This window comes from Streptomyces olivochromogenes (assembly GCF_001514115.1).
Lineage (GTDB): Bacteria > Actinomycetota > Actinomycetes > Streptomycetales > Streptomycetaceae > Streptomyces > Streptomyces olivochromogenes.
Map to the genome: position 1 here is coordinate 225,455 of NZ_KQ948464.1, position 56,818 is coordinate 282,272.

The window sequence follows — 56,818 nt, forward strand, 5'->3', positions numbered from 1 at the left end:
TCCCGCGCGCCCCTTGGCCGCCGCGGGGGCGTGCACGACGTGCCACCCCTCCGGCGCCCGCACCTCCTCGGGCAGCTGCCCGGGCTCGGCCCGCACCTCCTGAAGGCACAGCACGTCCGCGGAGGTCTCCGCGAGCCACTCCACGAAGCCCTTCTTCGCGGCGGCCCGGAGCCCGTTCACATTCACCGAGGTAACAGTCAGCACCCAGGCACGATACTTAATCCATTCCACCCGGCGGGCGCATAGATGTACGATACAGCGCATGAGTATCCGTCCGGTCCCCTACGACCACCCCGACGCCGTCAAGCTCAACGACCAGGTGCAGGCCGAATACGCCGAGCGCTACGGCGATGAGGGCGATGTCACACCGCTCGACGCGTCGATGTTCAAGCCGCCGCTCGGCCTGTACCTCCTCGCCTACGACGAGCGGGACCGCCCGATCGCGTCCGGCGGCTGGCGCAGCCAGGACACGAACGACGAGGGATACGCGGACGGCGACGCCGAGCTCAAGCGCATGTACGTGACCCCGGAGGCCCGAGGTCTCGGCCTCGCCCGCCGCATCCTGGCCGCCCTGGAGGACGACGCCCGCGCGGCCGGCCGCACCCGCATGGTCCTGGAGACCGGCGCCAAGCAGCCCGAGGCGGTCGCCCTCTACCTCTCCAGCGGCTACGAGCCCTGTGCCAAGTTCGGCTACTACCGCTTCCACGAACTGAGCCTCTGCTACGCCAAGCCGCTGAGCATTCAGTGAACGAGAGGGTGTGCCCGAACAGGCAAGAACCCCGCCGGATGAATCCGACGGGGTTCTGAATTGCAGTGGACCTGAGGGGATTCGAACCCCTGGCCCCCTCGATGCGAACGAGGTGCGCTACCGGACTGCGCCACAGGCCCTTGCAACGAGTGAAACTCTAGCATCCCCGTCGGGGTGCTTTGAAATCCGTTCCCGGCAGGTCAGCCGGGGCTCCCGAGCGCCTGGTCATTCGTTGGCGGCGCGCGGCCGTTCGCCGTCCTCGTACTGGTCGAACAGCGGAGTGCGACCGCGCTCACGGGCCCGCCGGGCGGACGCGGCGCGCCGGGCGTCACTGCGACCGTCGTCGGCGGCCTCGGCCGTCTCGGCGGCTTCGTGGCCCTCCTCGGCGGCGGGCTCCGCCTCCGGCTCGCTCGGCTCGGCGGCGCTGGAGCGCGCCGAGCTCCACGCGTCCGGCGCCCCCAGATCGACACTCGACGTGGCCCGGGGCGCGACCGGCGCGGTCACGTACGTAGGCAGCGGAACCGGCACCGGATCCCAGCTGTCGCCCCGGCCGGGGCCCCGCTGACGCTCACGCTGCTGGTCGACCCACTCGGCGTGGTCGGTCTGCTCGACGAGGGCGCGGCGGTCGGCCGCGAGCGCGGACAGACCGGGGTCGGTCTCCGGCTCGGGACTGTCGTCGGGCTCGTCGGCGCCGGGGTCGAGGGTGGGCCGCCGGCGCGGCTGCCGCTCCCTGAGCCGCTGCGCCGCGGCCTCGGCCCGGCGCCGGTCCATGGTGTACGTGAAGCGCCGTCGCTCCTGGGCGCGCAGGTACACGATGTACGAGCTCAGCATCACGGCGGGCACGCCGGGCGCCCACAGGAACGCGAGCCCCCCGACGGCCGCCACGATCGCGCCGAGCGTGAAGGCGAGGAAGAGCATCACGGTCGTACGCCGTCGGCGCGCGAGCACCTTCGAGCGCCGGGCGCGCGCCGCGGCCTCCGCCGCGGAGGCCCGCCGCGCGGCCGGAACCCTGGAGGCCCCGGAGTTGGCCGAATCCGATCCTGAATCCGAGCCCGACGCCGATCCCGAGTTCGGCTCGGGTTGGGCCGACTGCTGCGGCACCGCCCGGCCGGCCGCCGAGGAGCCCTGTGGGGCACCCTGCCGGACGGCGGCCTGTGGCGCCCGCTGCGGTTCGGGCTGGGCGGGCGGCGGGAGTTGGGCCTTGGTCTGCTGCCGGACCGGAGGCATGGCGAAGGCCCGGACGTCCACCGAGTCGGTGACGGCGTCCGGATCGGCGCTGGGCTCCCCCTCTTCGGCGGAGCGCGCCCGCAGGTCCTTGGCGTACCGGCGCTCCATTCCCGCCCGTCCGGACAGCAGCCGGATGGCGGTGCTGAAGCGTTCCGTCGGACGGGCTTCGTTCAGCTCGTCCTGCCTACGGAGCCACATCGGCACCAAGTAGGCGGCCCAGGCCCCGACGATGACTGCGTAGATGAGGCCGCTGCTGCTCACGCCTCACACGGTAGAGGGGTTTGCATGAGGCCATCTGCCAATTCGGCCGGTGTGTCGCACGATCCGGCTGATATTTCGAGCTTTTTTTGTGACCGATGCGATCAGCAGGCCGCAGGGAGCGCGAATTTAATGCCCCGAGCCGATCACGCGGCGATCAATTTCGAACATACATTTCATTTACTGAGTGCCGGGCTTGCTCTGGTTCTCCGAACGGGCCTTCATCGATCGTGCCCGCCGCCAACGCCCCAGCAACCCCTCCGGCACCTCTTCCGCGGTGAGCGCGAAGACGAGATGGTCCCGCCAGGCCCCGTCGATGTGCAGATAGCGCGGCCTGAGCCCTTCCTCGCGGAATCCGAGTTTCTCCACCACTCGGCGGCTCGGCCCGTTCTCCGGGCGAATGCAGACTTCGATGCGGTGCAGTCCGACCGTGCGGAAGCAGTGGTCGGTCACCATCGCCACGGCCGTCGGCATCACTCCGCGCCCCGCCACCGACTGGTCCACCCAGTAGCCGATGTGCCCGGAGCACATCGATCCCCAGGTGATCCCGGCGACGGTCAACTGCCCGACCAGACGGCCCTGATACTCGATGACGAAGGGCAGCATCCGGCCCGCGTTGGCCTCGGCGCGCAGATGCCGGACCATTTGGCGGTAGGTCGGCCGGTGCGCTATCGGACCGCTGGGCGTGGGCGGCGGAATGGTCGCCTCCCAGGGCCGCAGCCAGTCCCGGTTGCGCCGGTTCACCTCGCGCCAGGCCCGCTGGTCGCGCACCTTTATCGGCCGAAGGACGACATCGCCGTCCACCAGCTCGACAGGCCAGGATGGGCTGTTCAGCTCGCACCCCCACTGCCGCTGGGTCTGGGGTGGTCGCCGCCACGGATCTGGTCGACGGCGTGGATCAGAAGGGGCTCCAGAACGGCCAGGCCGTCCTTCACCCCGCCGGTGGAACCCGGCAGGTTGACGATCAACGTCCGTCCCGCGACTCCGGCGAGCCCTCGGGACAGCGCCGCCGTGGGCACCTTCTCTCTCCCGAACGCCCTGATGGCCTCGGGAATGCCCGGCACCTCGTGATCGAGTACGCGACGGGTCGCCTCGGGCGTCCGGTCGGTGGGCGAGATCCCCGTACCGCCCGTCGTCACGATCACGTCGTACCCGGCGTCGACGCCCGCGCGCAGTGCCGCCTCCACGGGATCGCCGTCCGGCACCACCCGGGGGCCGTCGACCTCGAAGCCGTAGACCGTGAGCCCCTCGGCGATCAGGGGGCCGCCCTTGTCCTCGTAGACCCCCGCGGCGGCTCTGTTCGAGGCCGTGACCACGAGCGCGCGGTACGACGGTGCCGTCATGTCCGGCTCCAGTCGCCCGACTTGCCGCCCGTCTTCTCTTCCACCCGTACGTCCGTGATGACCGCCCCCTTGTCGACCGCCTTGACCATGTCGATCACGGTGAGGGCCGCCACGCTGACCGCGGTGAGGGCCTCCATCTCGACGCCCGTACGGTCGGTGGTCTTCACGGTGGCGAGGATCTCGACGGCGTCGTCCGCGACCGACAGATCAAGCTTGACACCCGAGACCGACAACGGGTGACAGAGCGGGATCAGATCCGGGGTGCGCTTGGCGCCCATGATGCCCGCGATGCGCGCGGTGGCCAGGGCGTCGCCCTTGGGGACGCCCTCACCGCGCAGCAGTTCGATCACACGGGGCGAGACCAGGACACGGCCGCTGGCGCGGGCGGTGCGCGCGGTCACGTCCTTCCCGGAGACGTCGACCATGCGGGCGGCGCCCGCCTCGTCGATGTGGGTCAGTCGGTCCTGCGTACTCATGTCTGCGCGGCGCTCCCGGTCGGGCCTCTTGTGCGCGACACGGTACCGCCACTCGGGGCACTCAGCCGAGCAGGACCACTTCGACCTCGGTGCCGGGCTCGACCGAGGTGACGTCCTCGGGGACGACGATCAGCGCGTCGGCGTGGGCGAGGGCCGCGACCAGGTGGGATCCGGCGCCGCCGACCGGGGTCACCTTGCCGTCGGCGTACCTCCCGCGCAGGAACTGTCGGCGGCCGTCCGGCGAGGTCAGCGCCTTGCCCGTCTCCAGGGTCGCCCTGGTGGTGGGGCGGTGGATGTCGTCCAGGCCCGACAGGGTGCGGATCGCGGGGCGGACGAACAGCTCGAAGGAGACGTACGACGAGACGGGGTTGCCGGGGAGCGCGAGCAGCGGGGTGTGCTCGGGGCCGATCGTGCCGAAGCCCTGGGGCTTGCCGGGCTGCATGGCGAGCTTGCGGAAGTCGATGCCGCTACCCTCCTCGTCCTCGTCGCCCACCGAGGACAGGGCCTCCTTGACGACGTCGTACGCGCCGACGCTCACGCCGCCCGTGGTGACCAGCAGGTCCGCGCGGATGAGCTGGTCCTCGATGGTGGCGCGGAGTGTCTCGGCGTCGTCGGCGACCGCGCCCACCCGGTAGGCGATGGCCCCGGCGTCGCGGGCGGCGGCGCACAGGGCGAAGCTGTTGGAGTCGTAGATCTGGCCGGTGCCGAGCGGCTCGTCGGGCTGGACGAGTTCGCTGCCGGTGGACAGGACGACCACGCGCGGGCGCGGGCGCACGCGTACGGTGCCGCGGCCGATCGCGGCGAGCAGGCCGATCTGCGGCGGGCCGAGGATCGTGCCGGCTTCGAGAGCGCGGTCCCCCGCCTTCACGTCGCTGCCCTTCGCGCGCACATGCGCGCGTGCCTCGGCCGGGCGGTGGACGCGCACCTGGCCGGAGGCACCGTCGGGGGCCGCGCTGTGGGCGCGCATCCCGGAGACGGGACCCTCCCCCAGGCCGCCGTCGGTCCACTCCACCGGGACGACGGCCTCCGCGCCGGGCGGCAGCGGGGCACCGGTCATGATGCGGACGGCCTCACCGGGGCCCACATGGAGCTGCTCGCCCTGGCCGGCCGCGACGTCGCCGACGACCGTGAGGACCGCCGGGTACTCCTCGCTCGCGCCCGCGACATCGGCGACCCGGACCGCGTACCCGTCCATCGAGCTGTTGTCGAACGGCGGCAGGGAGACCGGCACCGTGACGTCCTCGACCAGGACACAGCCCTGGGCGTCGAGGAGTTGCAGCTCGATGGGTTCGAGAGGGCGCACGGTCGCGAGGATGTCCTCCAGGTGCTCGGTCACCGACCAGAGGTGGTCCTGGCCGATGACACGGGTCGCGGCGCTGCTCAAATTCCTACATCTCCTCGGCTACGTAACTGCGAAGCCAGGTCCGGAAGTCCGGGCCCAGGTCATCACGTTCGCACGCGAGCCTGACAATGGCACGCAGATAGTCGCCGCGGTCGCCGGTGTCATAGCGGCGGCCCTTGAAGACGACGCCGTGCACGGGGCCGCCGACCTTCTCGTCCTGCGCGAGCTGCTGGAGGGCGTCGGTGAGCTGGATCTCGCCGCCGCGGCCCGGCTCGGTCTTGCGGAGTATGTCGAAGATGTGCGGGTCGAGGACGTAGCGCCCGATGATCGCGTAGTTGCTGGGCGCGTCCGCCGGGTCCGGCTTCTCGACCAGGCCGGTCACCTTGACGAGGTCGCCCTCCCCGGTGGCCTCGACGGCCGCGGAGCCGTAGAGGTGGATCTGCTCGGGCTCGACCTCCATGAGCGCGATGACGCTGCCGCCGTGCTGCTCCTGGACCTCGACCATGCGGGCGAGGAGGGGGTCGCGGGGGTCGATCAGGTCGTCGCCGAGGAGCACGGCGAAGGGCTCGTGGCCGACGTGCGGCGCCGCGCACAGGACGGCGTGGCCGAGGCCCTTGGGGTCGCCCTGGCGCACGTAGTGCATGGTGGCCAGGTCGCTGGACTCCTGGACCTTGGCGAGCCGGTCGGCGTCACCCTTCTTCTGAAGGGCGGACTCCAGCTCATAATTGCGGTCGAAGTGGTCCTCGAGGGGGCGCTTGTTGCGGCCGGTGATCATCAGGACGTCGTCGAGACCCGCCGACACGGCCTCTTCGACCACGTACTGGATCGCCGGCTTGTCCACGACCGGCAGCATCTCTTTGGGAGTGGCTTTGGTGGCCGGCAGGAACCGGGTGCCGAGGCCTGCTGCGGGGATGACAGCCTTGCTGATCCTGGGGTGCGACTCAGTCATGCGCGTAACCATATCCGGTGGCTATGAGCGCAATCTGTTGGTCCCGTTAAATAGCTCTCATATGAGCGCATAAGGAACGGTACGGAGTGAGCTGTGAGCCACGTGGGACGTGCGGCAGAGCCTGACAAGCGAATGTTGCGGCGAGGCTTCATCGCGGTGAGAAACAGGTTGACACCCTACGACCTGCGGGAATCCGCCGGGAACCTGGCCCTGCGGGCGCTGGAGCTGCCGGAGCTGGCGCACGCGCGCACGGTGGCGGCGTACGTCTCCGTGGGGAGCGAGCCGGGCACCCTCGCGCTCCTCGACGCGCTCCGCACGCGCGGGGTGCGCGTGCTGCTGCCGGTCCTGATGGCGGACAACGACCTGGACTGGGGCGCGTACGCCGGAGAGGGCTCCCTGGAGCACGTCCGACACGGCGGCAGGATGGCTCTCTTGGAGCCGGCGGGCGAGCGGCTCGGCCCCGAGGCCGTCCAGGAGGCGGACGCCGTGCTGCTGCCCGGACTGGCCGTGGACCGGCGCGGAATGCGTCTGGGGCGCGGCGGCGGCTCGTACGACCGCGTACTGGCCCGCCTGGAGCGCGCGGGGGCCGATCCCGCGCTGGTGGTGCTGCTGTACGACGCGGAGGTCGTCGAGCACGTCCCGGCGGAACCTCACGACCGTCCCGTGCACGCGGTGGTGACGCCTTCGGGCGTGCGTCGCTTCGGCTGACGGGCGCGGGCAGGCGAAAGGGCCCTCCACGCACGCGTGGAGGGCCCTTTCGCCTGTCGCCATCAGTAACTCACGGTCGCCGTCGGTGACTCGTGGTCGCCGTCAATGGCTCACGGCTTGAGCACCAGGGTGTCGCTCGTGCTCTTGTCGACCGCCTTGTCCGAGAAGGACCACGGCAGCAGTTCACCCTTGGCCCACTTGTCCGTCTGGTCGGTGTAGTGGGCGCTGTAGGCGTGCCCGGAGGCGCCGGAGAGGTTGATCCACTTCGACTTGTCGAAGTCGTCGAGGTTGACCACCATCCGCATGGACGGCACCCAGACCACTCCGTAGCCGCCCGCGGCGTTCCAGCCGGTCGCGTTGACCGTCGCCTCGCCGCCGCTGAGCTTCCAGGGGCCGCGGTTGAGCATGTACTGCAGGACGCCGGGACCTTCGGTGCCCAGGGTCTGGTTCTTCAGGAACAGGCGGTGCAGCCGGCCCCAGCTCCAGGTGTCCATGTCCTTGCCGAGCTTGGCGGTCAGCTCCCAGCGGGCGTCCTTCATGGCCCGCGCGAACAGCTCGTCCCGGTTGTCGGCCGCCTTGTCGAGGCGCGTCTTGGGCGCCTTCCACCAGTCGTTGTTCTGATCGTCGATGATCTTGCGGACCACCTCGAACCAGCGGTCGCCGCCGTCCGGCTGCGCCTGGTCCGCCTCACGCTGGCCGCACTCGCGCACGGTCTGGTTCTCGTCCGCGGGACCGGTGGAGTCGACCGGGGCGACGTTCAGGCACTGACCCTTGACCCGCAGCTCCTTGGGCAGCTTGTTGCCGAAGGCGAGCTTGAGGATGTTGCGCCAGGTCGCGTTGAAGTACGCGGCCGCCGCGGAGTCGGCGTCCTGGGTGTAGTCCCAGCCTTCCAGGAGCTTCTGCGCGTCGCGGACGTTCTTGTCGGGGACGTCGATCTTGAGCAGCTTGGGCACGATCAGCTTGGCGATCTCACTGCTGTCGTCGAGCTGCATCTGGCGCATGTCGTCGGTCGAGATCTTGCCGCCGCCCTTGATCTTCGCCTCGATGAGATCGGTGATCCGCTGGCTGCGCGTTCCGTAACCCCAGTCCGTGGTGAGCGTGTAGGGGTACTTGTCCTTGTCGACGACCGCCTGGTTGGCGGTCACGATGTAGCCGCGCTTCGGGTCGTACTCGTAGGGCAGCTCGGACTGCTTGATGTAGCCGGTCCACTGGTACTTGGAGTCCCAGCCGGGCGACGGGAGCGAGCCGTCGTCGCCCTTCGACCGGGTCGGGATCTTGCCGGGCAGCTGGTAGCCGATGTGGTCGTTGGTGTCGGCGTAGATCAGGTTCTGCGAGGGCACATCGAAGGACGCGGCCGCCGTGCGGAACTCGGACCAGTTCGACGCCTTGTCCAGCTGGAAGACGGCGTCCATGGAGTTGCCCGGGTCCAGGGCGGTCCAGCGCAGCGCGATGGCATAGCCGTCGCCGCGGTCGGGTGCCCCGCTGTCGACGGTGGCCTTCTTGCCGACCTTGACCAGTTCGTCGTCGCGGTCGGAGAGCAGCGGCATCCCGTCCTTGGTCTCCCGGACGACGATCGTCTTGTTCGAGCCGCCCGCGACCTTGATCGTTTCCTTGCGGGTCGCGAAGGGCAGCACCTTGCCGTCGTACTCGTAGCCCTCGCCGGTGATCTTCTCCAGGTAGAGGTCGGTGACGTCGACCCCGGAGTTGGTCATGCCCCAGGCGATGTTCTGGTTGTGGCCGATGACCACGCCGGGCATGCCCGCGAAGGTGTAGCCGGAGACGTCGTACTGGCACTTGCTGGAGACGCTCGTGCAGTGCAGGCCCATCTGGTACCAGACCGAGGGCAGCGAGGCCGACAGGTGCGGGTCGTTGGCCAGCAGCGGCTTACCGGTGATCGTGTACTTGCCCGCGACGACCCAGGAGTTCGAGCCGATGCCGTTGCCGTTCACGCCGACGGCGGTGGGCACGTTGTCGAGCACGTTGTAGAGCTTGGAGAGCTGGCTCTGCAGGCCGTCGGGCGCGGTGGTGTTCCCCGCGAGGCCGGTGCCCGACGTGGACTGCGTCCCGCTGCCCGCCGTCGTGCTGCTGCCCTGGACGTACGACCCCGTGACGCTGTCGTACTGGCCTTCCTGGGTGATCGTCTTGTTCCGGCTGTAGGGGTACTCCGGGTACAGGTCGGCGATCTGCTTCGGGCCCAGACGGCTGGTCATCAGGGAGCGGTCGATCTCTTCCTGCATGTTGCCGCGCAGGTCCCAGGCCATCGCCTTCAGCCACGCGACCGAGTCGACCGGGGTCCACTCCTGGGGCTTGTAGTCGTTGGTGAAACCAAGGGCCGCGTACTCCAGGGAGATGTCCTTGCCGTCCTTGCCCTTCAGGTAGGCATTGACTCCCTTGGCGTACGCCTGGAGGTACTTCTTCGTGGAGGCCGACAGTTTCTTGTCGTACTCCTCCTTGGCGACCCGGTCCCAGCCCATCGTGCGCAGGAACTCGTCGTTCTTGACCTGGCTCGAGCCGAACATCTCGGACAGCCGGCCCGAGGTCATGTGACGGCGTACGTCCATCTCGTAGAACCGGTCCTGCGCCTGGACGTAGCCCTGCGCCATGAACAGGTCCTCGTCGGACGAGGCGTAGATCTGCGGGATCCCGTTGCCGTCCCGCTTGACGTCCACGGGGCCCGACAGCCCGTCGAGTGTGAGTGAGCCCTTGGTCTGCGGGAAGGAGGCACGGACGGTACTGACCCCCCAGTAGCCGCCATAGGCAACGCCTCCGAAGAGGGCCAGAACCAGGACAATCAGGAACAGTCGGGCCTTGCGCCCCTTCTTCCTGCCGGACTTGCCCGGCTTCTGGCCGGAAGAGGCGGTGGTGTTCGGGGGCATCGCTGTCCTTGCTGTCCTAACGCGAGCGGCAGGCGGTCCTGGAGTGCTGGAGCAACCATAGGCGCAGGGCCCGACGCGCCTTGACGCGGAGTCGGGTACAGGACGGACGAGCGTTCGATCTCGGCCCCTGGAGTGTCAAGAAAGCGTCAAGAGTTAGGTAAGGTAACGAAGTACTTGGCCTCATGTACCGACTTCGGGTGTTCGGATCGACGTGCTGGGATCCACGCGATCACCTCGATTCCACGCGTTGATCCAGACGCGATCACATCGAATCGACGTGTTCACATCCGCACGTTCGAATCCAGTGCCCGGATTGGCGAGAAGGGAACAGCCGCTGACTGTCCACCACCTCAACCAGCTCCTGCTCGTCTGCTCGCTCGTTCTGCTCGTCGCGGTGGCAGCGGTTCGTATCTCTTCGCGCAGCGGGCTCCCCAGCCTGCTCGTCTACCTCGGCATAGGCATCGCCATGGGCCAGGACGGGGTCGGCAACGTCCACTTCAACAACGCCGAACTGACGCAGGTCATCGGGTACGCGGCCCTGGTCGTGATCCTGGCCGAGGGCGGCCTCGGCACGAAGTGGAAGGAAATCAAGCCGGCCCTGCCGGCGGCCACCTCGCTGGCACTGGTCGGCATCGCGGTGAGCGTCGGAGTGACGGCCACGGCCGCCCACTACCTGATCGGCCTGGAATGGCGGCAGGCTCTCATCATCGGCGCGGTGGTGTCCTCGACGGACGCGGCGGCCGTCTTCTCGGTGCTGCGGAAAGTACCCCTCCCCGCGCGCGTGACGGGCATCCTGGAGGCCGAGTCCGGCTTCAACGACGCCCCGGTGGTCATCCTCGTCGTCGCGTTCAGCACGGCGGGCCCCGTGGAGCACTGGTACGTGCTGCTGGGCGAGATAACCCTGGAGCTGGCCATCGGCGCGGCCATCGGCCTCGCGGTGGGCTGGCTCGGCTCCTGGGGGCTGCGGCACGTAGCGCTGCCCGCCTCCGGCCTCTACCCGATCGCCGTGATGGCGATCGCGGTCACCGCCTACGCCGCCGGCGCGCTCGCGCACGGCAGCGGCTTCCTCGCCGTCTACCTCGCGGCGATGATGCTCGGCAACGCCAAACTGCCGCACTGGCCCGCCACCCGGGGCTTCGCCGAAGGGCTCGGCTGGATCGCCCAGATCGGCATGTTCGTCCTGCTCGGCGTGCTGGTCACCCCGCACGAGATGGGCGACGACATCGTGCCGGCCCTCGTCATCGGCCTGGTGCTCACCATGGTGGCGCGCCCCCTGAGCGTCGTGGTCAGCCTGCTGCCCTTCCGGATCCCGTGGCAGGAGCAGACACTGCTGTCCTGGGCCGGCCTGCGCGGCGCCGTGCCCATCATCCTGGCGACCATCCCGATGGTGAGCGGCATCGCGGAGAGCCGCCGGATCTTCAACATCGTCTTCGTCCTCGTCGTCGCCTACACCCTCATCCAGGGCCCCACGCTGCCCTGGCTGGCCCGCAAGCTGCGGCTGGGCGAGTCCGAGGGCGCCGCCGACCTCGGGATCGAATCGGCACCCCTGGAGCGACTGCGCGGCCATCTGCTGTCCGTCGCGATCCCGGAGGGCTCCCGCATGCACGGCGTGGAGGTGGCCGAGCTGCGCATGCCCTCGGGGGCCGCCGTCACCCTCGTCGTGCGCGACGGAACCTCCTTCGTGCCGCTTCCCACGACCGTCCTGCGACGCGGCGACGAACTGCTCGTCGTGGCCACCGACCCGGTCCGGGACGCGGCCGAGCGACGGCTGCGCGCAGTGGGCCAGGGCGGCAAGCTGGCGGGCTGGCTGGGCCTCGCGGGCAACGGCGCCGGACCACACTCCCGACATTCCGGACAGTAAACAGGACATTAAGGGGCGATGTTCATTCGCAGGCGAACACCGCCATGGTGCTCACTTTCACAGGCACCGCAGCAACTCGCCCCTGTACGATGAAGGCATACCTTGATCGAACCAACTCTGATCGAACCAACTCTGCCTGAAGCAGAGCTGGCGCGACCCGTATGGCGGTCGTGACGCCCCCGCAGTGGGCGGCGCGGCATCTACCGCAGTTCCGCGCAAGAGGACAGCTCTCGGCGCCCCCCGCACGGGCGCGCTACCAGGCGGCAGAGAGGCACGGGCCGTGGCATCCACGGTCACCTCCCGCCCCGGATACGGACAGCTGCTGCGCACCCGCGGCGCCTGGACGTTCCTGCTTCCCGGCTTCGCCGCACGTCAGCCCTTCGCGATGCTGACGCTGTCCCTCGTACTCCTCGTCCAGCACACCACCGGCTCGTACGGGGCCGCCGGCGCCGTCGCCGCCGTCACCGGCGTCTCCATGGCGCTGTTCGCCCCCTTCACCGGCCGTCTCGCCGACCGCCACGGCCAGCGGGCCGTTCTGCTGCCCGGCGTCCTGGTGCACGCCCTGGCAGGCCTCTCCCTGACGGCGCTGGCACTGACGGACGCCCCCTTGTGGGCCCTTTTCCTCGCCGCCGTGCCGACCGGCGCCTCGGTGCCCCAGGTCGGGCCCATGGTGCGCGCCCGCTGGGGTGTGAAGCTCCAGGACTCGCCCCTGATGACCACCGCGGCGGCCTTCGAGTCCGTCACGGACGAGCTGACCTTCGTGTTCGGCCCGCTGCTCGCCACGGCGCTGTGCACCGCCGTGCACCCGGCCGCGGGCCTGTTGACCGAGGCCGGGCTGACCCTGATCGGCGGTCTCCTCTTCGCCGCGCAGAAGAGCACCCAGCCCGCTGTCGCCGCCGCCGGGCACACGCGCGTGGAGCACGGTTCCGCGCTGCGGATCCCCGGAGTGCGCGTGCTGATCGTGACCTTCCTGGGCATCGGCTCCGTCTTCGGCGGTATGCAGGTCTCGCTCGCCGCGTTCAGCGAGTCGATCGGCGAGCCCGGTCTGAACGGCGTCCTCTACGGCGTCTTCGCCGCGGGCAACATGCTTTCCGGCGTCGTCTGCGGCGCCATCGCCTGGAAGGTGGCCCCGCAGCGGCGGCTCGTCATCGGCTACGCCGCCCTGGCGCTCGCCGCGTGCGGGCTGTGGGCCGCGCACTCCGTGGTCGTACTCGCCGCGATCGGCCTCCTGGTCGGCATGTGCATCGCTCCGTCCCTGATCACCGGCTACACCCTGGTCGAGGGCCTGGTCCCGGCGGGCGCCCGCACCGAGGCCTTCACCTGGCTGACCGGCGCCGTCGCGCTCGGCCAGGCGGCGGCCGTCACGGTCGCCGGACAGCTGGAGGACCGCCTGTGGAACGGTGCCGGATTCCTGGTGCCGATGGCCGGTACGGCACTGGCGCTGGCGACCCTGGTGGCCCTGCGCTCACGGCTGGCCACGCCGCCCACCGGACGCACCGTCGCACGTGGCGTCGGTCACCGAGTGCCGGTGACAGTGGACTGATCTCGCGGAATACGTCAGTATGGATCGTCGTTAGCACTCATTGAGTGAGAGTGCCAGGAGGAAGACAAGTGCCGACCTACCAGTACCAGTGCACCGAGTGTGGCGAGGGCCTCGAGGCGGTGCAGAAGTTCACCGACGATGCCCTGACGGAGTGCCCCAACTGCGGTGGACGCCTGAAGAAGGTGTTCTCGGCCGTCGGCATTGTCTTCAAGGGCTCCGGCTTCTACCGCAACGACAGCCGTGGCTCCTCGTCGAGCAGCTCGCCGGCGCCCAAGCCATCGACCACTTCGACTTCGTCCTCGCCGTCGACGACCTCGTCGTCCTCGTCGGACTCGAAGTCGTCGGGCAGCGGCTCGTCGAGCAGCAGCTCGGCCGCGTAGGACTTTCTCGCGGGGACCCTGTCGTCGTACGACGACGGGGTCCTTGGCGTTTCCGAGGGCAGGTTCCCCGGAGTTTCCGGAGGACGGGGTCCTGGGTGTTTCCGGAGGACAGGATCCTGGGCGCTTGCGGAGGACAGGATCCTCGGCGTTTCTGGAGGACAGGGTCCTCGGCCTTTCTGGAGGACAGGACCCTCGGCCTTTCCGGAGGACAAGATCCTCGGCCTTTCCGGGAGACAGGGGCCTCGACGTTTTCGGAGGCAGATCTTCGAATCCCGCTACTGTGATCGTCATGGCGAACGCAGAGATCGGTGTCATCGGCGGCTCGGGCTTCTACTCCTTCCTCGACGATGTGACCGAGATACAAGTCGACACCCCCTACGGGCCGCCGAGCGACTCCCTGTTCCTCGGCGAGATCGCCGGGCGACGGGTCGCCTTCCTTCCCCGCCACGGCCGCGGCCACCATCTGCCGCCGCACCGCATCAACTACCGGGCCAACCTCTGGGCGCTGCGCTCCGTGGGCGCCCGTCAGGTCCTCGGACCGTGCGCGGTGGGCGGACTGCGCCCCCAGTACGGGCCGGGAACGCTGCTCGTGCCGGACCAGCTGGTCGACCGCACGAAGACGCGGACGCAGACGTTCTTCGACGGGCTGCCGCTGCCGGACGGCACCGTGCCGAACGTCGTGCACGTGTCGCTGGCCGACCCCTACTGCCCCGTCGGCCGCAAGGCCGCCCTCGAAGCGGCGCGCGGGCGTGACTGGGAGCCGGTGGACGGCGGCACGCTCGTGGTGATCGAGGGACCGCGGTTCTCCACCCGCGCCGAGTCGCTGTGGCACCAGGCGCAGGGCTGGTCCGTGGTGGGCATGACCGGCCACCCCGAGGCCGCGCTCGCCCGTGAACTCCAGCTCTGCTACACCTCGTTGACCTTGGTCACCGACCTCGACGCGGGCGCGGAGGCCGGCGAGGGCGTCTCGCACGACGAAGTGCTGAAGGTGTTCGCGTCGAACGTGGACCGGCTGCGGGACGTGTTGTACGACGCGGTGGCGGCCCTGCCGCAGAACGGGACGCGGGACTGTCTGTGCACGAAGGCGCTGGGTGGCATGGATCCGGGTTTCGAGCTGCCGTGACGATGGCCGCGACGGGCGCTCGATGGGCGCCGATGGGCGCCGATGGGCGTCGATGGACTTTGACGGGCGCTGACGGGCGTTTTCACGCGGTGGAACTTCCCGTTCGGGTGAGGGAGTTGTCCACAACTCGTCGGTAGTCCACCGGCGCCGACGGGATCCCCCGCGAGGCCTCATCGTGGGATCGCAAGCCGATCTCTCGTCGCAGGTGGTGGCCCCATGGCACAGCACGCTCCTCTTGTACGCCCGCTGGACACGGATCTCGTACGGGCGCCGGGCGCGGATCCCGTACGTCCGCCCGGTGTGGACGCGCCTCCGATCCGCGAGGTGCCGCAGTTCGCCCCCGTGCACGTGCGCGGCGGGCGGTACGGGCTGCGGCGCCTCACCCGTCACAAGCGGCGGGCCGTGGCCGCGGGGCTCGCCGTCACGGCGGCGGCCCTCGTGGCGGCGGGCCCCGGTGACGCCGGGCGGGCGCGGGGCCATCCGACGGCCGCTCCCCCGTCCGCGTCCGCTTCCTCGTCCTTGTCCTCTTCTCCCTCTTCTCCTTCCGCCACCGCGTCCGTGCGGGGGCAGGGGCGGGGCACGGTGGAGACGGTGGCGGCTCCGGTGCGGATCGCGGACGCGGCCACGGTGCGGCTGCTCAGGCCGGGCGACCGGGTCGACGTGATCGCGGCGGACGGTGACGGCGAGGGCCGCGTGGTCGCTGCCGGGGCGCGGGTGGCCGAGGTCCCGGACTTCGCCGCCACCGAGACCGGGGCGCTCGTGGTCCTCTCCGTGCCCCGGGCCACGGCGGCGCGACTGGCGGGTGCGGGCACGACGGCACGGCTGGCGGTGACACTGTGTTGAGCGCCGTGCGCAATGCCGTACCGACGGCCCTCCTGGATATCGAATCGGTGTCAACTCGCTCGATCTTGCTACCGAATTGGACAGGTCCGGCGGGCCCTGCCGTAGGTTGCGGAGCTGTTTGTTCCACAACTTGTGCAGAGGGGCCTCTTGGTGAGCGAGAAGAAGCAACCCGGTGTCTGGGAGGGCTTCAAGGCCTTTCTGATGCGGGGCAACGTCATCGACCTGGCCGTCGCGGTGGTCATCGGCGCGGCCTTCACCAACATCGTCAACTCGGTGGTGAAGGGCATCATCAACCCGCTGGTGGGTGCGATAGGCACGCAGAACCTCGACAGCTACAGCTCCTGCCTCAAAGACCCCTGCACCGGCACTGGGGACACCGCGACGGGCATCCGGATCATGTGGGGCTCCGTGCTGGGCGCCACGCTCAGCTTCGTGATCACCGCGGCCGTCGTCTACTTCCTGATGGTCCTGCCGATGTCGAAGTTCCTGGCCCGGCAGGCGGCCCGGCAGAAGGCGAAGGAGAACACCCAGGAGGTCATCGAGGTGTCCGAGCTGGAGGTGCTCAAGGAAATCCGCGACGCCCTGGTGGCCCAGCGCGGTCCGGGCAACGGCCGGAACTGACGGACAGGACCGGGCTCGGCCTACGGAAGCTCGGAGGCCGGGTGCGGACAGCAGTCTGGCCCCGGAAACTCGCGGCCCCAGCCGCTGACAGTCGGGGTCGGACCGCACGTGGAGGGCGCGTGAGCGCGCTCGGGGGCCGTCTCCGCACGCTCGGGGGCCGACTCCGGACGACCGGGGGCCGACTCCGGACGATAGGAGGCCGGCTTCGAAAGTTCGGAGTCGTCCTTCGTTCTCTCCAGGCCGGGATCCACCACCGCGGGTCCGGCCGCGGCGGCCCCGGGACCGGCGCTCGCCATGGCGGGGTCGGCGGCAGGCGGCGCCGATGTACGGCGGCTCAGAGGTGGTGCGGCGGCTTCTCGTCGAGGAACCGCTTCAGGTCCGCCACGCTGTCACCGTCACCGCCGGACTGCTCGCCCCATCCCCGGTCCGTGTCGTCCGAGGACTGCTGGCTCAGCGGGTCGTCGAAGATCAGCGCGGACTTCGGATCGCGCGGCGCGGACGCGTCACGCGGTTCGGAGGCGGGGGCGGGGCCGGTACTCATGCGTCCCAGAGTACGCCGAGGGGTCCCCGGCCCACCCCGGTGCGGCCGCGTCCCGCGGCCGTCAACCCGAGCGACCTGGACTCTTTTCTGCTGTGCTTGGCCGTATGACGTCCAGCGCCGCTTCCGAACCCACCCCGACGCCCAGGACGGCCCGACTCGGGCCCCTGCGCAGAATGACCGCCCGGAGGAGGGACGAGGCGCACCGCGTCGCGTCGCCGCTGGAGCTCTTCTTCGACCTGTGCTTCGTCGTGGCCATCGCTCAGGCGGGCGGCGAGCTGGTGCACGCCGTGGCGGCGGGACACGCGGGCGAGGGCATCCTCAACTACGCGATGATCTTCTTCGCGATCTGGTGGGCGTGGATGAACTTCACCTGGTTCTCCTCGGCCTACGACAACGACGACGCGCTCTACCGGGTCGTGACGCTGGTGCAGATCGCCGGTGTCCTGGTCCTCGCCGCCGGGGTGTCGCGGGCGTTCGAGAACCATGTGTACCTGGCCGTCTGGCTCGGCTACGTGATCATGCGGTTCGCGTTGATCGCCCAGTGGCTGCGGGTGGCCCGCGGCACGAAGGGCCCCGAGAGAACCATGGCGCTGCGGTACGCAGGCGGTGTGCTGCTGTGCCAGGTCGGCTGGCTGGGACTGGTGGTGCTGCCGGAGTCCGGGCGTCCCTGGGTGTTCCTGGTGATGGCGATCGCCGAGATGTGCGTCCCCGTGTACGCGGAGAAGGACTACGTCACCTCCTGGCATCCGCACCACGTCTCCGAGCGGTTCGGCCTGTTCACCATCATCGTGCTGGGCGAGACGATCGCCGCGTCGACGATGGCCGTGAAGTCGGCGGTGGACGAGCACGACGCGCTGGGCGAGCTGTTGCCGATCGCCGCCGGCGGACTGCTGATCGTCTTCTCCGCCTGGTGGATCTACTTCGTGGTACCCATCCACGGGCGCCTGCGGTCCAGCGCCCACGCGTTCCTGTGGGGATACGGCCACTACCTGATCTTCGCGTCGGCGGCCGCGATCGGCGCGGGCCTGGAGGTCGCGGTCGAGCAGGCGGTCGGCAAGACACCGATCTCGACGCTCGCCGCGTCCGCCGCGGTGACACTGCCGACGGCGCTGTACTTCCTCACGGTGTGGCTGTTGCACGCGCGCCATTTCAAGATGGGCATCACACAGCAACTCGTCCTGCCGACGACGGCGTTGCTGGTGATCCTGTGCACCTTCCTGCACAGCTGGGCGGTGCTCGCGGCGGGCGTCGTGGCGGCGCTGTCGGTGGCGGTCGGGGTCGCCCTGACGGCACGGATGGTCACAACGCAGGGGGTGGGTACCGCGGGGCGGGAAACACTGGAGACATGACAGTTGACGCTCTGACGGATGTCGCGGGGCTGCGCGTGGGACACGCGACGCGTACCGGCGACGGTTGGCTCACCGGCACCACGGTCGTGCTCGCTCCTGCGGGCGGCGCCATCGCGGCCGTGGACGTACGCGGCGGCGGGCCCGGCACCAAGGAGACCGACGCGCTCGACCCGCGCAACCTGGTGCAGAAGGTGGAGGCGGTCGTACTGACCGGCGGCAGCGCGTACGGGCTGGACTCCGCGTCCGGGGTGATGGCCTGGCTGGAGGAGCGGGGCCGCGGGGTGCGGGTGGGCCTCGATCCGGCGCACGTCGTGCCGGTCGTGCCCGCCGCCTGTGTCTTCGACCTGGGCCGCGGCGGCGACTTCCGGGCGAGGCCGGACGCGGCCACGGGCCGGGCCGCGGTCGAGGCTGCCGACGCGAGCGGACCGGGTGCGCCGGTAGCGGAGGGGTGCGTGGGCGCCGGGACGGGGGCGACGGTCGGGCGGATCAAGGGCGGGATCGGGACGGCGAGCGCCGTGCTCGACTCGGGGATCACGGTGGCCGCGCTGGTGGTGGCCAACGCGGCGGGTTCGGCGGTGGATCCGCAGACGGGGGTGCTGTACGGGGAGTTGCTGCTAGGCGGTCGTACGGCCTATCCCTCCGCCGAGGTCCACGAGGCGGCGCGGCAACGGCTCGCCGAGGCCGCCGCGAAGAACGCGCCTCCCCCGCTGAACACCACGCTCGCCGTCGTCGCCACCGACGCCGACCTCACCCGCGCCCAGGCCCACAAGCTCGCCGGTACGGCCCATGACGGCATCGCGCGCGCCGTCCGCCCGGTCCACCTCCTGAACGACGGCGACACGGTCTTCACCCTGGCCACGGGTGCCCGCCCGCTCAGTCCCGACAACCCCCTGGCCCTCAACGAGATCCTCGCGGCGGGCGCGGATCTGGTGACCCGGGCGATCGTCCGCGCGGTGCGAGCGGCCGACCCGGTGGACGGACCTGGCGGGGTGTGGCCGTCGTACGAGGAGCTGTACGGGAGCGCATAGGGCGGGTCCTGGCCCGTGGCTGCGGGTGGCCCGCTGCCCTCGCTGACGCCAAGTCGGGTCAGGGGGAGGGGGAGTTCGTCGTGGGCCCGGTGGGTGATTGTCCCGGTTCTGTCACGCGACGGTGTTGGGCCGGGGACGGGGGGAACCCTTCGCGGCACCGCTCGCTCTCTATCCACGCACTGGAGCGGATCACGCACATCACAAGAAACTGGAGTAGCCCGTGACAACGCCGAACATGACAGCGCGGCGCGCACTGGGGGCCTGTGCCGCCCTGATGGTCGGCGCCCTCACCCTGACCGGCTGCGGCGGCAACGCCAGCGCCGACGCCAAGGGCGGCAAGGACAGCGGCACCTCGGCCAAGACGTCCACGGCGAAGATCGTCATCTCGGCCAAGGACGGTTCGACGGACGCGTCCATCAACGCGACCGGCGTGAAGGTCAGCGACGGCAAGCTGACCGACGTCAAGATGACGGTGTCGGGGTCCGGGACGGCGGTGCCGGGGGCGATCACCGCGGACGGGACCGGCTGGAAGCCGACGGCGCAGCTGGAGCGCGGGACGAAGTACCAGATCTCGGCGACCGCGAAGGACGCGAGCGGACGCACGGCCGCCGCCAACTCCATCTTCACGACGGTCTCCTCCAGCAACAGCTTCATCGGCACGTACACGCCCGACAACGGCACCACGGTCGGCGTCGGAATGCCGGTGTCGTTCAACTTCAACAAGGTGATCAGCAACCAGAAGGCCGTGCAGTCGCACATCACGGTCACGTCCAGCAGCGGGCAGCAGGTGGCCGGGCACTGGTTCGGCTCGCAGCGGCTCGACTTCCGGCCCGAGACGTACTGGAAGGCCGGTTCCAAGGTCACGATGAAGATCGACCTGGACGGCGTCGAGGGCGCGAACGGCGTCTTCGGGGTGCAGAAGAAGACGGTCACCTTCACCGTCGGCCGCTCCCAGGTCTCCACGGTCGACGTCAACACTCAGACCATGACGGTCGTGCGTGACGGCCAGACACTCAAGACGGTGCCGATCTCGGCGGGCAGCCCGGAGCACACCACGTACAACGGCCAGATGGTGATCTCCGAGAAGTTCGTCCAGACGCGGATGAACGGCTCGACGGTGGGCTACGGCGGCGAGTACGACATCCCGGACGTGCCGCACGCGATGCGACTGACGTCCTCGGGGACGTTCATCCACGGCAACTACTGGTACAACCGCGGGAACCCGCCCTTCGGACAGCAGGGCACCAGCCACGGATGTGTCGGTCTCGCCGATGTACAGGGCGCGCAGGGCGACACCAGCGCGAAGTGGTTCTACGACAACTCTCTCGTCGGGGACGTCGTAGTGGTGAAGAACTCGCCCGACAAGACCGTCTCGCCGGACAACGGACTGAACGGCTGGAACATGTCCTGGAGTGCGTGGACCGCGGGAAGTACGGTCTGACCTGGGGCCGTTGACGTCACGGCGGGCCGCGCGGGAACTTGCCGCGCGGCCCGCTCGTTTTCTGTCCGTACGTTTTCTCGGTTCGCAGGATTGATGTCCGACCGAGGGGCTACGGTATGCACCCACAAGGTGACATGCAGCAACGCCGGGAGAAGCCTTGAGCGTTCCGTACGAGACAGCAGCGTACGAACCACCCGAGTCGCCCGAGTCTCCGGAGGAGCACCTCGAGCGACTCCTCGGCCGTGCCCTGAACTCCTTCGAGCTGCCCGACGAGACGATAAGACGGCTCGACTGCGCGCTGGCGCACGACAGTTCGCTGCACTCCGCGCACCACAGCGCGGGGCTGCACCGCGAGACGTACCGGCACACCTGGCTGCTCGCCGACGGCTCGGCGGTCACGCTGTGGGAGCTCGTGCACAACACGGCGCTCGGGAGTGAGCCGCAGCACGAGGTGTATGCCGACGAGGAGGAGCTGCGCGCCGCCACGGCCCGGCTGCCGCTGCCGCCGGACGCGCCGGACTTCGAACTGCCCGTGATGGTCCATCCGTCACCGGTCCCCGAGCCGCGGCACGTCTACCTGACGGACGACTCGGCGGATCACGCGCGGCGGTTGCTGCGGCGGGCGGAGAACGCGGACCGGCCGGGGGCCGACATCACGACGCTGCTGCTGCGCACCGCGTTCGCGCACCAGATCACCCAGGCCTTCGGGCGCCCCTGCCGGGCGGGCCAGGTCGGGCTGTGCTTCTCGCTCTACGAGCACGCGTTCCTGCTCCGCGACGGCCAGGAAATCTCCCTGTGGGAGGTCGAGCACACGGCGACGCCGGACGGCCGGCACATGTGCGAGGTCTATCCGACGGAGCACGCGGCCCGGGCCGCCATGGAACGCCGGGCGGCGCGGCTCGCCTAGAGCCTGGCGTGTCGAGCGGAACACCCCCTGCGTCAGGGGGAGCCCTCGTTCGTCAGGGGAGCCTTCGTCGTCAGAGGAGCCCTCGTCGTCAAGGGAGCCTTCGTCCTCAAGGGAGTCCTCGTTCCTCGGAGGAACCCCCGTTCGTCAGGGGCGACTGTCGCTGAACTGGCGTACCAGGCCCGCGAACGCGGCGCGTTCCTCGGGGGTGAGTTCCACGGTCTCCGCCGCGGGGCCGGACCGGCGTTGACGCGGCAAGGCGCGGAGCACCTGCCCGTGATGGCGCACGGCGGCCTCGGTGCGGGCGCGGCGCAGCAGGCGGGACAGGCCGACGACCCAGATGACGGTCGCGAGGGCGAGGACGGCCACACCCATCAGCTGGAGGATCGACACATGCTCAGGCATGCCCCCAGTAGACACCACGGTCCGGGACTTTGGCCCCGGACCGTGACGTATCTCGCAGATGCCCTAAAAGGGCGAGTAGTTGGCCGTTCAGGCCGCGACCGGCTCCTTGGAGTCGACCTTCGCCGCTATCGCGGTGTCGGCGACCCCCGCACCGGTCCCCTCGGGGGCCTGCTTGCGCATGCCCTTCAGGACGACCACCAGGGCGGTGGTGACACAGACACCGGCCGCGATGGCGATCAGGTAGAGGAACGGGTTGCCGATCAGCGGGACCACGAAGATGCCGCCGTGCGGGGCCCGCAGCGTGGCGCCGAAGGCCATCGACAGGGAGCCGGTGACCGCGCCGCCCACCATGGCGGAGGGGATCACGCGCAGCGGGTCGGCCGCCGCGAAGGGGATCGCGCCTTCCGAGATGAAGGAGGCGCCCAGTACCCAGGCCGCCTTGCCGTTCTCCCGCTCGGTCTCGGTGAAGAGCTTGCCGCGCACCGTCGTGGCGAGCGCCATGGCCAGCGGCGGAACCATGCCCGCCGCCATCACGGCCGCCATGATCTTCATCGCCGAGTCACTGGGGCTCGCGACGGCGATACCGGCGGTGGCGAACGTGTACGCGACCTTGTTGACCGGGCCGCCGAGGTCGAAGCACATCATCAGGCCGAGCAGCGCGCCGAGCAGGACGGCGTTGGTGCCGGTGAGGCCGTTGAGCCAGTCGGTCATGCCCTTCTGCGCGGAGGCGATGGGCTTGCCGATGACCACGAACATCAGGAATCCGACGATCGCCGCGGAGATCAACGGGATCACCACCACCGGCATGATGCCGCGCAACGCCGCCGGGATCTTCACCTTCTGGATCCCGATCACCACACCACCGGCGATGAGACCCGCGGCCAGACCGCCGAGGAAGCCCGCGTTGATGGTGAGGGAGATCGCGCCGCCGACGAAGCCGGGCACGAGACCCGGCCGGTCGGCCATGCCGTAGGCGATGTAGCCGGCCAGGACCGGGACGAGGAAGCCGAAGGAGACGACGCCGATCTGGAAGAACAGCGCGCCCCAGCTGTCCGCCTGCAGCCACATGAAGTGGTCCATGACCGACGGCGCCTTGTTGATCTTGTAGCCGCCGATCGCGAAGCCGAGGGCGATCAGCAGACCGCCCGCGGCGACGAACGGGACCATGTAACTGACGCCGGACATCAGCCACTTGCGGAGCTTGGTGCCGTATCCCTCGGCGGAGTCACCGGAGCGCTCCACCGGCGTGCCGGGCGCGGAGCCCGCGCTGACCTCGCCGCGCGCGGCCTTGCCACGCACCTCGGTGATCAGCTCGGTGGGCTTGTTGATGCCCGCCTTCACGCCGACGTCGACGGTGGGCTTGCCGGCGAACCGGTCCTTGTCCCGTACGGGCACGTCGTGCGCGAAGATCACACCGTCCGCGGCCGCGATGACCGCCGGGTCGAGCCGGGTGAAGCCGGCCGAGCCCTGCGTCTCGACGACGACCTCGACGCCTGCCTCGCGGCCCGCGTTCTCCAGCGACTCGGCCGCCATGTAGGTGTGCGCGATGCCGGTGGGGCAGGAGGTGACGGCGACGATCCGGAACGGACGCTCACCGGAGGCCCCGGTGCCCGCGGTGGTGTCGGTCGTGTCGGTCGTGGTACCCGCGGCGGTGTCGGCGGAGGCCGCCGCCGACACCGCCACGGAGTTCTTGGAGCCGTCGGTGGACTCGGTGCCCTCGGACGCGGTCGAGGCCGCGGCCGCCGGGGACTCGTCCCCGCGGATGAGCGCGGCCGCGGCCGCCGCGTCGTCCACGGCCCGCAGCGCGGACGTGAACTCGGCGTTCATAAGCTGACGGGCCAGCGACGACAGGATCGTCAGATGCGCGTCGTCGGCGCCCGCCGGGGCGGCGATCAGGAAGATCAGGTCGGCGGGGCCGTCCGGCGCGCCGAAGTCGATCCCGTCCGCGCTGCGGCCGAAGCCGAGCGTCGGCTCGGTGACGTGAACGCTCCGGCAGTGCGGGATGCCGATCCCGCCGTCGAGGCCGGTGGGCATCTGGGCCTCGCGGGCGGCCACGTCGGCGAGGAAGCCTTCGAGGTCGGTCACCCGCCCCAGAGTCACCATGCGCTCGGCGAGGGCGCGTGCCGCCGCCTCTTTGGTCTCGGCGGACAGGTCGAGATCGACCAGGTCCGCGGTGATCATCTCGCTCATCGCGGGCTCCTTCGCACGCGTATCGCCCGGGGGAAGTGGGCGGGGGTGGGGACGGGGGTGCCGCGCTCAAGGAGCGCGGGGTACAGGGGAAGAGAGACCGGGACTGAGATGGCGGAGGCGGGGCCGGGGAAACCCCGCCTCATCAGAGCCGGTCCAGGGGGTGGGGCCGCAGGAGTGGCGGTCGTCATGACACGGGGATTCGTCATGACACCGGCTCCGTGAGTACGCGGTCCGCAGGGACCTCCGACGTGACGGTCACGGCGGAGGGGTCGAGGTCGGCCGGGCCCGGCATCACACTGCCGGGCAGCTGTACGGCCGCGGCGCCATGGGCGACGGCGGAGGCGAGGGCCTCCGGGCCGCGGCCACCGGCGATCAGGAATCCGGCGAGGGAGGAGTCACCGGCGCCCACGTTGCTGCGTACGGCATCCACCCGTGCGCTGCCGAACCAGGCGCCCGCGCCGTCCACGAGCAGCTGCCCGTCCGCGCCGAGGCTCGCGAGCACGGCGTCGGCGCCCATCTCACGCAGTTCCTCGGCGGCCTTGACCGCGTCACCGACGGTGACGAGGGGGCGCCCGACGGCTTCGGCGAGCTCCTCGGCGTTGGGCTTCACCACGTCGGGCCGCTCGCGCAGCGCCGCGAGCAGCGCGGGGCCGGAGGTGTCCAGCGCGATCCGGGCGCCGGCCGCGTGGGCGCGGGCGACGAGGTCGGCGTACCAGGAAGGACCGAGTCCGCGCGGCAGGCTGCCGCAGCAGGTGATCCAGTCGGTGTCGCCGGAACGATACTGCTGACGCACCGTCTCCAGGAGCAGCTCCGCCTCGGCGGCGGTGAGTTCGGGGCCGGGGGCGTTGATCTTCGTGAGCGTGCCGTCCGGCTCGGCGACCGAGATGTTCGAGCGGGTGGCCCCGGTGACCGGGACCGGCGCGACCTCGATGCCCTGCGCGTGGAGCAGCTCGGCGACGAGTGCGCCGGGCGCACCGCCCAGCGGCAGTACGGCGATCGTGCGCTGCCCCGCCGCCGCGACCGCACGCGAGACGTTCACGCCCTTGCCGCCCGGGTCCATGCGTTCGCCGGTGGCCCGGATGACCTCGCCGCGGTCGAGCGACGGGACCTCGTACGTACGGTCGAGGGAGGGGTTGGGGGTGACGGTGAGGATCATGCGCGCACTACTTCCGTGCCACCGCGCTCGATGTCGGTGGCGTCTTCGGGGCTCAGCCCGCTGTCGGTGATCAGCAGGTCCACGTCGCTCAGGTCGCCGAAGCGGGCGAAGTGCTCCTGGCCGTGCTTGGAGGAGTCGGCGAGCAGCACCACGCGGCGCGCGGCACGGATGGCCGCGCGCTTCACGGCGGCCTCGGCGAGGTCGGGAGTGGTCAGTCCGTGCTCGGCGGAGAAGCCGTTGGCCGCGACGAACAGGACGTCGGCGCGGATCTCGGCGTACGCGCGCAGCGCCCAGGCGTCCACGGCGGCGCGCGTACGGTGCCGGACGCGCCCTCCGACCAGGTGGAGCTGGATGCCGGGGTGGTCCGCGAGGCGGGCCGCGATCGGCAGGCTGTGCGTGACGACGGTGAGCGTCGCCTCCAGCGGAAGGTCCCCGGCGAGCCGGGCGACCGTGCTGCCCGCGTCGAGGATCATCGTGCCCTGGTCCGGCAGCTCGGCGACCGCGGCCTGTGCGATGCGGTCCTTCTCGTCGGCCGCGGTGGACTCGCGCTCGGCGAGGTCGGGCTCGAAGTCCAGCCGCCCGGCCGGTATGGCACCGCCGTGCACCCGCCGCAGGAGTCCCGCGCGGTCGAGGGTCTTCAGATCGCGGCGGATGGTCTCCGCGGTGACCCGGAACTCCTCGGCCAGCGAGAGCACGTCGACCCGACCGCCGTCACGGGCAAGCCGGAGAATCTCCTGCTGCCGCTCCGGTGCGTACATGTCCGTTCGCCTCCGATTACTGTGCGGCCGATGCCCGAACTTGTGGTTTCGCTCGGAGGCTACGCCCGGATTTCCGGAAAGTAAACAGGTTCGGGTGTCAGGTGGACACAAACGGGCATCGAGGTGGGTCCGCCCACCCAGCTCGTTCCGGCCTCGCAGAAGCCCTGACGCCGTGTCATCGCGTCCGTATCCTGGACGGTGGGACACAACTTCTCGGGGGGTGTTGTGGACAGGGACGGTCTCCGCGCCCGCCCGGACCATGACTGGCAGCAGGCCGTGGTCCAGGCGCTGTGCGATTCCCCGGTCCTGGGTGACCGCAGTGCCCGCGCGATGCTGGCCGAGCTGATCGGCGACCGGCTGGGGCGGCCGGTGGCCCTGCGGGAACAGGCGACCACGCAGCTGCAGCTGCTCGAACTGGTGCGGTTCTGCGTCCGCGAGGAGATCGCGGCGAACCACGGACTGTCCGCGCTGGCCGACGCGGTGTCACTGCTGGAGGGCCGCAGCCGAACGGCCGACGCCGTCAGTGAGCTCGTACGGGAGCGCGTCCCACGGGAGCACGCCCTACGGGAGCAAGTCGTACGGGAGCACGCCCTACGGGAACACGTCGTACGGGCCGCACCACCGCATGCCCCCTCGCACACCGACCGCCCTGTTCCCCTGTTCCTCTCCTGCGCCGGCGCCGACCTCGCATGGGCGTCCTGGATCGCCTGGCATCTGGAGGACGTCGGCGTCGGCGTACGCCTCGACCTCCTCGACGGACCACTGAGCGGTCTGGAACAGAGCGAGCGCGTCCTCGCCGTCCTGTCCCCGGCCTACGTCGGCTCCGCGCCCGTCCAGCAGGCCTGGCAGACCGTGCACCGCCGGAGCCCGGAGGGAATGGCCGAGTTGCTGGTGCCGGTCATGGTGGAGCCGTGCCGGCCCCCATGGCCGCTGTCCACGGTCGCGCACACCGACCTCACGGGCCTCGGCGAGGACGCGGCCCGCACCCGGCTGCTCGACGCCGTCGGCGTCACCCGCACCGTCCCCACCAGGCACGCCGCACCTCCGCGCTTCCCCGACCCGGCGGGCCGACGTTGACGGGACGGGGCGGCGCGGGCCGCCACAACCCGGCGCTGCGGATACGGGAGCGGATCGGCGAGGAGACCCTCGACGCACTGCTCGCGGTCCCCGCGCTCCACGACCGATACGCGCGCGCCCTGCTGACCGATCTGGTGGGCGAGGCGCTGGGACACCGGGTCGACCTGCGGGAACAGTCCACCGTGCCACTACAGCTGCTGGAACTGTTCCGTTTCTGCACCCGCCACCAGGACGGGCTGTCGGCACTCGCGCGGAAACTGCCGATGCTGGAACCGGGCTGCCCGCAGGGACCCGTCGTGCAACGGCTCGCCGACGAGTGGACGGCCGTGGACTCGCTCGACGGCCTGCCGGAGGTCACCGGTTCCTGGCAGTTCCTCGGTGCCACCCTGGGCACGCTGGCCATGTCGTACGCCATGCGGACGGCCCTCGTCCGGACGGCCACCGAGGCCAGGGTCTCCGCACCGCCGCCGCACGCCGACACCTGCTGGCACGACTTCCTGCACATGGCCGGGCAGGGAGCTCCACGGGGCGGGCTGCCACCGTGGATGGTCTACCTCGACCGCACTGCCGACGCGATGGGCCACCCCGTCGCGGTCGAGCTGCTCGCACGCAACCGGCAGTGGGCCCTGAGATGCGACCTGGCCGAGCTGCTCGACCTCGACCGCGCCCGGACTCCGGCGCCACCGCCGGCGGTCAGGCCGGGCCAGGAGTACCTGGCGATCCACATCGCTCCGGACCCGCTGGAGAACGGGCGGTACACGGTCTCGTACTCCCTCATGTCCGACGCCGGCGGCCCGAACTGGCAGCACGGCGACCCGATGCAGCGGGTGCCGACCGACGGGCTGCAGCACGCCGTGACCCGCATCATCAAAACGGTCGAAGGGGGCGGCGGCGACCGGCTGGCCCATGTGTGGCTGGAGTTCGTGCTCCCCTTCGAACTGCTCAACCTGCCCGTCGACTGGTGGCCCCGGGACACCACCGAAGTACCGAACGTGCCGCTCGCGGTGGACTACCCGGTGGTCGTGCGCAGCCTGGACCGGCTGCAGAACCGGGACTGGTACCGGTTCTGGCGTACCCGCTGGCAGCAGCTGGCGCGCGACGAACACCCGTCGAAGTCGGTGTACGTCAACGTCGCGCACCAGAACGGCAACCATCTGCGCGGCCTGGAGGCCCGCCTCGGGGACAACGAGCACTGCGTGGCCCTGGTGCTGAGCGAGCCGCCGCTGCCCGACCACGGCAACGGCCGCCGGGAGCTGCACGCGGCCCTGCGCAGCGGGCTGCCCGTGGTGATCTGGCATCGCGCGGGCCGCTCCACCAAGGAGTTCCGGGGTGTCCTCGACGGGCTCCTCACCGAGGGCCTGTCGCGGTTCCCTGCCAAGGTGGCCGCCTACCGCCGCCGTGCGGCGATCGACGCCGCCGACGACGAGGACGCCACACACATCGGCCGCCACCTCGCGGTCCTGTGGGACGACCCCGACCGCAAACCCGTGCGTCCCGAGCCACCGTGACCACGGACCAGCAGTGCGGATCCATGACCGAGGACCAGCAGTGCGCACCGGCGCCACCGGTCCGGGCATCGCAGCCCAGTCGTCGTACGGAGGGACGCCGTTCATGCCGCCGAACAGCCAGTCGTGGGGACTGTACCGAGGCACGGGGCTGCCCGGTGCGACACAGGAGGAGTGGCCCCAGGCACCGGCCTGGCGCAGCTTCGGCGGCGGCCCCGAGCTCCCCCCGCCACCCGTCGACGACCCGTGCGCCCCCGCGGTGCTGGGCACGATCAGTCAGCCGCTGCCGGCTCCACCGGACGAGGTGGCCCGGGTGAACGTGGCGCTGCACCTGCGCCGCCCCCTGCTCGTCACGGGCGAGCCCGGCACCGGCAAGTCGTCCCTCGCCTACCGCATCAGCGGGGAACTCGGCCTCGGCCCGGTCCTGCGCTGGCCGATCACCTCCCTGAGCACACTCCGGGAAGGCCTGTACGACGGCCCGCACGAGGGCCCGCACGAGGGTCACGACGCGAGCGAGTACGGCGGTGGGATCCGCCTCGGGCCCCTGGGTACCGCCTTCCTCCCGTACCGCAGGCCCCGTGTGCTGCTGATCGACCGGCTGGACCGGGCCGAGATCGGTCTGCCCGAGGACCTGTGCACGGTACTGACGGCCGGAGGATTCTCCCTGCCGGACAGAACGGTGCGCTGCCGAGCCTTCCCCGTGGTGGTCATCACCACCACGGGTGAGCGGGATCTGCCGTCGGATCTCGTACGCCGCTGTGTGACCCTGCGGACCCAGCGGCCCGGCCCGAACCTGCTGCGCGCCATCGCCGCCAACCGGTTCCCGTCGGAGCCCGGACGTCCCGGCCCGGCGCCGGACGCCGTGGACGCCTTCGTCGAACGGGCCGCCGCCACCGAGGGACCGGTGCTGGAACGGTTCCTTGACGCACTCCGCCTGGCCGCCGACGGTGTCCTCCAGGCCGTGGCGGAGGACGGCGACTGGCAGGAGGCCGTCGACACCCTCTGGCAGTGGACCGCCCCGGAGGAGCCATGACGAGGCCCGGCCCGTTTCCCGCGGCGCTCCCGCCGGGGCTCCCGGAGGCCCTGCGGCGCATCGGCACCGCGCTCGGCACCACGGTCGGCCGCGCCGCTGTCCGGGACGTGGCGGTGGTGGCCGACGCGGGGCCGACGATGGGGATCTGGCACCGGACGGTCCACGAGTTCGCCACGACGCTGCATCGGTGCGGGGCCTTCGGCCGGATCACCACGCACAGGCTGCCGTACGGGCACAGTGCCGACCCTGCCACCCTGCCGCGTCACCGTGCGGGCACCCGGCTGACCCTGCTCCTCACCGACGGCGCGGGCCCGCGCTGGCGCACCCACGAGGTGGAGCCGCTGCTGCGCCGCTGGGGCCAGTCCGGACCACTCGCGCTGATCCACCTGCTGCCGCACCCGGTGTGGCACACGACGGGGCTGCGCGGCTGGCAGGTGCTGCTGCGCTCGCCCGCCCCGGGCGCGGCCAACCACCGGATGCGGTGGCGGCCCCGCGGCCTGGGCCCCGATGTCCAGGGCCTGCCGCCGGCCCACCGTCCCGACGTGGCGGTGCCCGTGCTCGAACTCGCCCCCCGCTGGCTGGACGCCTGGTCCGGCCTGCTGGGCGGGGGCCCGCCGTCGTGGCTGCCGATGACGGTGATGTTCCCCCGGGCGCGCGTACCCGCCGCTCCGGCGGCGGAGCCCGACCCCACCCCGGCGGCTCGGGTGGCGCGTTTCCAGTCGTCCGTGCCCCGGAGCGTGTTCACGCTCGCCACCATGCTCTCCGCGATCCCCCTCGGCGCCGGGCTGATCGAGGAGGTGCGGGGCGCGCTCCTGCCCGGCACCTCCCTCACCGACGTCGCGCACCTGCTGGTGCACGGCCTGGTGCGGCCGGCCGACGGCGGGCACACCACCTTCGCGTTCGCCCCCGGGATCCGCGAGGAGCTGCTGGCCACCGGACGGCGTACCGATGTGGTGCGGGTAGTCGAGTTGATCGGGGATCGCCGGGGATCCGGCGGGGAACACTTGTGGCGACTGCCCCGGTTGCTGCGCGGGGCCGCCGTGCACCGACTCCCGCCGGTCGACGCGGAGTCCGGGCCGTGGCTCATGGCGGAGAGCGCTGTGCTCCACGCCCTGTCCGGGCCGTTCCTGAAGCCGGCGAGGGAGGTCGACGAGGCCCTCGCGGCCGCCCCGGCCGATCGGACCCGCCCGCAGCACGCACAGCACCACGGCACCGCCACCACACCCGCAACACCCGCAGCACTCACAGCACTCACAGCACCCAGCGATGCCGTCGTCCGGCTCCCGGGCGACGCCGACCGTCGGACCGATCAGGGGAAGAGGAGGCCGGTGATGCCGCAGCAGGCCCCGGCGAGCACGGTGGGCAACGGACGTACCAGGAGCACGCCCACGATCTGGGGAAACATCCCGCCCAGGAATCCGAACTTCACGGGCCGCGAGGAACTCCTCGACAAGCTGCACCAGCGGCTCCTGCGGGAGAAGGCGACCGCCGTGCTGCCCCACACGCTGCACGGCATGGGCGGCGTCGGCAAGAGCCTGCTGGCCGTCGAGTACCTCTACCGTCGTATGGCGGAGTACGACGTGGTCTGGTGGATCTCCGCGGAGCGCACCGCGCAGATCTCCCTGTCCCTGGTGGAACTGGCACCACGCCTGGGCCTGCCGACCGGGTCCGACGTCTCCTCGACCGTCGCCTCGGTCCTGGAGGCACTGCGCATCGGTGTGCCTCACGCCAACTGGATCCTGGTCTTCGACAACGCCGAAAGCCCGGAATCCGTACGGCAGTTCTTCCCGGCCGGAGGACCGGGCAACATCCTCGTCACCTCGCGCAATCCGCAGTGGGCCTCCGTCGCCCGGCCGCTGGAGGTCGACGTCTTCATGCGGGAGGAGAGCAAACAGCTGCTGCGCATACGCGGTCCGGAGATCAGCGACGCGGAGGCCGACCGGCTCGCGGAGGCACTCGGTGACCTGCCGCTCGCCATCGAGCAGGCCGCCGCCTGGCACGCGGAGACGGGCATGCCCGTGGACGAGTACCTGCGGCTGCTCGACGAGAAGCGCGTGGACCTGCTGCGCGGCACCGCGCCGCTCGGCAACCAGCATCCGGTGATAGCCGCCTGGAACATCTCCCTGGACCGGCTGGAGGCCAAGAGCCCGGCCGCGTACCAGCTGCTTCAGGTGTGCTCCTTCTACGCGCCCGAACCCATCGCGCGGACCATGTTCATGCGGATGCCGCCCAGTCCCATCACCCCCGAGCTGGACGCCGCCCTGGAGGATCCGATCCGGCTCGGCCAGGCCATCCGCGACATCGGACGCTACTCCCTGGCCCGCTTCGACCACCGCACCAACTCCCTCCAGATGCACCGGCTGGTGCAGGCGGCGCTGCAGTTCCGGATGACGGAGGCGGACCGGGCCACCATGCGGCACGGGGCGCACATGCTGCTGGTGGCGAGCGACCCCAACGACCCCAGCAACGCGCTGCGCTGGGATCGGTACGGCGCTCTCTATCCCCACGTGGTGGTCTCCCGCGCGGTGCAGTCCGACGAGACCTGGGTGCGCAGGCTGGTGGTGAACGAGGTCAAGTACCTCCTTCGCTGGGGCGACTACGAGTCCTGCCTGGAACTCGCCCTTTCCGCGTACGAGAACTGGTCCCGCCGACTGGGCGAGGAACACAGCCAGACCCTGCAGATCGCCCGCTGGCTCGGATTCCTCCAGTTCAGCATGGGCCGTTACAAGGAGGCCGCCGAGCTCAACGCGACGACGCTGGAGGCCTATCTCAGGTCGCTGGGCCCCCAGCACCAGGACACCTTCGACGCGCTGGGCAACGTCGCCATAGACCACCGCGTGCGCGGCGCGTTCGCCGAGGCCCTCCAGCTCTCCGACTCCGTGCACCAGCAGTACGTGCAACTCATCGGTCCGGACGACCCGGAGACACTGCGGGCCGCGCACAACCTGGGCGTGAGCCTGCGCCTGGTGGGCCAGTTCAGGCGCGCCTACGAACTGGACAAGCAGACCCGGCACAACCGCATTCAGGCCTTCGGCCAGGATCACATCGACTCCTTGCGCACCTGGCTCGGGATGATCGTCGACCTGCGTGAACTCGGCGACTACGACACGGCGTTGACCTACCACCGCGAGATCACGGAGCAGGCCACCACCCTGCTCGGCGACAGCAATCCGTTCACCCTCTCCTGTGTCCGCCTCCTCGCCGTCGCCCTGCGCAAGGCCGGCGAACACGAGGAGGCGGGAGCCACGGCGGAGCACATCCGCTCCGAGCTCGTGCGCCGGTACGGCGATCAGAACCCCGAATCCATGGCCGCCACGCTCGAGCTGACCATCCACCTGCGGCACCGGGGAAGCCTGGACGAGGCGCTGCGCCTGGGCACCGAGATCTGCCGTCGCTACGAGGACACCTACGGCAGGCACCATCCGCACGCCGTGTCCGCCGCCGTGAATCTCGCGATCACCTACCGGCTGCTGGGCGACGCGGCGGCCGCGCAGTACATGGACGCCGTGGCGCTGGACCGGCTCACGGAGATGCTGGGCGCGACCCACCCCTCGACGCTGGTGTGCCGCACCAATCTCGCCAGTGACCACTACGCACTCGGCGACCCGGCCGTCGCCCTCGACCTCGACACCGAAACGGTGCGCAGGTCCCGGGAAGTCTTCGACGCCGACCACCCCTCCACCCTGGCCTGTGCCGCGAACCTCGCGATGGACCTGCGGGCCGTGGGACGCGTCGAGGAGGCGGAGGCACTGCACGGCGACACCCACAGCCGTCTCCTGCGCACCCTGGGCAGCGGTCACCCGGCGGTCGGCCAGGCTTTTGACCGGGACCACCGAGCGGACTGCGACATCGATCCGATGCCGCTGTGACGGACCCCGTACCGCGATCGTCGAGCCCGGCCACCGGCCCGGCCGGTGCCGACGTCGCTACTCCGCGAGCCAGTGGGCCAGGAGCACCGGATCCGGCGGGGTGGGCAGCGCGCGGCCGACGGCCAGGGCCAGTTCGGGGCGTTCGGTCAGGGCGTTCCCGGCGGCCCGCTCGCCGCACTCGGCCAGCGCCAGGCCGAGCCCGGCCCAGGCCGCGGGCCTGGCATCCGGACCGCTGAGCTCCTCGCCGTACAGCTTGACCGCGGTCGTGGCGTCGCCGTCCACCAGCGCCAGATCGGCGGGGACGACACCCGGCACCTTCCTCGCGGGGTTCTCCGCCGCACGCAGGGCGTCGAACTCCCCGGGGGCGACAAGGCCGAGGCGCGCCAGCAGCGCGAGCGTGTCCAGTCGGCAGGCCCCCGGATCGGCCCGCAGCGCGGGCTCGGGGTGCCGCGTGACGGCGTGCCCGGGCCGCCCCGCGGACCAGGCCTCCGCCAGCTCCTTCGCATGCGCCGCGGGCACCTGGAGATGGTGTGCGCGCCAGGTCGCACGGTGGTGGACCGTCGCGAGGTGCGCGAGGCGCTGTTCGCGTACTCCCACCGGCTCCGCATGCCAGCCGGTGGTCTGTTCGTCCAGGCTGTCGACCAGCGCGTGCCCCAGGGGAGTGAGCGCGGGGTGCTCGCGCAGGGTTCCGAGCACCCCGCGCACGGCGCTGCGCCACAGCGCGTGCTCGAAGCCCGCGAGCCCCTCCGCACCTCGTGTGCGCCAGTAGTGCGCGACCCCGGAGAAGGCATAAGCCCCATGGACCAGCCCGCCGAGAGGGCGCGGATCGTCCCGCCAGGGCGCGTAGAACAGCTCGTCGCACTCCTCGAACAGGGGCGTGAGAAAGATGAGGCCGTTGAGCAGGGTGTGCCGGAACTCATGTACGAGGGCGACGCCGAGCTGAGCCGGGAGGACGTCCTCGTCCTCGTCCGGCTCGGAGAGCAACAGGCACCCGAACGCGTCGCTCGACGAAGCCGCCCGCGCACGCAGCCGCTCGCCCCGCGGCAGCGGAACGACGGAGCGCAACCCCGTGGTCAGGGCCCGGGCGCTGACCACGTGATCGTTCACCAGCACCGGCCACATGCGTGCGAACCAGTGCTGCCAAGAAGCGAACTGCGCGGAGGAGAGCCGTCCCGGCGCCGCCAGCGCCGGCACCGGTGCGTAGGGTCCCAGGTCGTCGAGGGTGACGGTCAGCCGCATGCCCGCGTGCTCCGCGCGCAGCCGCCGCTGCCCCTCCCACCCCGGGACGTCGTTCTCCCTGTCGTCCGGCAACGTCACGGTCACGTCGCCCGCGGCGACCCGGACCGCGCCGTCGTGCCCCCACACCTCGGCGGTGCCCCAGGGATCACCGCCGACCGTCGCCCGGCCGAGGCCCGGCAGGAACACCCGGCCGTCCTGCACCGGCACGCGCGCGCGGAAGTCGGCGCCGGCGCCGATGAACACGGCCGCCGCCAGCTGCCCGAGGAACCCCAGTTCCACGCGCAACGGGGGCTCACCCACGGTCGCCGCCGGATCCGGGCGGGACAGTCTGCGCAGCAGGCTCGCCGACCACACACCGACCTGCGGGTCGAGGAGCACCGTACGGAAGCCCGCCGGGTCCGCCCGCTCGGCGGCTTCGAGCAGTCGCCAGGCCCGACGTACGTCGTCGGCATCCGCTGCCGTCTCATCCGCTGCCGCGTCGCGGATCGCACGCAACAGCAACAGGCGTCGGCTCGACTCCGCGTCGAGCAGGAATCCGACGGCTTCCTCGTCCTCGGTGACGGAGTTCAGCGCGTCCAGGACGGGTTCGGAAAGGTGGTGACGGCGCATCGGCACGACGATTCCTTGTTCACAGGGCCGTGACTGGGGCACTCCGTGGCAGATCGCGACGGGGCCCTAACTGCCGTCGCTGCCCGCGATGGTGGAGAGGGGGCGACCGACCCGAAGCCTCAGGCGCTCGATCGACGGCCGTAGAACGGCGTCATCAAGGGCCGCGACCTCCTCGAGCGACAGCGCCGACAACGTGGGAAGCCAGGATTGCGGCGCCCCGGAGAGCACCGCTTCACGGGAGGTGACGTGTTCCCTCGATGACATGGCGTCACGGTATATCAACGTGTGCTCTCAAGAAACGCTGAACCACTGCACCAGCGCGGTTTGCCCGCCCTCCGGCGGCGGAGGACGGGCACACAACCAGGACGTCAGCACCAGGCAGTCAGCACGAGGGCAGTCAGCACGAGGGCATCGGCACCAGAACGTCAGCCCGTCAACGCCGGCTCACTGTCGGACAGCGGAGCGCCCGCCGCCGGGTTCGCGCTCTCCTGCTCGCCGACCGCGGTGTCCTGCGCCCCCTCGACATGCTGCGCCGGCCGCTTCGGCAGCGCGAACATCAGCAGGAAGATCGCGACCATCACCGCCACGACCCAGCCCAGCGCGTGCTGGAAGCCGTTGACGAAGGCCGGGCCCACCTGGGCCTGGGTCAAATGGTCGCCGATCTGGCCGAAGAAGACCACGGACACCAGGCCGAGTCCGAGCGCGTTGCCCATCTGCTGCACGGTGTTGATGAGGCCGGACGCCGAACCGGAGTGCTCGCGCGGGACCTCCGACAGCACCGCGTCGGTCAGCGGGGCCACGATGAAGCCCATGCCCGCGCCCATGACGACCAGCGGAAGCGCCATCTGCCAGGAGGCGATGGACAGGCCGTACCGCTCGGACTCCCAGATGTAGAGCAGCACCCCGGCCGCCATGATCAGGGCGCCCGCCTGGAGCACCTTGCGCCCGAAGCGCGGGACGAGCAGCTGCACCGACATGCCCGCCGCGGCCGACACCGCGATCGAGAACGGGACCCCGGTCAGACCCGCCCGCAGCGGGCGCCAGCCCAGGCCGACCTGCATGTACAGCGTCCAGACCAGGAAGAAGATGCCGAGGCCGACCCCGAAGACAGTCTGGACGGCGATGCCCGCCGCGAAGCTCTTCACCTTGAACAGCGACAGCTCGACCAGCGGCGAACCGTCCCGCGCCGCCTTCCGCCGCTCGAACGCCACCAGCGCCGCGAAGACGAGGAGGGCGCCGCCCATCGACATGTACCCCCACAGCGGCCAGCCCAGCTCACGCCCTCGCGTCAGCGGGTAGAGCAGCATCAGCAGGCCCAGCGTCACGAGGGCCACGCCGACGAGGTCGAGCTTGAGGGCCTTCGGGGCCTTGGACTCGCTGATGAAACGTCGTCCCAGGATCAGCGCGGCGATGCCCACCGGCAGGTTGATGAGGAAGATCGGCCGCCATTCGAGACCGAAGAGGTTCCACTCGGTGAGCAGCGCGCCGAGCAGCGGGCCGGACACGGCGCCCAGGCCGACGATCGCTCCGAAGAGGCCGAAGACCTTGCCCCGCTCGTGCGCCGGGAAGGTCGCGTGCACGATCGACAGCACCTGCGGCACCATCAGCGCGGCCATCCCGCCCTGAAGAATGCGCGAGGCGACGAGCATCTCCGGGTTCGCGGCGAAGCCGCACAGCGCGGAGGCGATCGTGAAGCCCCCTATGCCGACCAGGAAGAGCCGCTTGCGGCCGTGGATGTCGCCGAGCCGTCCACCGGTGATGAGCCCGGCGGCGAAGGCGAGCGCGTAGCCGGCGGTGATCCACTGGATCTGGCTGAAAGACGCGCCCTCGTCCCGCTGGATCGAGGGAATCGCGATGTTGACGATCGTGACGTCGACCAGGTCCATGAAGGCCGCGGTCATCACGATGGCGAGCGCGAACCAGCGCCGTCGGTCGGCCGCGGCTGCCGGGCCCTGCGGCGGCTCGGCCGGACTGCTGGGAGTGGTCTCGGTGGAGGTCATGGCTTGAAGGTAGACCCCCATTAGGTCAGATCATGTCCTAGATGTGCGGCACTCTGGGAAACATGACGACGGACACCCCGGCCCGGCTCCTCCAGCTGCTCTCCCTCCTCCAGACACCCCGCGAATGGCCCGGCGGCGAGCTCTCCGAGCGGCTGGGCGTGTCCCGGCGTACCGTCCGCCGCGACATCGACCGGCTCCGGGAGCTGGGTTATCCGGTGCAGGCGACGAAGGGGGCCGACGGCGGGTACCGGCTGGTGGCGGGCAAGGCGATGCCGCCGCTCGTGCTCGACGACGAGGAGGCGGTGGCGATCGCGGTGGGGCTGCGGGCCGGCGCCGGGCACGCGGTCGAGGGCGTCGACGAGGCCTCCGTACGGGCCCTCGCCAAACTGGAGCAGGTGCTGCCGTCCCGGCTGCGCCACCGTGTGTCCACGCTCCAGGCCGCGACCACCCCGCTGACCAGCGGGGACGGGGCGAGCATCGCGCCGGAGACGCTGACCGTGATCGCCGCGTCGGTGACCGGGCGGGAACGGCTGCGGTTCGCCTACCGCTCGGGGGACGACACCCCCTCCCAACGCCTGGCCGAGCCCTACCGCCTCGTGTCCACCGGCCGTCGCTGGTACCTCGTCGCCTACGACCTCGACCGCGACGACTGGCGCACCTTCCGCGTCGACCGGATCGCCGAGCCCTTCGCGACCGGCGTCCGTTTCACGCCACGCGAACTGCCGACGGGGAACGCGGCCGAATACCTGCGGCAGTCGATGTACGGGCGCCAGGAGACGTACGACTTCGAGGTGGCCTTCGCCGCGCCCGCCGCGTTCGTCGCGGCCCGTCTGCCCAAGTGGTTCGGCGCGCCCGAGCCGATCGACGAGCGCAACTGTCTGCTGCGTTCCTCCGCCGGGGACTCCGTGGAGTGGCTGGCGGTACGGCTCGCGATGGTCGACTGCGAGTTCACGGTGCGACGGCCGGCCGAACTGGTGGAGTGCGTACGGGAGTGGGGCGGGCGCCTGACCCGGGCGGCGGGCGGCTCGGAAGACGGGTCGGAGGGCGGGACAGGGGGCGGGGCGGGAGACGGGGCGGAGGGCGGTCGCCGGGAAGGGCGCGGCGTCAGAGCCGGGTGAGCCCCGCGCGGGCCCGGCGTCCAGAGGAAGCCACACGGGAGGAAAGTCACGCGGTACCCCAGGGAAAGTCACGCAGCGCTTCCAGATGACGTACCGCGAGCGCGACCGGTCCGGCCGGACCGTCGGCCGGCTCGTCGCCGGCGGCCCAGACCTCCACCGCCGCGCGAACCGCCGCACCGGCCACGGCGGCACCGAGCCGGAACTCCGTCCCGCCGCCCGCCACGGCAGCCCTCGCCTCCAGCACCCGAGCCAGCGTCCGCTCCGCCCCCTGACACGCCTCGCCCCACACCCTCAGCAGCGCCGGGCTCCCCTCGGCCAACCGGAGCAGGGCGCGGACCCAGTCCATGGACTCCGGTCGCACCCCTACGCCCGGGGTGAGGGTCTGGACGACGGCGTGGCGAAGCGCCTCCGGCACGGACAGGTCGGCCGGGGCGTCACGTACGGCCTCGGCCCACTTCTCGACGCCCGCGGAGAAGAGCGGGGCGAGGCACTCTTCCTTGCCGGCGAAGTAGCGGTAGAAGGTGCGTGGCGCGACACCGGCGGCGCGGGCGATGTCCTCGGCTCGGGTGGCGCGCAGACCGTGCCTCATGAAGAGCCCGGCCGCGGCCCGCGCGATCTCCATCCGCGTGGCGGCCTTGCGTCGCTCCGTGAGCGAGAGCCCGGGAACGGCGGCCGCGCGGTCGGTACCGGTCACGAACGGCAGGTTATGCCCCTGTGGCACAATCTGCCATCCGGGTCACCCCGGGGTTCAGGTACGGGGTGGCCCGTCTGCCTGCCCGAAAACCACCGCTCCCCCGGATCGCGGCCCGATCGAACCCCGGCCCGCTCCGAACGAACCCCGCCCCGTCCCCGGACGAGCCCCGGCCGACCCCGCCGAACCCTGCACAAAAAGGAGCCGAGCCCCGGCGCCAGGGGGGGGAAGGCGCCGAAGCTCGGCTCTGGAGAGTCCCGGCGCGGGGGGGGGAGTGCGTCGGGACTCGGTTCTGGGGGGTCTTGGGGCTGCGCCCCGGGACCCTGAACCCTGGGCCCTGAAGTCTTGTGCCCAGAGCCCAGCGAGTTAAGCGGCGTTACATGGCCATGTCCGGTCGACTTATGGCCGACCTCGGGGCCGTCAGATCCGTCAGATCCGTCGAACCCGTACGAACCATACGTGGCACACCAACCACATGAACCACGCAAACCGCACGAACCGCGGACATTCTTAAGCCGCCGCGTCAAAACCGGTGTCGCGGGCCAGCTTCTTCAGCTCCAGCAGCGCGTGCTTCTCGATCTGGCGGATGCGCTCACGGGTGAGCCCGTGCTCCTTGCCGACCTCCGTGAGCGTGCGCTCCCGGCCGTCGTCGATGCCGTACCGCATCTTGATGATCGAGGCCGTGCGCTGGTCGAGGCGGCCGATCAGGTCGTCGAGCTCCTCGCTGCGCAGCAGGGTGAGGACGGACTGCTCGGGCGAGACCGCGGAGGTGTCCTCGAGGAGGTCACCGAACTGGGTGTCACCGTCGTCGTCCACCGACATGTTCAGCGAGACCGGGTCGCGGGCCCAGTCCAGGACATCCGTCACGCGCTCCGGGGTCGAGTCCAGCTCGGCGGCGATCTCCGCGTGCTCGGGCTCGCGCCCGTTCTTGCGGTTGAACTCGCGCTGCACGCGACGGATCCGGCCCAGCTCCTCGACCAGGTGCACGGGGAGGCGGATCGTGCGCGACTGGTCGGCGATGGAGCGGGTGATGGCCTGACGGATCCACCAGGTGGCGTACGTCGAGAACTTGAAGCCCTTGCGGTAGTCGAACTTCTCGACCGCGCGCACCAGGCCCGCGTTGCCCTCCTGGATCAGGTCGAGCAGGGGCAGGCCGCTACGGGGATACCGCCGGGCCACGGCGACGACCAGCCGCAGGTTGGAGCGGATGAAGACGTCCTTGGCCCGCTCCCCCTCGGCGACCAGCGCCTCGAGCTCCTCGCGGGTCGCGTCCGCCTTGGGGGCATCGACCTCGTCGTCGAGGATCTGCCGAGCGAACACACCCGCCTCGATGATCTGGGACAGCTCGACTTCCTTGGCGGCGTCGAGCAGCGGCGTACGCGCGATCTCGTCGAGGTACATGCCGACCAGGTCGCGGTCGGCGATTTCGCCGCCTACGGCGCGAACACTGCGTGCCGCGTCGCTGGTCTCGCCGGTGGCGGACTGACGACGGGCGACGGCACGGGTTGCCATGCGTGCTCCCTTGCGATGGTGGGCTTGCGGGTCCTAGTGGCGGCTCGGACACTCTTCCGAGTGCCCGGCATCCGAAGGAAACAACGACTGGAATCCGGACAGAATTCCCAACCCGCCCTCCTATTTTTCTGATCATGCAGTACCCTGTGCCGCCACAGCGGGAGGTCGGATGTCAACGGAACGTACAGAGGCGCAGGTCAGGCCAGGAGTCGAGGCCGACCTCGACGTTCTCACGGCCATCTACAACCACTACGTTCGCGAGACCCCCATCACATTCGACACTGCCGTCTTCACCTCGGAAGAGCGTCGCCCTTGGCTGCTCTCCCACCCTGAAGACGGCCCGCACCGCCTGATGGTTGCCACGGACACGGACTCACAGGGGGTTCCCGGAAACGCACAGCGAATTCTGGGATACGCCACGTCCAGCGCGTTCCGCCCCAAGCCCGCCTACGCCACCTCAGTCGAGGTCACCATCTACCTCGCCCCGGACGCGGGCGGCCGGGGCGTCGGCACGCTGCTCTACAAGGCCCTCTTCGAGGCGCTCGCCGACGAGGACGTGCACCGCGCCTACGCGGGCATCGCCCAACCCAACGAAGCGTCAGTGAGGCTGCACGAACGCTTCGGGTTCCGCTACGTCGGTACGTACCGGGAGGTGGGCCGGAAGTTCGGCCGGTACTGGGATGTGGCCTGGTACGAGAAGGACCTCCAGCCGACGGACCTCTAGCCGATGGACCTCTGACTGAAGGACCTCTGGATCAGCCGAACTGCACCGACCGCTTGGCCAGCCCCAGCCAGAACCCGTCGATCACCGACCGCTGCTCGTCCAGCTCGCCCGTGGCGTCCGCCGCGCCCATCGTCACGAAGAGCGGGGCGAAGTGCTCGGTGCGGGGGTGGGCGAGCAGGCCGGCCGGGGACTTGTGACCGAAGTCGAGCAGGGCGTCCCAGTCACGGGCGTCCAGGGCCCGGTGGCCCCAGTCGTCGAACTCGACCGACCAGGAGGGGATTCCGCCCTGGCGCAGCGCGGCCAGGTTGTGGGTGAAGAAGCCGGAGCCCACGATCAGGACGCCCTCGTCGCGCAGCGGCGCCAGCTTGCGTCCGATCTCCATCAACTTCACTGGATCGAGGGTCGGCATGGAGATCTGCAGGACAGGGATGTCGGCGTCGGGGAACATCTCGACCAGAGGGACGTAGGCGCCGTGGTCGAGGCCGCGGTCCGGGATGTCCTGGACGGGAACGCCCGGGGCGCGCAGCAGCTTCCGTACGGACTCGGCGAGTTGGGGGGCGCCGGGAGCCGCGTACCGGACCTGGTAGTAGTGCTCGGGGAAGCCCCAGAAGTCGTAGACGAGCGGTACGGTCTGGACCGCGCCGAGGGCCAGCGGGGCCTCCTCCCAGTGGGCGGAGACCATCAGGATCGCCTTGGGGCGGGGCAGTTCGGCGGACCAGGCGGCCAGCTCTCCGGGCCAGATCGGGTCGTCGGCGAGCGGCGGAGCGCCATGACTGAGGTAGAGGGCGGGCATGCGCTCCTGCGGGGCACGCCCCTCGGTGACGGCAGACGTGGCGACAGACATGGCGGCTGCTCCCTCCGGGGGTCCATCGTAAGACCGATGGGGAAGTTATTTGAAGTCTCAAGCTTCCATGCGGAACCATACTCTCGATTTGTTTAATATTCAAGAAGGGGCTCGTACAGTGGAGTACATGACTACGGCATCCGCATCCGCTGAAGAGCCGCGCTGGCTCACCGACGAGGAACAGCGCACCTGGCGTGCGTACATGAACGCCGCCACCCTCCTCGAGGACCATCTCGACCGTCAGCTGCAGCGCGACGCGGGCATGCCGCACGTCTACTACGGTCTGCTCGTCCAGCTCGTCGAGGCGCCGCGCCGAAGGCTGCGGATGACCGAGCTGGCCATGAACGCGAAGATCACCCGCTCGCGTCTCTCGCACGCGATCGCCCGCCTGGAGAAGAACGGGTGGGTGCGCCGCGAGGACTGCCCCTCCGACAAACGGGGCCAGTTCGCCGTCCTCACCGACGCCGGTTACGAGGTGCTGAGCAAGGCCGCGCCGGGCCATGTCGACGCCGTACGGCAGGCCTTCTTCGACCGGCTCACACCCGAACAGCACAAGGCCCTCGGCGAGGCCATGCGGATCATCGCCGAGGGGCTGCAGCCGAAGGACGCGGGCGCGGACCTGCCTTGGCTGCGTTGACGGGGTGATGGGGTTACGGGCTGACGGGCTGACAGGGTTACGGGCTGACGGGCTGACAGGGTTACGGGCTGACGGGTTGACGGGTTGACGGGCTGACCGGGAGTGGACGCGGGTCCGCCCCGGTCCCGATGAACTCGGAACCGGGGCGGACCCTGGGAATCGTACGGGCGAGGCGTCCCCACCCCGCGCCCGCACTCGAAGCACCTGAAGCACCGGAGGTACCAGCGGCGGTACGGGCGGTACGGGTGATCAGTGGGCGATCACCGGCACCTTGACCTCGTCCTCGACGCCGTCGCCCGCGCCGGAGGCCGCGGACATGTCCGGGCGGCCGGTGTTGACGAGGGTCGCGGCGATCGTGGCCGCGACCACCAGGATGCCGACGGCGAACCAGATGGCGTTGGTGTAGCCGTTCACCATGCCCTGCAGCTGGACGAGCTGCTGCTGCGACTTGGAGGCGGCACCACCGATGTGGTCCTTGATGTACGAGGTGGTCGCCGAGGCGGCGATCGTGTTCAGCAGGGCCGTACCGATCGCGCCGCCCACCTGCTGCGAGGTGTTGACCATCGCGGAGGCGACACCGGCGTCCTTCGGCTGCACACCGTACGTGGCCAGGGACATGGCCGGCATGAACGCCGTACCCATACCGAGGCCGAGCAGCAGCTGGGCCGGGAGCAGCAGACCCGCGTAGGAGGAGTTGACCTCCATCTGGGTCAGCAGCAGCATGCCCACGGCGGCCAGGGCGAAGCCCGGTGCCATCAGCAGCCGCGGCGGGACGCGGGTCATCAGACGGGCGCCGATCTGGGTGGAGCCCGTGATCATGCCCGCGATCATCGGCAGGAAGGCGAAGCCGGTCTTGACCGGCGAGTAGCCCTTCACGATCTGCAGGTAGTAGGTCAGGAACAGGAACAGGCCGAACATCGCGATGATCGCGAGGCCGAGCGAGAGGTAGACACCACCGCGGTTGCGCTCGGTGATGACGCGCAGGGGCAGCAGCGGGGCCTTGACCTTGGACTCCGTGAACACGAAGGCCGCGAGCAGCACCGCCGAGGCGACGAACAGACCGATGGTGGTGGAGTCGCTCCAGCCGTTGGACTCGGCACGGGTGAAGCCGTAGACCAGGGAGACCAGGCCCAGGGTGGAGAGGATGACACCGGGGATGTCGAGCGGCGAGCGGTTGCGGCCGCCGGCCGGCTCACGGATGACGAAGTACGCGCCCAGGGCGGCGATGATCGCGAACGGGATGTTCACGAAGAACGTCCAGCGCCAGTTCAGGTACTCGGTGAGGAAGCCGCCGAGGATCAGGCCGACGGCGCCACCGCCACCGGCGATCGCACCGTAGATGCCGAACGCCTTGGCGCGCTCCTTGGCGTCGGTGAACATCACCGCGAGCAGCGAGAGCGCGGCGGGGGCCAGGAGGGCACCGAAGGCGCCCTGCAGGGCGCGGGCGCCGAGCAGCATCGCCTCGCTCTGCGCGGCGCCGCCGATGGCGGAGGCGCCCGCGAAGCCGATCAGACCGGTGACGAAGGTGCGCTTGCGGCCCCACAGGTCGGCGATACGGCCGCCGAAGAGCAGCAGACCGCCGAAGGCGAGGGCGTAGGCCGTGATGACCCACTGACGGTTGCCGTCCGATATCCCCAGGTCCTGCTGGGCGGAGGGCAGCGCGATGTTCACGATGGTCGCGTCGAGGACGACCATCAGCTGGGCGAGCGCGATGAACGCGAGCGCTTTCCAGCGGTTGCTGTGTGCGTCGGCGAGTTCGGCCGCCGACTGTGCCGAGGCTGAGGTGCCTGTTTCAGACATGGGGATACCCACTCCGGTACTTCGCAGTGAAAAAGGTGAGGGAAGGTCACGGGAGCCGGCGGCTCGTCGTCGACGACGGCCGCAAGCCTCCGGAAGCTTGTTGGACTAAGTTCGGACTAACGTCGGACTGAAGACTGGCGCTGTGCGCCGATCTCATCGGTCAGGCTGGTCTGGATGCTGGTCAGGCTGTTCGCAGATCCTCCACGGTGGCCGCCACTCCGGGCAGTACGGAGCGGGCCGGTGCCCGCAGACCGTCCAGGAACAGCTGCAGATGACGGTGCACGAAGCGGTCGATGCCCTGGCACGCGGTGCCGGGCAGCGGCCGGGTGAGCTGACTGACGGCGACCATGAGGTCACCTGACTCGACGTCGGGCCGCAACTGTCCGGCCTCGCGGGCGCGCCTCATCAGCGCGCCGACCAACTCCATGGTCCGCTCGCTTGCGGCGAACAGATCCGGGTGGTGCTGGTCGAAGGCTTCGGAGAGCATGGGGCACAGGGCGCCGATCCGCTCGTCCGCCGCGAAGTGCACGAAGTCGCTCAGCGCCTGGAAGGCGTCGGCGCCCTCGCCGAGAGCCGACTCGATCCACTCCGACGTGCGGTCCATGACCGAGCAGACGACCTCCCGCGCGAGCGCGTCGCGGTCCGGGAAGTTGCGGTACACCGTGGCGTTGCCGACACCGGCGCGGCGGGCGATCTCGTCGAACGGCACGTCGGGGCCGAACTCGACGAACATCTCACGCGCGGCGGCGACGATCCGCTCCCGGTTGCGCAGGGCATCGGCGCGGGGCCGGGGCACGCGACGCTTCACGGGGGTGGCGGTCTCCACGGCGTACTCCTCAGACGTAGGTGTAGGAAGACTGTGGCGCGATCCGGGGAATCCGTCCCCGTTTCGCTCGGACACATGGCTAAACGGGGAAACGGTCCCCGGTTATTTCCCCCATTCCCAGCGATCTGATGTGACCTGCGTCACTAGGGGGTGGGCGGCCCACCGCGGCGCGCGGCCGAACATCCGACGCGGCCCTCAGCTCGGCATCCGCCCCCGCCACGGCTCGGCATCCGCCCCAGCCCTGGCCCGCACATCCGCCCCATCCCACGCCCTCCCCGGCCCACGCCCCCACATCCGCACCGCCCCGCCCCGCCCCACGGCCAAACCTCTGACGCGGCTCCCGTCACCCCTCCCCCGGCAAGAAACCCACGTTCGGGCTCTTCCAGCGCGCGCCCCCGCATCCCCCGTCACAGGGTGATCGCACAGGGTGCAGCCGGTGACCGGGCGGCTGCCGTGAGCGAAGGGCCCCTGCATGAAGCCGATGCAGCCCACCACCCGCCGGATACGCTCGCGCCGCGTGGCCGCCCTCGCCACAGTGACCCTTCTGACGCTGACGGTCAGCACCTCCGCCGGCACCGGTCACCTCCCGGCGGGCTCCACGACGGCGGGCTCCATCGCGCTGGCCCGCTCCACGGCGCTCGGTCCCTGCATGATCAGCGGCGCGATGGGCGTACAGATGGGCGAGGGCATACCGACCCAACCCGGATACGCCCGCTCCACCGGCACCGTCCGAGCCCTCACCCTGATGGTCGACTTCTCCGACGCGCCCGGCCCGGGCAGCGCACTCGACCGGCTCGCCGAGTTCTTCCCGCAGACCCAGAACTGGTTTCGCACCAGTTCCTACGGCCGCCTCGACTACCGCCCCGAGACCCCCATCCACCACTGGCTGCGCATGCCCAAGCCCTTCAAGGCGTACGGCATAGAACGCGGCGCCCCCTTCGACCCCGGCTACCGCGATCTGGTCCAGGACATAGTGGCCACGGCCGACCCCGAGGTGGACTTCCGCTCGTACGACCTCCTGAACGTGCTGGTGACGCCGAACGCCGGGCCCTCCGCCCTGGACACCGTCCTGTCCGTCACCTTCGCCGGAAACACCGAGGCCCCCATAGCCGACGGCGTCCCCGTCTCCAACGCGTCCTTCGTCTACAGCCGCCAGGACGACGGCTCCGGCTCCTACGCCGAGACCGGCTACCGGGTACTCCCCCACGAGAACGGCCACACCTTCGGCCTGCCCGACCTCTACACCCCGGAGGGCGGAGGCGCGGTCGGCCACTGGGACATCATGAGCGAGGACTGGGGAGCCGACAACGACCTCCTCGGCTGGCACAAGTGGAAGCTGGGCTGGCTCGACGAGTCGCAGGTCAGATGCGTCGCGTCGCCCGGGACGACGGAGTACACCCTCACCCCGCTGTCCCGGCCCGGCGGCGAGAAGCTGGTCTTCGTACCCACCGGCACCAAGACGGGGTACGCCTTCGAACTGCGCACCCACGACGGCAACGACTCCGCCGTCTGCCGCCCCGGCATCCTCATCTACAAGGTCGACGCGGGCGTGGACACCGGAAACGGCCCCATCACCGTCTACGACTCCAAGCGCCACAGCGGCGGCTGTACCCGCAGCCCCAACGTCCACGCGGAACTCTCCGACGCCCCCTTCGCCCCGGGCGAGTCCTTCAAGGACCCCAAGACCGGCATCACGATCGCGGTCACGGCGGCGGATCCGAACGGTGACTACCGGGTGTCCGTCACCCGCCGCTGACCGGCCGCTCCCTCTCCCCTCCCCTCTCCTCCCCTCCCCTCCCCTCCCCTCCCCTTCCCCTCACCGGCCGCCCCCGGTCCCTGACCAGCCGCTCCCCGCCCCCCGACCGTTCTCTCCCCCGCCGCTCCCGGCCCTCCGACCTGCTGACCTGGCCGTGCAAGGACTACGGTGTCTGTCCTGAGTCTCTTCGGAGATCCGCGACTGCGTCTCTTCAGAGATCCGCATCGGAGAGCCCATGCAATCGAACGTCGCACCGGCCCCCGGGACCGGCACCAGCAGCGCCGCAGGCGCCGAGGCCGCGGTGCCCGCCGAGGCCGTCACCCCCCTCATCCGCGGTATCGCCGTACTGCGGCGGCTGACCGACGCCGACGGAGTGTCCAGCCTCAGCGGGCTGGAGCGGTCCACCGGGCTCGCACGCTCCACCGTCGACCGGATCACCGCGACCCTGGCGCGCCGGGGGTACGTACGCCTCGACGGCCGCGACGCCGTCCTGGCCCCCCGTCTGATGGAACTCGGCAACGCCTACCTGGCCGCCCTGCGCCTGCCCCGCCTCCTCGACGCGCACGCCGACGCCCTCGCCGACGAGCTCGACGAGTCCGTCTCGCTCGCGGTCGGCGACCAGGACGGCATCCGCTTCATCCACCAGGCGACCCGGCGCCGCGCCATGTCGCTGAGTTTCCGCATCGGCGACCTGCTGCCCGCCGAACGCACCGCGCCCGGCCCGCTGTTCGCCACCGAGTGGGGCGATCGGGAGTGGGCGCGGTGGCGAGAGCGGCGCGCGGCCGACCCGGAGGACCGGGGATTCCCGGCGGTCCCGGCGCGGAGCCGGCCGATCGAGTACGGCGAGGACGACCGAAACGACGAGAAGGACAGGATCGGCACGAGCCGCACGAACAGTAAGAACGGCAAAGACCTCACCGCCGCCAAAGACCTCACCATCGCCAAGGGCCTCACCGGCGAGGACCTCACCGTCGCCGAAAGCCTCGCGGCGGACAGGCCGCAGGAGCCGGGCGCCGGCCGAAGCGCACGTCGGCTTCCCGCCCTCGGCGACGACTTCGAGCAGCGTACGGCCGAGGCGCGGGAGGCCGGCTGGGCGCTGGACGACCAGTTGATCGAACCGGGCCTGGTCGCCCTCTCCATGCCCGTACGGGAGGCGGGCCGCATCGCCTGTGTGGTGAGCGTGGTCAGCCACACCAGCCGGCACACCGCGGCCGATCTGCGCGACACCCTGCTGCCCCGGCTGCGGGAGGCCGTCGCCGCGATGGAACGGGAACTGCGCGAGGCACAGCACGCCGAATCCGTCACGCCCCGCACCACCGCCGCCCCCTCCGGCCTCGCCGTCTGGACCGGCGCCTCCAAGCAGGAACTGGGCCGGGAGTTCATCGAGTCGCTGGCCCGGGGCCTCACCGTCATCACCGCCTTCGGCGAGGGTCGCGCCGAACTGAACCTCACCGAGGTCGCCCAGGCCACCGGACTCGCCCGGGCGACCGCCCGCCGCGCCCTGATCACCCTGGAACACCTCGGATACGTCACCGCGCACGACCGCGTCTTCCGCCTCACCCCCCGCGTGCTGGGCCTCGGCTTCCCTCCCCTGTCACGGACCTCGCTCGCCGAGATCGCCGCCCCGCACCTCACCGAACTCTCCCAGCGGCTGCACGACTCGGTGTCGCTGGCGGTCCTGACCGGCGACGAGATCCAGTACACGGGCCGTGTCTCCACCAGCCGCGTCATGAGCGTCCACATCACCATCGGCACCCGTCTGCCCGCGTACCCCACCGCGCTGGGCCGGGTGATGCTGGCGGACCTGCCCGAGCCCCCGCTCACCGAACTGCTCCCGTTGACCCCCCGCACGATCACGGACCCCGCTCGGCTGAAGGCCGTCCTGGACCGCGTACGGGAAGAGGGATACGCCCTGGTCGACGGGGAGTTGGAGGTGGGGCTGCGCTCGGTCGCGATGCCGGTGCGCGAGCGCGGCGGGCGGGTCGTGGCCGCCGTCAATGTCGCGATGCACAGCAGCCGCCGTACGCCCGAGGAGTGCGTCGCCGAGGTGCTGCCGGAGTTGCGGGCCACGGTGGGACGGATCGAGGAGGACCTGTGGGTGGCGGGACGGTTCCGCCGGGTACCGCGGACGTGACGCGTCGGCGCGTACCCCTTCTGACGACCGCCTGAGCACGGGAACGCCCGTGTCCGGGCCACGGGAACGTGGTCCGGACACGGGCGGGAGCAGGTGTGCCGGTCCCCCTGGGCGTCAGTGGCCGACCTCCACGCCCCCGGCCGAAACGACTTCGGACTCACCCTCACCCGACACCCCTTCCTCCGACACCCTCTCCTCCGACACGACCTCCTCCGACAAAACCTGGGTCGCACCCTGGTCCGAGGCTCCGGCGGGCCGGCCGTCGCGCATCAGGAAGACGGCGAGGACGGCCGCGACCAGGACTCCCGCCCCGCCCGCCAGGAAGCTCGCCGACATCGCGCTGGTGAAGGCGTCGTGGGCGGAGGCCAGCAGGGACTTGTCGCCGGTGCGGGCGGCGACGGCGAGGGCGTCGCCGATCGAGTGGCGGGCGGCGGCCGGGGCAGCGGCGGGCATGTGGCCGGTGAAGGTGCTGGAGAGGACCGCGCCGAGGACGGCGACACCGAGCGCGGCGCCGGCCTGCTGGACGGTGTCATTGAGCGCGGAGCCCACACCGGCGTGCTCGTCCGGGATCGCACCCATCATGGCCGACATCGCCGCGGGCATGGTCAGCCCGCCACCGGCGCCCATGAGGCACATGGCACCGGCGAGGACGCCCCACCCACTCTCCGGGTTCAGCGTGGACAGCAGCCCGAACCCGGAGGCGATGACGAGGAGTCCGAAGACCACCATGGCGCGGTTGCCGGTCTTCGGCAGCAGGGCGGCGCCGACGCTGTTGAAGGCGAGGGTCGCGAGGGCCAGCGGGGTGAAGGCGAGACCGGTCTGGGTGGCGGAGTAGCCGAGGACGAACTGCAGGTACTGGGTCAGCACCAGCATCAGGCCGCCCTGGGCCAGGGTCAGCAGCACGAGGGAGAAGCTGGCGCCGGTGAAGACACGGTTGCGGTAGATCGAGACCGGGATCATCGGCGAGGAGCAGCGGCTCTCCCACACCCCGAACCCGACCAGTGCGAGCACGGCGACGCCGAGCGAGAGCTGCGTGCCCTGCTGACTCAGCCCGCCCTTGGGGAACTCGATGATCGTCCAGATGAGCGCGGTCATGCCGACCATCGACAGCACCATGCCGATCGGATCGGCCTTGCGCCAGGGCCCTTTGGACTCGGGCATGAGGACCAGCGCGGCGATGATCGCGAGACCGGCGATGGGGATGTTGAGGAGGAAGACGACCCCCCACCAGAAGTGGGCCAGCAGCGCGCCGCCGACGACCGGACCGCCGACGAGCCCGACCATGGCGACGGCGCTCCAGGCGGCGATGGCCTTGGGCCGCTCGGCGTCGTCGAAGACGGTGACCAGGATCGACAGCGTGCTGGGCATGATCAGCGCGCCCCCGACGCCCATCAGCACCCGCCCCAGGATCAGTGCCCCGGGCGTGGCGGCCTCCATGGCCACCACCGAGGCCGCCCCGAAGAGCGCGAGCCCGATGACCATCACCTTCCGCCGCCCGAACTTGTCGGAGAGGCTGCCCGCGGTCAGCAGCAGCCCGGCGAAGACCAGCATGTACGAGTCGAGGATCCACTGGAGGTCCTGGGCGCTGGCCTTCAGGTCCTCGGCGATCGTCGGGATCGCCACGGTGAGAACCATGTTGTCGACGACCAGCACCAGGGTGCTGAGGCACAACACGATCAGGATGAGCCAGCGACGCGGATGACGGTCCATCTCACTACCTCTCGAACGACGGGCTGAGCCGCACACACCGTGCGCTCTGTGGAACACCGTACGGCGATGCGCACACTGTACGCAAGAGAGAACACCGTACGAATCCATGGGCACGCGTACGCACCCTGCGCATGCTGTGCGCTACGGTGACCGGACCGGGAGAGAGGAAGCCGAATGTCCCCCCAGGAGCAGGCCGAAACGGGGCCGCAGACGCCCGTCCAGTCGGTGTGGACCCGCCCCCGGGCCGGCCGCGAACAGCCGGCGCTGAGCCGGGACCAGATCGTCGCCGAAGCGCTACGCCTGCTCGACTCCGACGGCATCGACGCCCTGAGCATGCGCAAGCTCGGCACCCGCCTCGGCGCCGGAGCCACCTCGCTCTACCGGCACGTGGCCAACAAGGACGAGCTCATCGAGCTGGCCATCGACGAGATCTACGGCGAAATCGAGATCCCCCGGTCCACCGACCCCGCGACCTGGCGCGCGGACGCGACCGGCTGCGCCCAGAGCCTGCGCGCGACGATGCTGCGCCACCCGTGGATCGCCTCGGTCCTCGGCGAGATGGGCATGTCGTACCTCGGCCCGAACGCGATGCGCCTGGCCGAGTTCCTGCTCGCCCTCTTCACCCGCGCGGGCCTGCCCACCGCCGAGGCCGACCAGGCCGCCTCGACCCTCGTCGCCTACGTCACCGGCATGGCCACCAGCGAGGCCGCCTACCTCAACGTCCTCGCCCGCAGCGGCCACACCGAACAGCAGTACGTGGAAAGCCTCTGGCCCACCGCCGAACAGGCCGCCGAGTCCTACCCCCACCTCCGCGAGGGCTACGCCGAACAACGCGGCAAGGATCCCCGCACCGCCCGCGACGAGAACTTCCAGTACGGCCTCGACCGCGTCCTGGACGGCCTGGAAACCCGAATCATCCACTGACCGAACGCCAGAACCCCCACCCCACCGAATCCGCTACGCTAGTCGCCGGGTCTCCCAGAGATCCCCCCGCCTTCGTAGCTCAGGGGATAGAGCACCGCTCTCCTAAAGCGGGTGTCGCAGGTTCGAATCCTGCCGGGGGCACTAGGCAAAAGGCCCCGGACCGATCATGGTCCGGGGCCTTTGACGGCAGCATTTGACGGCAGTCGCCTCTCAGGCAGCAGGCAGGCGGCGCTTGAGCAGGCGATCCATGTGGCTGATCGCCTCCCGCTGCGTGTCGTGCACGACGTGCGTGTAGACGTCCATCGTGATGCTGATCTGGCTGTGTCCGAGGATCTCCATGATGACCCGCGGGGCGACCCCGGCCGCAGTCAGCAGCGTCGCGCAGCCGTGCCGTGCATCATGCAGCCGAACCACCCGCAGCCCGGCGTCTGCGGCAACCCGAGTGAAGGACCGGTAGACGTTCCGCGGCTCCACCGGCCGGCCGTTCCTCGTCGCGAAGACGTGGCCGTCCTCAGACCAGGCGACGCCGGTACGCGCGAACGCCTCCCGTTGCCGGAGCCGGTGCCACCGCAGCGGGGCGAGGCACAGGGCGGGCATCGGAACCACCCGACTGCGACGGCTCTTGGGGTCGTCGTCATAGAGCGTGCCCCTGCGACGCTGGGTCTGCTGACGCACGTGCAGCACCCGGTTGTCCAAGTCCAGGTCCGACCAGCGCAGGCCCACCAGTTCACCGCGGCGCAGTCCCATGGCGACGGCGAGCACGAACGCGGCGTAGAGCGGGTCGCTTCGTGCCGCCTCCAGGAACGACAGGGTCTCCTCCAGCGTCCACGGGCGAATCTCCCGCTGCTTGACGCGCGGCGGCTCCACCAGCGCGGCGACATTGCGTGTGATCAGTTCCTCTCGGACGGCTGCCGAGAGCGCCGTGCGCAGCACCCGGTGTGCTTCCTTCCCGGTCGCGGCCGTGTGGGCGCCTTGCACTCGAGTGATGAAGCGGCGCACGTCGGCAACGCTCAGAGATTCCAGCCGCTTGGGGCCCAGGATCGGGACCAGGTAGAGCCGCACGTGAGCCTCGTACTTGTCGTACGTGCTGAGCTTGCGGCGCGGCTCGACGTAGTGCTTCAGCCAGTAGGGCAGCCACTCGGAGAGCTTGGCGGAGCGGGTGGGCGTGGGGATGCCTTGGCGGTCGCGTCGGACCAGTTCCTGGCGTTTGGTGTCGCACTCCTCCCAGGTGGCGCCATAGACCGTCTTGCGCTTGCGGGTGCCGTCAGGCTGCGGAACGTACACACGGGCTTCGTACCGGCCATCCTTGCGCTGCCAGATGCTGCCGGCGCCGTTTGGATTCCTCTTGCGTGCCATCAGGCGGCTTCCTCCAACTGGTCATTGATGAAGGCTCGAAGAGCATCGGCAGGCACGCGGCGGCATCGGCCGATCTTGATGCTCTTGAGCTGTCGAGAGCGGATGAGGTCGTAGACCTTGAAACGGCTGAGGCTCAGTGCCTCCATCACTTCGGGAACCGTGAGCGCTTGGTGAGTGGTGGGCAGGGCGGAACTCACTGCGGCCTCCCAAACGGGGCTGTTGGCTTCCTTCTGGGGAATCCGCCACGTCCGCCACGCCGCCACATCGCAGGTCAGAGCCTTGATCGTGTGGCGGATAGCGTTTTTGTGGCGGATAGGTACCGCCACACCCAGGGGATGCGGCGGCACCGGGAGAGCCGGTTTGGTCAGCCGGCGAGGACGGGCTGTGTGGCGGTTTCCGCGGACGTGTGGCGGATAGCTGTGGCGCTATCCGCCACGGATTCACCCCCGCTGACCTGCGGTGTGGCGGACGTGGCGGACGTGGCGGATTCTCCGGGGGGCGGAGGGCAGTACCTCACCCACGCGTCCGCGAGGTCTTCCGCGTAGTAGCCCTTGGGGAAGCCCGACGGGGTGCGGATGCCGCGCGACTTGATCGGCTTGTTCGCGTGAGTGACGTACTGCCCCAACAGCCGTCCCAGAGTGCGGGAGTTGATCGGCTTGTCGTCCAGATCGCCCCACGGTCCGTCGTCCATGCGCAGCAGGCATTCGATGATCGCGGCGGTCGGCATGCGGTCTGCGCCGCAGAACACCTTGTCTCGCAGGTCCGTCAACAGCCTGATGCCGATGGAGGATTCGTCGTTGTCGTGGGCTGCGCTGATCAGTTCCACACAGGCGGCCCGCGCCCGTGCCGGCCAGTCGCCCCCGGCTGCGTCCGCGACGGCGAGCAGGGGCTCCCACACATCGGCGGGACGGTCGGTGACGCCTTCGGGCATCTCGGGCCACGCGTTCGCCACGCGGTCGCGGACGGTGTCGGCCCATTTGGCGAGGCGCTCGCGCAGGGCGTGGCCTTGCTTCTCGTGGGTGCGCTGCCGGTAGGGCTCCACTTTCTCGTTGGGGGCGCGCTTGCGCATGCGGACGATGACCGCGCGCGTGAGAACGGTGTTGGGCAGGGACCCGAGCCCGGCCATGGCGACCGCGCAGTAGGAATCGAAGACCTGCGCGTTCTGGTTGGAGCCTTCGCCGACGCAGCGCAGGGCGCCGCCGATGCGCCGGTATCCGGCGTTCAGGAAGCCGCGCAGGGCCTCATCGGCGCCGGCCCTGGGACCGAAGATCGTGTCCACCTCGTCGAACAGCACGGTGGGCAGTCCTTCGGCCGAGTCGACCAGCCGGTAGAGGGCATTGGCGGATGCGGACACGGTGGCGACCGGTCGGGGGGTGAGCAGTTCCACGATCTCCAGCGCCCGCGACTTCCCCGACCCGGGCTCCGGGGACAGGAACGCGATCCTTGGCGTCGTCTCGAAGCACTCGATCAGATGGGCGTGCGCGTCCCACAGGGCCACGGCGACGTAGGCGGCTTCCCGGGGGAAGACGTTGAAGCGGCGGTGGAAGGCTTCCACCTCATTCAGCAGCGCGGCCCCGTCAATGGTGGCGGTCATGCGGCATACCTCCTGTCGGAGCAGCGGGCCGTGCCCGCGATACGGAGGACAGTGGGAAGAGCTGAAAGGACGCCCTGACGGGCGAACTTCTCTCGGGCGCCCACACCCGTTGCCCCGCAGGCCCGTTCGGCGTCCTGCGGGCCGTCCATGGCGGGGATGGGGCAATCCAGGCGGGGGGAGCGGGGGGCGGTCATACGGCCTCCCGCGGTGTGGCGTTGGCGATCAGCCACTCCATGGCGCTGCGGATCGTGGTGCGGCACTCGGCAGCCGGCAGGCCCGTCGACTCCCCCGCCGCCTGGATTGCCTCCTCGACCGTGGGGCGGGAGATGTGGCCCCAGGCGACGAACCGGGCCACCTTGCAGGTGCTGCGGTACAGCGTGTTATTCCGCCCGTTCGGGCCGCCCTCACTGGCGCCCCGGATGACGACGCATTCCCGCTCCAGCGCAGTGCGGGCGGCTTTGGTGCCGTCCCACACAGGTGTCGGGACGGGCGCGGCCGCCGGTTTAGCCCGCTCGGTGAGAAGAGCGTCGAGCCACCCGGGAAGCGGGGCGACAGGGGCCGCCTCGGCGACTTCGTAGGCGCCCTGCTCGGTGGCGCTGCCGGGGGCCACGATGTAGCCGCCCCAGGCACGGGTGTCGATGTGCGGGGCAAGCCGCTTCACGCTGCACTTCAACCGCATCCCGGCGGGGGCGGTGAAGTACAGGTGGCTGCCCCCGCTGGGAGTCCGCACCTGGTAGGTGAGCGGGAGCGGCTGTCCGGCGCGCTCGCAGAGCGCCTTGAAAGAAGTGGCGCCGTCAGGCGCTCCTTCCTGCTCCTCCGGTTTGGGCACGTCCAGATCGACAACGAGCAGACCAGCCGGGCCGGTGGCGATACCGACGTTGTACGGGCGGTTCGCCCACGCGGTCTGGATCAGGCCCGGGTCGGTGGTCGCCCGCTGCTCCGGGGTGCGGTGCCCGCCGACGCAGCGCCCGGTGCGGGGGCATGCCCGCTCGGGGTGCCCGGCGGGCCGCTTGGTGTTCGGGTGCAGGGGGATGACGGGCCAGCCGCGCTCTGCGGAGAGCAGAGCGGCAGCCAGCAGATGCAGGCTCTCCAGGGCCACGGGCAGGGGCTCGCTCACGCCTGCCGCCATGACCAGCGCGGCGGTAAGCCGCACTCTCGCCGAATGTCGGTGGGTTGCGTCATGCTGGAAGACCTCCACAGGTCTGTTGAAGGGACAGGTGGACAAGGGCGGCCCCGGATTCTTTGGCGAGATGGGGGGCCGCCCTTGGCGTTGCTAGAAGGGGGGCTCTTCGCTGTGCTGCGAGACTCCCGGGATGTCACCGGTCTTGGCCCACGGGTCGTCGCTCGCGGGGCCGTTCTGGGAGGCGCGCTTGGCGTTGATGGTCACGGTGGTGAACCGGATAGAGGCGCCGATGTCGTCGATCTCGACGGCGAGCATGGAGCGCTTCTCGTCCTGCTCGGTGGTCCAGTCGTGCTGCCGCATCCGCCCGCTGGCCACCACGCGGGAGCCCTTCTTGAGGCTGTCGGCGATGCGCTCGGCCAGCGTGCGCCAGGCGGCGCAGCGGTAGAACGCGGTGGTGCCGTCCTTCCACTGGTTGGAGGTGCGGTCGAAGGTGCGCGGGGTGACGGCGATGGTGAACTTCGCGAGCGCGGCGCCGCCCTCGGTGAACTTCAGCTCGGGGTCGCCGGTCAGGTTGCCGACGATGGTGATCGGGGTCTCTCCGAACGACATGCTGTCTCCCAGATGGTCAGTGCTTGCGGGCGAGCTTGAGGGTGATGCCGCCGACGCC

At 70.6% G+C, this 56,818-nt stretch carries 50 protein-coding genes and 2 tRNA genes (2 of these 52 cut by a window edge); 23 read left to right on the plus strand and 29 right to left on the minus strand.

Features of this window, described 5'->3' with window-relative positions:
* Window positions 1–204, minus strand: the beginning of a protein-coding gene (locus tag AQJ27_RS32665) for an exodeoxyribonuclease III (RefSeq protein WP_067376340.1). Its footprint begins 600 nt before the window's first position; 204 of the gene's 804 nt are visible here — the first part of the coding sequence; it begins with the start codon at window positions 202–204; its stop codon lies beyond the left edge, outside the window.
* Window positions 205–262: 58 nt separating this feature from the next.
* Here AQJ27_RS32665 and AQJ27_RS32670 point away from each other — a divergent pair, with 58 nt between their 5' ends.
* Window positions 263–748, plus strand: a complete 486-nt coding sequence (locus tag AQJ27_RS32670) for a GNAT family N-acetyltransferase (protein WP_067376343.1) — start codon at window positions 263–265, stop codon at window positions 746–748.
* Between the two features lie 66 nt (window positions 749–814).
* Here AQJ27_RS32670 and AQJ27_RS32675 read toward each other — a convergent pair.
* The 7 genes from AQJ27_RS32675 to galU all read right to left on the minus strand — a co-directional run bounded on the left by AQJ27_RS32675 (window position 815) and on the right by galU (window position 6,343).
* Window positions 815–888: transfer RNA gene (locus AQJ27_RS32675), tRNA-Ala, on the minus strand.
* Between the two features lie 85 nt (window positions 889–973).
* Window positions 974–2,236 (minus strand): divisome protein SepX/GlpR, encoded by a 1,263-nt coding sequence (gene sepX, locus AQJ27_RS32680; RefSeq protein ID WP_067376346.1) that lies wholly within the window; start codon window positions 2,234–2,236, stop codon window positions 974–976.
* Between the two features lie 177 nt (window positions 2,237–2,413).
* A complete protein-coding gene (locus AQJ27_RS32685; RefSeq protein WP_067376349.1) occupies window positions 2,414–3,067 on the minus strand; it encodes a GNAT family N-acetyltransferase in 654 nt (217 codons plus the stop codon).
* Window positions 3,064–3,576, minus strand: coding sequence for a MogA/MoaB family molybdenum cofactor biosynthesis protein (locus tag AQJ27_RS32690; RefSeq protein ID WP_067376353.1), 513 nt, complete (start codon window positions 3,574–3,576; stop codon window positions 3,064–3,066). Before AQJ27_RS32690 ends, AQJ27_RS32685 begins: the two co-directional genes overlap by 4 nt.
* Window positions 3,573–4,052: a cyclic pyranopterin monophosphate synthase MoaC gene (gene moaC / locus AQJ27_RS32695; protein WP_054233073.1), complete on the minus strand. Its 480-nt coding sequence runs from the start codon at window positions 4,050–4,052 to the stop codon at window positions 3,573–3,575. The genes AQJ27_RS32690 and moaC overlap by 4 nt, the downstream gene beginning before the upstream one ends.
* Before the next feature lie 61 nt (window positions 4,053–4,113).
* The gene (gene glp, locus AQJ27_RS32700) at window positions 4,114–5,436 is read right to left on the minus strand and encodes a molybdotransferase-like divisome protein Glp (RefSeq protein WP_067376357.1); all 1,323 of its coding nucleotides are present in this window, start codon (window positions 5,434–5,436) and stop codon (window positions 4,114–4,116) included.
* Between the two features lie 4 nt (window positions 5,437–5,440).
* A complete protein-coding gene (gene galU / locus AQJ27_RS32705) occupies window positions 5,441–6,343 on the minus strand; it encodes a UTP--glucose-1-phosphate uridylyltransferase GalU (RefSeq protein WP_067376360.1) in 903 nt (300 codons plus the stop codon).
* Window positions 6,344–6,475: 132 nt separating this feature from the next.
* Between galU and AQJ27_RS32710 the strand changes: the two genes are divergently transcribed.
* Window positions 6,476–7,051 (plus strand): 5-formyltetrahydrofolate cyclo-ligase, encoded by a 576-nt coding sequence (locus AQJ27_RS32710; RefSeq protein ID WP_067376362.1) that lies wholly within the window; start codon window positions 6,476–6,478, stop codon window positions 7,049–7,051.
* A gap of 110 nt (window positions 7,052–7,161) precedes the next feature.
* On the opposite strand, the gene AQJ27_RS32715 is transcribed toward AQJ27_RS32710, so the two are convergent.
* On the minus strand, window positions 7,162–9,927 hold the full coding sequence (locus AQJ27_RS32715; RefSeq protein WP_067376365.1) for a penicillin acylase family protein: 2,766 nt from the start codon (window positions 9,925–9,927) through the stop codon (window positions 7,162–7,164).
* Window positions 9,928–10,231: 304 nt separating this feature from the next.
* Between AQJ27_RS32715 and AQJ27_RS32720 the strand changes: the two genes are divergently transcribed.
* The 6 genes from AQJ27_RS32720 to mscL all read left to right on the plus strand — a co-directional run bounded on the left by AQJ27_RS32720 (window position 10,232) and on the right by mscL (window position 16,298).
* On the plus strand, window positions 10,232–11,788 hold the full coding sequence (locus tag AQJ27_RS32720) for a potassium/proton antiporter (protein WP_096240117.1): 1,557 nt from the start codon (window positions 10,232–10,234) through the stop codon (window positions 11,786–11,788).
* Window positions 11,789–12,068: 280 nt separating this feature from the next.
* Window positions 12,069–13,331, plus strand: a complete 1,263-nt coding sequence (locus tag AQJ27_RS32725; RefSeq protein WP_067376370.1) for an MFS transporter — start codon at window positions 12,069–12,071, stop codon at window positions 13,329–13,331.
* Between the two features lie 68 nt (window positions 13,332–13,399).
* The gene (locus tag AQJ27_RS32730) at window positions 13,400–13,711 is read left to right on the plus strand and encodes an FmdB family zinc ribbon protein (RefSeq protein ID WP_067376373.1); all 312 of its coding nucleotides are present in this window, start codon (window positions 13,400–13,402) and stop codon (window positions 13,709–13,711) included.
* 289 nt (window positions 13,712–14,000) lie between these two features.
* Window positions 14,001–14,834, plus strand: coding sequence for an S-methyl-5'-thioadenosine phosphorylase (locus AQJ27_RS32735; protein WP_067376549.1), 834 nt, complete (start codon window positions 14,001–14,003; stop codon window positions 14,832–14,834).
* A gap of 216 nt (window positions 14,835–15,050) precedes the next feature.
* Window positions 15,051–15,677, plus strand: coding sequence for a CpaB family protein (locus tag AQJ27_RS32740; protein ID WP_079065419.1), 627 nt, complete (start codon window positions 15,051–15,053; stop codon window positions 15,675–15,677).
* 150 nt (window positions 15,678–15,827) lie between these two features.
* Window positions 15,828–16,298 carry a large conductance mechanosensitive channel protein MscL gene (mscL, locus tag AQJ27_RS32745; protein WP_067376555.1) on the plus strand — a complete coding sequence of 157 codons (471 nt, stop codon included), beginning with the start codon at window positions 15,828–15,830 and terminating at the stop codon, window positions 16,296–16,298.
* Window positions 16,299–16,632: 334 nt separating this feature from the next.
* Here mscL and AQJ27_RS32750 read toward each other — a convergent pair whose 3' ends face one another.
* Window positions 16,633–16,839, minus strand: a complete 207-nt coding sequence (locus AQJ27_RS32750) for a hypothetical protein (protein WP_060901778.1) — start codon at window positions 16,837–16,839, stop codon at window positions 16,633–16,635.
* A 104-nt stretch (window positions 16,840–16,943) separates the two neighbouring features.
* Between AQJ27_RS32750 and AQJ27_RS32755 the strand changes: the two genes are divergently transcribed.
* From AQJ27_RS32755 to AQJ27_RS32770, 4 genes are all read left to right on the plus strand, one after another.
* Window positions 16,944–18,188 (plus strand): low temperature requirement protein A, encoded by a 1,245-nt coding sequence (locus tag AQJ27_RS32755; RefSeq protein ID WP_067376375.1) that lies wholly within the window; start codon window positions 16,944–16,946, stop codon window positions 18,186–18,188.
* Entirely contained in the window at window positions 18,185–19,216 is a 1,032-nt protein-coding gene (locus tag AQJ27_RS32760) for a P1 family peptidase (protein ID WP_067376381.1), read from the plus strand. The genes AQJ27_RS32755 and AQJ27_RS32760 overlap by 4 nt, the downstream gene beginning before the upstream one ends.
* Window positions 19,217–19,451: 235 nt before the next feature.
* Window positions 19,452–20,657: a L,D-transpeptidase gene (locus AQJ27_RS32765; protein ID WP_425275240.1), complete on the plus strand. Its 1,206-nt coding sequence runs from the start codon at window positions 19,452–19,454 to the stop codon at window positions 20,655–20,657.
* Window positions 20,658–20,814: 157 nt separating this feature from the next.
* On the plus strand, window positions 20,815–21,564 hold the full coding sequence (locus AQJ27_RS32770) for a DUF6227 family protein (protein WP_067376386.1): 750 nt from the start codon (window positions 20,815–20,817) through the stop codon (window positions 21,562–21,564).
* Between the two features lie 144 nt (window positions 21,565–21,708).
* Here AQJ27_RS32770 and AQJ27_RS32775 read toward each other — a convergent pair whose 3' ends face one another.
* The 4 genes from AQJ27_RS32775 to AQJ27_RS32790 form a co-directional block, all read right to left on the minus strand.
* On the minus strand, window positions 21,709–21,966 hold the full coding sequence (locus AQJ27_RS32775; protein ID WP_067376389.1) for a hypothetical protein: 258 nt from the start codon (window positions 21,964–21,966) through the stop codon (window positions 21,709–21,711).
* Window positions 21,967–22,053: 87 nt separating this feature from the next.
* On the minus strand, window positions 22,054–24,156 hold the full coding sequence (locus AQJ27_RS32780; RefSeq protein ID WP_067376391.1) for a PTS fructose transporter subunit IIABC: 2,103 nt from the start codon (window positions 24,154–24,156) through the stop codon (window positions 22,054–22,056).
* Between the two features lie 202 nt (window positions 24,157–24,358).
* Window positions 24,359–25,312 carry a 1-phosphofructokinase gene (pfkB, locus tag AQJ27_RS32785; RefSeq protein ID WP_067376394.1) on the minus strand — a complete coding sequence of 318 codons (954 nt, stop codon included), beginning with the start codon at window positions 25,310–25,312 and terminating at the stop codon, window positions 24,359–24,361.
* Window positions 25,309–26,070, minus strand: a complete 762-nt coding sequence (locus AQJ27_RS32790) for a DeoR/GlpR family DNA-binding transcription regulator (protein ID WP_067376397.1) — start codon at window positions 26,068–26,070, stop codon at window positions 25,309–25,311. Before AQJ27_RS32790 ends, pfkB begins: the two co-directional genes overlap by 4 nt.
* A gap of 225 nt (window positions 26,071–26,295) precedes the next feature.
* Here AQJ27_RS32790 and AQJ27_RS32795 point away from each other — a divergent pair, with 225 nt between their 5' ends.
* From AQJ27_RS32795 to fxsT, 4 genes are read left to right on the plus strand one after another with little or no spacing between them, the layout of a single operon-like run.
* Window positions 26,296–27,147 (plus strand): toll/interleukin-1 receptor domain-containing protein, encoded by an 852-nt coding sequence (locus AQJ27_RS32795; RefSeq protein ID WP_067376400.1) that lies wholly within the window; start codon window positions 26,296–26,298, stop codon window positions 27,145–27,147.
* Window positions 27,144–28,655 carry a VMAP-C domain-containing protein gene (locus tag AQJ27_RS32800; RefSeq protein WP_067376404.1) on the plus strand — a complete coding sequence of 504 codons (1,512 nt, stop codon included), beginning with the start codon at window positions 27,144–27,146 and terminating at the stop codon, window positions 28,653–28,655. Before AQJ27_RS32795 ends, AQJ27_RS32800 begins: the two co-directional genes overlap by 4 nt.
* Before the next feature lie 40 nt (window positions 28,656–28,695).
* Window positions 28,696–29,685: an AAA family ATPase gene (locus AQJ27_RS32805; protein ID WP_096240119.1), complete on the plus strand. Its 990-nt coding sequence runs from the start codon at window positions 28,696–28,698 to the stop codon at window positions 29,683–29,685.
* Window positions 29,682–33,554, plus strand: coding sequence for an FxSxx-COOH system tetratricopeptide repeat protein (fxsT, locus tag AQJ27_RS32810; RefSeq protein ID WP_235613667.1), 3,873 nt, complete (start codon window positions 29,682–29,684; stop codon window positions 33,552–33,554). The genes AQJ27_RS32805 and fxsT overlap by 4 nt, the downstream gene beginning before the upstream one ends.
* 57 nt (window positions 33,555–33,611) lie before the next feature.
* On the opposite strand, the gene AQJ27_RS32815 is transcribed toward fxsT, so the two are convergent.
* The 3 genes from AQJ27_RS32815 to AQJ27_RS32820 form a co-directional block, all read right to left on the minus strand.
* Window positions 33,612–35,402, minus strand: a complete 1,791-nt coding sequence (locus tag AQJ27_RS32815; protein ID WP_067376407.1) for an HEXXH motif domain-containing protein — start codon at window positions 35,400–35,402, stop codon at window positions 33,612–33,614.
* 66 nt (window positions 35,403–35,468) lie between these two features.
* Window positions 35,469–35,666 carry a hypothetical protein gene (locus AQJ27_RS56575; protein ID WP_159064443.1) on the minus strand — a complete coding sequence of 66 codons (198 nt, stop codon included), beginning with the start codon at window positions 35,664–35,666 and terminating at the stop codon, window positions 35,469–35,471.
* A 161-nt stretch (window positions 35,667–35,827) separates the two neighbouring features.
* Complete coding sequence (locus AQJ27_RS32820) at window positions 35,828–37,402, minus strand: MFS transporter (RefSeq protein ID WP_096240130.1); 1,575 nt, start codon at window positions 37,400–37,402, stop codon at window positions 35,828–35,830.
* Between the two features lie 62 nt (window positions 37,403–37,464).
* Between AQJ27_RS32820 and AQJ27_RS32825 the strand changes: the two genes are divergently transcribed.
* Window positions 37,465–38,520, plus strand: coding sequence for a helix-turn-helix transcriptional regulator (locus AQJ27_RS32825; protein WP_067376564.1), 1,056 nt, complete (start codon window positions 37,465–37,467; stop codon window positions 38,518–38,520).
* Between the two features lie 46 nt (window positions 38,521–38,566).
* Here the strand turns inward: AQJ27_RS32825 and AQJ27_RS32830 are convergent, their stop codons facing one another.
* Window positions 38,567–39,142: a TetR family transcriptional regulator gene (locus AQJ27_RS32830; protein ID WP_067376567.1), complete on the minus strand. Its 576-nt coding sequence runs from the start codon at window positions 39,140–39,142 to the stop codon at window positions 38,567–38,569.
* Between the two features lie 579 nt (window positions 39,143–39,721).
* Window positions 39,722–40,723, minus strand: a complete 1,002-nt coding sequence (locus tag AQJ27_RS32835; protein WP_067376413.1) for a sigma-70 family RNA polymerase sigma factor — start codon at window positions 40,721–40,723, stop codon at window positions 39,722–39,724.
* A gap of 169 nt (window positions 40,724–40,892) precedes the next feature.
* On the opposite strand from AQJ27_RS32835, the gene AQJ27_RS32840 reads away from it, so the two are divergent.
* Window positions 40,893–41,447, plus strand: a complete 555-nt coding sequence (locus AQJ27_RS32840) for a GNAT family N-acetyltransferase (protein WP_067376416.1) — start codon at window positions 40,893–40,895, stop codon at window positions 41,445–41,447.
* A gap of 31 nt (window positions 41,448–41,478) precedes the next feature.
* On the opposite strand, the gene AQJ27_RS32845 is transcribed toward AQJ27_RS32840, so the two are convergent.
* Window positions 41,479–42,291 carry a dioxygenase family protein gene (locus AQJ27_RS32845; RefSeq protein WP_067376420.1) on the minus strand — a complete coding sequence of 271 codons (813 nt, stop codon included), beginning with the start codon at window positions 42,289–42,291 and terminating at the stop codon, window positions 41,479–41,481.
* 127 nt (window positions 42,292–42,418) lie between these two features.
* Between AQJ27_RS32845 and AQJ27_RS32850 the strand changes: the two genes are divergently transcribed.
* Window positions 42,419–42,928: a MarR family winged helix-turn-helix transcriptional regulator gene (locus AQJ27_RS32850; protein WP_067376571.1), complete on the plus strand. Its 510-nt coding sequence runs from the start codon at window positions 42,419–42,421 to the stop codon at window positions 42,926–42,928.
* A 249-nt stretch (window positions 42,929–43,177) separates the two neighbouring features.
* Here the strand turns inward: AQJ27_RS32850 and AQJ27_RS32855 are convergent, their stop codons facing one another.
* Both AQJ27_RS32855 and AQJ27_RS32860 read right to left on the minus strand, forming a co-directional pair.
* The gene (locus tag AQJ27_RS32855; RefSeq protein WP_067376423.1) at window positions 43,178–44,728 is read right to left on the minus strand and encodes an MFS transporter; all 1,551 of its coding nucleotides are present in this window, start codon (window positions 44,726–44,728) and stop codon (window positions 43,178–43,180) included.
* A 181-nt stretch (window positions 44,729–44,909) separates the two neighbouring features.
* The gene (locus AQJ27_RS32860; protein ID WP_067376426.1) at window positions 44,910–45,554 is read right to left on the minus strand and encodes a TetR/AcrR family transcriptional regulator; all 645 of its coding nucleotides are present in this window, start codon (window positions 45,552–45,554) and stop codon (window positions 44,910–44,912) included.
* Between the two features lie 472 nt (window positions 45,555–46,026).
* Between AQJ27_RS32860 and AQJ27_RS32865 the strand changes: the two genes are divergently transcribed.
* On the plus strand, window positions 46,027–47,310 hold the full coding sequence (locus AQJ27_RS32865; RefSeq protein WP_067376428.1) for a M6 family metalloprotease domain-containing protein: 1,284 nt from the start codon (window positions 46,027–46,029) through the stop codon (window positions 47,308–47,310).
* 235 nt (window positions 47,311–47,545) lie between these two features.
* Window positions 47,546–49,444 carry an IclR family transcriptional regulator domain-containing protein gene (locus tag AQJ27_RS32870; RefSeq protein ID WP_079065421.1) on the plus strand — a complete coding sequence of 633 codons (1,899 nt, stop codon included), beginning with the start codon at window positions 47,546–47,548 and terminating at the stop codon, window positions 49,442–49,444.
* 114 nt (window positions 49,445–49,558) lie between these two features.
* On the opposite strand, the gene AQJ27_RS32875 is transcribed toward AQJ27_RS32870, so the two are convergent.
* Window positions 49,559–51,154 (minus strand): MFS transporter, encoded by a 1,596-nt coding sequence (locus AQJ27_RS32875; RefSeq protein ID WP_079065422.1) that lies wholly within the window; start codon window positions 51,152–51,154, stop codon window positions 49,559–49,561.
* A 174-nt stretch (window positions 51,155–51,328) separates the two neighbouring features.
* On the opposite strand from AQJ27_RS32875, the gene AQJ27_RS32880 reads away from it, so the two are divergent.
* Both AQJ27_RS32880 and AQJ27_RS32885 read left to right on the plus strand, forming a co-directional pair.
* Window positions 51,329–52,078: a TetR/AcrR family transcriptional regulator gene (locus tag AQJ27_RS32880; protein ID WP_067376433.1), complete on the plus strand. Its 750-nt coding sequence runs from the start codon at window positions 51,329–51,331 to the stop codon at window positions 52,076–52,078.
* A gap of 68 nt (window positions 52,079–52,146) precedes the next feature.
* Window positions 52,147–52,219: transfer RNA gene (locus tag AQJ27_RS32885), tRNA-Arg, on the plus strand.
* Between the two features lie 69 nt (window positions 52,220–52,288).
* On the opposite strand, the gene AQJ27_RS32890 is transcribed toward AQJ27_RS32885, so the two are convergent.
* The 6 genes from AQJ27_RS32890 to AQJ27_RS32915 form a co-directional block, all read right to left on the minus strand.
* Window positions 52,289–53,434 (minus strand): tyrosine-type recombinase/integrase, encoded by a 1,146-nt coding sequence (locus tag AQJ27_RS32890; protein ID WP_067376437.1) that lies wholly within the window; start codon window positions 53,432–53,434, stop codon window positions 52,289–52,291.
* A complete protein-coding gene (locus AQJ27_RS32895; RefSeq protein ID WP_067376440.1) occupies window positions 53,434–53,631 on the minus strand; it encodes a helix-turn-helix domain-containing protein in 198 nt (65 codons plus the stop codon). Before AQJ27_RS32895 ends, AQJ27_RS32890 begins: the two co-directional genes overlap by 1 nt.
* A 167-nt stretch (window positions 53,632–53,798) precedes the next feature.
* On the minus strand, window positions 53,799–55,028 hold the full coding sequence (locus AQJ27_RS32900) for a DUF3631 domain-containing protein (RefSeq protein ID WP_067376444.1): 1,230 nt from the start codon (window positions 55,026–55,028) through the stop codon (window positions 53,799–53,801).
* A gap of 190 nt (window positions 55,029–55,218) precedes the next feature.
* Entirely contained in the window at window positions 55,219–56,145 is a 927-nt protein-coding gene (locus tag AQJ27_RS32905; RefSeq protein ID WP_235613668.1) for a bifunctional DNA primase/polymerase, read from the minus strand.
* A 156-nt stretch (window positions 56,146–56,301) separates the two neighbouring features.
* Window positions 56,302–56,760, minus strand: coding sequence for a single-stranded DNA-binding protein (ssb, locus tag AQJ27_RS32910; RefSeq protein WP_067376446.1), 459 nt, complete (start codon window positions 56,758–56,760; stop codon window positions 56,302–56,304).
* 16 nt (window positions 56,761–56,776) lie between these two features.
* Window positions 56,777–56,818, minus strand: the 3' portion of a protein-coding gene (locus AQJ27_RS32915) for a hypothetical protein (protein ID WP_067376450.1). It continues 264 nt past the right edge of the window; the window shows 42 of its 306 coding nt (coding positions 265–306); its start codon lies beyond the right edge, outside the window — the gene reads right to left on this strand; its stop codon occupies window positions 56,777–56,779.

Coding starts and splice junctions, on each gene's coding strand:
- AQJ27_RS32670 (WP_067376343.1), top strand. CDS start 263: ATGAGTATCCGTCCGGTCCCCTACGACCACCCCGACGCCGTCAAGCTC.
- AQJ27_RS32690 (WP_067376353.1), bottom strand. CDS start 3,576: ATGACGGCACCGTCGTACCGCGCGCTCGTGGTCACGGCCTCGAACAGA.
- moaC (WP_054233073.1), bottom strand. CDS start 4,052: ATGAGTACGCAGGACCGACTGACCCACATCGACGAGGCGGGCGCCGCC.
- galU (WP_067376360.1), bottom strand. CDS start 6,343: ATGACTGAGTCGCACCCCAGGATCAGCAAGGCTGTCATCCCCGCAGCA.
- AQJ27_RS32710 (WP_067376362.1), top strand. CDS start 6,476: ATGTTGCGGCGAGGCTTCATCGCGGTGAGAAACAGGTTGACACCCTAC.
- AQJ27_RS32715 (WP_067376365.1), bottom strand. CDS start 9,927: ATGCCCCCGAACACCACCGCCTCTTCCGGCCAGAAGCCGGGCAAGTCC.
- AQJ27_RS32735 (WP_067376549.1), top strand. CDS start 14,001: ATGGCGAACGCAGAGATCGGTGTCATCGGCGGCTCGGGCTTCTACTCC.
- AQJ27_RS32740 (WP_079065419.1), top strand. CDS start 15,051: ATGGCACAGCACGCTCCTCTTGTACGCCCGCTGGACACGGATCTCGTA.
- AQJ27_RS32750 (WP_060901778.1), bottom strand. CDS start 16,839: ATGAGTACCGGCCCCGCCCCCGCCTCCGAACCGCGTGACGCGTCCGCG.
- AQJ27_RS32755 (WP_067376375.1), top strand. CDS start 16,944: ATGACGTCCAGCGCCGCTTCCGAACCCACCCCGACGCCCAGGACGGCC.
- AQJ27_RS32760 (WP_067376381.1), top strand. CDS start 18,185: ATGACAGTTGACGCTCTGACGGATGTCGCGGGGCTGCGCGTGGGACAC.
- AQJ27_RS32765 (WP_425275240.1), top strand. CDS start 19,452: ATGACAGCGCGGCGCGCACTGGGGGCCTGTGCCGCCCTGATGGTCGGC.
- AQJ27_RS32775 (WP_067376389.1), bottom strand. CDS start 21,966: ATGCCTGAGCATGTGTCGATCCTCCAGCTGATGGGTGTGGCCGTCCTC.
- AQJ27_RS32780 (WP_067376391.1), bottom strand. CDS start 24,156: ATGAGCGAGATGATCACCGCGGACCTGGTCGATCTCGACCTGTCCGCC.
- pfkB (WP_067376394.1), bottom strand. CDS start 25,312: ATGATCCTCACCGTCACCCCCAACCCCTCCCTCGACCGTACGTACGAG.
- AQJ27_RS32790 (WP_067376397.1), bottom strand. CDS start 26,070: ATGTACGCACCGGAGCGGCAGCAGGAGATTCTCCGGCTTGCCCGTGAC.
- fxsT (WP_235613667.1), top strand. CDS start 29,682: ATGACGAGGCCCGGCCCGTTTCCCGCGGCGCTCCCGCCGGGGCTCCCG.
- AQJ27_RS32815 (WP_067376407.1), bottom strand. CDS start 35,402: ATGCGCCGTCACCACCTTTCCGAACCCGTCCTGGACGCGCTGAACTCC.
- AQJ27_RS56575 (WP_159064443.1), bottom strand. CDS start 35,666: ATGTCATCGAGGGAACACGTCACCTCCCGTGAAGCGGTGCTCTCCGGG.
- AQJ27_RS32820 (WP_096240130.1), bottom strand. CDS start 37,402: ATGACCTCCACCGAGACCACTCCCAGCAGTCCGGCCGAGCCGCCGCAG.
- AQJ27_RS32825 (WP_067376564.1), top strand. CDS start 37,465: ATGACGACGGACACCCCGGCCCGGCTCCTCCAGCTGCTCTCCCTCCTC.
- AQJ27_RS32830 (WP_067376567.1), bottom strand. CDS start 39,142: ATGGAGATCGCGCGGGCCGCGGCCGGGCTCTTCATGAGGCACGGTCTG.
- AQJ27_RS32835 (WP_067376413.1), bottom strand. CDS start 40,723: ATGGCAACCCGTGCCGTCGCCCGTCGTCAGTCCGCCACCGGCGAGACC.
- AQJ27_RS32840 (WP_067376416.1), top strand. CDS start 40,893: ATGTCAACGGAACGTACAGAGGCGCAGGTCAGGCCAGGAGTCGAGGCC.
- AQJ27_RS32845 (WP_067376420.1), bottom strand. CDS start 42,291: ATGTCTGTCGCCACGTCTGCCGTCACCGAGGGGCGTGCCCCGCAGGAG.
- AQJ27_RS32850 (WP_067376571.1), top strand. CDS start 42,419: ATGACTACGGCATCCGCATCCGCTGAAGAGCCGCGCTGGCTCACCGAC.
- AQJ27_RS32855 (WP_067376423.1), bottom strand. CDS start 44,728: ATGTCTGAAACAGGCACCTCAGCCTCGGCACAGTCGGCGGCCGAACTC.
- AQJ27_RS32865 (WP_067376428.1), top strand. CDS start 46,027: ATGAAGCCGATGCAGCCCACCACCCGCCGGATACGCTCGCGCCGCGTG.
- AQJ27_RS32870 (WP_079065421.1), top strand. CDS start 47,546: ATGCAATCGAACGTCGCACCGGCCCCCGGGACCGGCACCAGCAGCGCC.
- AQJ27_RS32875 (WP_079065422.1), bottom strand. CDS start 51,154: ATGGACCGTCATCCGCGTCGCTGGCTCATCCTGATCGTGTTGTGCCTC.
- AQJ27_RS32880 (WP_067376433.1), top strand. CDS start 51,329: ATGTCCCCCCAGGAGCAGGCCGAAACGGGGCCGCAGACGCCCGTCCAG.
- AQJ27_RS32890 (WP_067376437.1), bottom strand. CDS start 53,434: ATGGCACGCAAGAGGAATCCAAACGGCGCCGGCAGCATCTGGCAGCGC.
- AQJ27_RS32900 (WP_067376444.1), bottom strand. CDS start 55,028: ATGACCGCCACCATTGACGGGGCCGCGCTGCTGAATGAGGTGGAAGCC.
- ssb (WP_067376446.1), bottom strand. CDS start 56,760: ATGTCGTTCGGAGAGACCCCGATCACCATCGTCGGCAACCTGACCGGC.